The following is a 57,671-nucleotide window of genomic DNA, read 5'->3' as shown; positions in this document are numbered from 1 at the left end:
TTCGCACCAAATGAAAACTTCAACGGCAATGTATCGCTTGATGTGACGGTTGTTGATGAAGACGGTGCAACGGCAGAAACTACGGCAGGCATTGACGTTATTGCTGTGAACGATGCGCCAGTCTCAGGTGATCTAGCATACTCCGTTGACGAAGACGGTTCGATTACTCTGACTCAAGAGCAGTTGCTGTCTCAAGCTAACGATGTAGATGGCGATGATCTGACACCTGCTAACCTAAGCGCAGGTGACAATGCTACGGTAACGGCCAACGAAGACGGTTCATTCACCATCACACCAGACGCAGACTTCAATGGCGACATTGACCTCAGCTTCGATATCTCTGATGGCACCGACACCATCGTGGCCAACGCAGACCTGACTGTAAACCCTGTCAACGATGCAGCAGTTGTGGAAGATGTGGGTTACACCATCCAAGAAGATGGTTCATTAACCTTCACTGATGAGCAGCTTCTTGCGGGTGCGTCTGATATTGATGGTGACGACCTATCGGTAGCGAATGTCAGCTACTCAGGCACAGAAGGTGTGTTCACCGACAATGGTGACGGCACTTATACCTTTGCGCCAAACGAGAACTTCAATGGTGAAGTTGATTTGAGCTTCTCAGTAAGCGACGGTACGACCACCACAGAAGCCAATATTGATGTCACTGTAGAGTCTGTTAATGATATTCCAGTGGCCGGCTCAACCACATACTCAGTCGATGAAGATGGCATCATCACCATCTCTGACGACCAATTGCTTACTAACTCAAGTGATGTCGAAGGCGAGGTGAGTGTCAGTGATGTGTCTTACTCAGGCACGGACGGTATCTTCACTGACAATGGTGATGGTACTTACAGCTTCGCACCAAATGAAAACTTCAACGGCAATGTATCGCTTGATGTGACGGTTGTTGATGAAGACGGTGCAACGGCAGAGACTACGGCAGGCATTGACGTTATTGCTGTGAACGATGCGCCTGTCTCAGGTGATCTAGCATACTCCGTTGACGAAGACGGTTCGATTACTCTGACTCAAGAGCAGTTGCTGTCTCAAGCTAACGATGTAGATGGCGATGATCTGACAGCTGCTAACCTAAGCGCAGGTGACAATGCTACGGTAACGGCCAACGAAGACGGTTCATTCACCATCACACCAGACGCAGACTTCAATGGCGACATTGACCTCAGCTTCGATATCTCTGATGGCACCGACACCATCGTGGCCAATGCGGACCTCACTGTGAATCCAGTGAATGACGCAGCAGTTGTGGAAGATGTGGGTTACACCATCCAAGAAGACGGTTCGTTGACCTTTACTGACGAACAGCTTCTAGCGGGTGCGTCAGATATTGATGGCGATGACTTGTCAGTCGCAGAAGTCAGCTACTCAGGCACCGAGGGTGTGTTCACCGATAACGGTGACGGCACTTATACCTTTGCACCAAACGAGAACTTCAATGGTGAAGTTGATTTGAGCTTCTCAGTAAGCGACGGTACAACCACCACAGAAGCCAACATTGATGTGACTGTTGAGTCTGTTAATGACATTCCGGTAGCAGGCTCTACCACATACTCAGTCGATGAAGATGGCATCATCACCATCTCTGACGACCAATTGCTTGCTAACTCAAGTGATGTCGAAGGCGAGGTGAGTGTCAGTGATGTGTCTTACTCAGGCACGGACGGTATCTTCACTGACAATGGTGATGGTACTTACAGCTTCGCACCAAATGAAAACTTCAACGGCAATGTATCGCTTGATGTGACGGTTGTTGATGAAGACGGTGCAACGGCAGAGACTACGGCAGGCATTGACGTTATTGCTGTGAACGATGCGCCAGTCTCAGGTGATCTAGCATACTCCGTTGACGAAGACGGTTCGATTACTCTGACTCAAGAGCAGTTGCTGTCTCAAGCTAACGATGTAGATGGCGATGATCTCACAGCGGCTAACCTAAGCGCAGGTGACAATGCTACGGTAACGGCCAACGAAGACGGTTCATTCACCATCACACCAGATGCGGACTTCAATGGTGACATTGACTTAAGCTTCGATATCTCTGACGGTACCGACACCATCGTAGCTAAAGCAGATTTGACTGTGAACCCAGTGAATGATGCAGCAGTTGTGGAAGATGTGGGTTACACCATCCAAGAAGATGGCTCGTTGACCTTTACTGATGAACAGCTTCTTGCGGGTGCGTCAGATATTGATGGCGATGACTTGTCAGTAGCCGATGTCAGCTACTCTGGCACTGAAGGTGTGTTCACTGATAACGGTGATGGCACCTATACCTTTGCGCCAAATGAGAACTTCAATGGTGAAGTGGATCTAAGCTTCTCTGTAAGTGATGGTACGACCACAACAGAAGCTAACATTGATGTGACTGTAGAGTCTGTTAACGACATCCCAGTGGCCGGTTCAACGACTTACTCAGTCGATGAAGATGGCATCATCACCATCTCGGACGATCAGCTTCTAGCGAACAGCTCTGATGTTGAAGGTGACGTTGCGGTAGATGATGTGTCTTACTCGGGCACGGATGGTATCTTCACTGACAATGGTGACGGCACATACAGTTTTGCGCCAAACGAAAACTTCAACGGTAATGTCTCTCTTGATGTGACGGTTGTTGATGAAGATGGTGCGACCGCAGAAACCACCGCGGGCATTGATGTCATTGCAGTCAACGATGCGCCAGTCTCTGGTGATTTAGCTTACTCAGTTGACGAAGACGGTTCGATTACTCTGACTCAAGAGCAGTTGCTATCACAAGCTTCAGACGTAGAAGGTGATGACCTCACAGCAGCCAACCTAAGTGCGGGCGATAACGCCACCGTTACTGCCAATGAAGATGGTTCTTTCACCATCACACCAGACGCAGACTTCAATGGTGACATTGACCTAAGCTTCGACATCTCTGACGGTACCGACACCATCATCGCGAATGCAGACCTCACTGTTAATCCTGTAAATGACGCTGCGGTAGTAGAAGATGTGGGCTACACCATTCAAGAAGACGGCTCATTGACCTTTACGGATGAGCAGCTTCTAGCAGGCGCGTCAGATATTGATGGCGATGACCTATCAGTAGCAGATGTTAGCTACTCAGGCACCGAAGGTGTGTTCACTGATAACGGTGACGGCACTTATACCTTTGCACCAAACGAAAACTTCAATGGTGAAGTGGACTTGAGCTTCTCAGTGAGTGACGGTACGACCACGACTGAAGCTAACATTGATGTGACTGTTGAGTCTGTTAATGACATTCCGGTTGCGGGTTCAACCACATACTCAGTGGATGAAGATGGCATAATCACTATTTCTGACGACCAATTACTTGCTAATTCAGGTGACCTGGAGGGCGAGGTAAGTGTAAGCGATGTGTCTTACTCAGGTACAGACGGTATCTTCACTGACAACGGCGATGGAACCTACAACTTTGCTCCAAACGAAAACTTCAACGGTAACGTATCTCTAGATGTGACTGTCGCTGACGAAGATGGTGCAACAGCAGAGACCACCGCTGGTATTGATGTTATCGCGGTTAACGATGCACCGGTTTCAGGTGACCTGGCTTACTCAGTTGACGAAGATGGTTCGATTACTCTGACTCAAGAGCAACTGCTATCGCAAGCAAGTGATGTAGATGGCGATGATCTCACAGCTTCTAACCTAAGCGCAGGCGATAATGCCACGGTAATTGCTAATGAAGATGGTTCATTCACCATCACACCGGATGCGGACTTCAATGGAGCAATTGACTTAACCTTTGATATCTCAGATGGTGTCGAAACTATAGCAGCGAATGTTGATTTGACTGTTGACCCTGTCAATGATGCAGCGGTTGTCGAAGATATCGGCTACACCATTCAAGAAGACGGCTCATTGACCTTTACGGATGAGCAGCTTCTAGCAGGCGCGTCAGATATTGATGGCGATGACCTATCAGTAGCAGATGTTAGCTACTCAGGCACCGAAGGTGTGTTCTCCGATAACGGCGATGGTACTTATACCTTCGCACCTAATGAAAACTTCAATGGTGAAGTCGACCTAAGCTTCTCAGTGAGTGACGGCACGACCACGACTGAAGCTAACATTGATGTGACGGTTGAGTCTGTCAATGACATTCCTGTTGCGGGCGCAACCACATATTCAGTGAATGAAGATGGCATCATCACCATCTCTGACGAACAATTGCTTGCTAACTCGAGTGATGTCGAAGGAGAGGTAAGTGTCAGTGATGTGTCTTACTCAGGCACGAATGGTATCTTCACTGATAACGGCGATGGTACTTACAGCTTCGCGCCAAACGAGAACTTCAACGGCAACGTTTCTCTTGACGTGACCGTTGCTGATGAAGATGGCGCTACAGCAGAAACCACTGCAGGCATTGACGTCATCGCAGTCAACGATGCGCCAGTCTCAGGTGACTTAGCTTACTCAGTTGACGAAGATGGTTCAATTACGCTGACTCAAGAGCAATTACTATCACAAGCATCGGATGTGGAAGGTGATGACCTGACTGCGGCTAACCTAAACGCTGGCGAAAACGCGACAGTTACAGCCAACGAAGATGGCTCATTCACCATCACACCAGACGCAGACTTCAATGGTGACATTGACCTTAGCTTCGACATCTCTGATGGCACCGACACCATCGTGGCCAATGCAGACCTCACTGTAAACCCAGTGAATGATGCAGCAGTCGTGGAAGATGTGGGTTACACCATCCAAGAAGACGGTTCGTTAACCTTTACTGACGAACAGCTTCTCGCTGGTGCATCAGATATTGACGGGGACGACCTATCAGTCGCCGACGTGAGCTACTCAGGTACAGAAGGCGTGTTCACCGACAACGGTGATGGTACTTATACCTTCGCTCCAAACGAGAACTTCAACGGTGAAGTAGACCTAAGCTTCTCAGTGAGCGATGGCACGACTACCACAGAAGCCAATATTGATGTGACGGTTGAGTCGGTCAACGACATTCCAGTTGCAGGCTCAACCACATACTCTGTCGATGAAGATGGCATCATCACTATCTCGGATGAGCAACTTCTAGCGAACAGCTCGGATGTGGAAGGTGAAGTAGCGGTTGAGGACGTGTCTTACTCAGGTACAGACGGTATCTTTACTGATAATGGCGATGGTACCTACAGCTTCGCACCAAACGAAAACTTCAACGGAAACGTGTCGCTTGATGTGACCGTTGCTGATGAAGATGGCGCTACAGCAGAAACCACAGCAGGCATTGACGTCATCGCAGTCAATGATGCACCAGTTACTGGTGATTTGGCTTACTCAGTCGATGAAGATGGTTCAATTACTCTGACTCAAGAACAGTTATTGTCACAAGCTAGTGATGTTGAAGGCGATGGTCTTACAGCTGCGAACTTGTCAGCCGGCGATAACGCCACTGTGACTGCCAACGAAGATGGGTCATTCACTATCACGCCAGATGCGGACTTCAATGGCGACATCGACCTAAGCTTCGATATCTCTGATGGTACCGACACCATCGTGGCCAATGCTGATCTCACTGTGAATCCAGTGAATGATGCAGCAGTAGTAGAAGATGTGGGTTACACCATCCAAGAAGATGGATCGTTGACCTTTACTAACGAACAACTTCTTGCAGGTGCATCGGATATTGATGGCGACGACCTATCAGTTGCCGACGTGAGCTACTCAGGTACAGAAGGCGTGTTCACCGACAACGGTGATGGTACTTATACCTTCGCTCCAAACGAGAACTTCAACGGTGAAGTAGACCTAAGCTTCTCAGTGAGCGATGGCACGACTACCACAGAAGCCAACATTGATGTGACGGTTGAGTCTGTTAATGACATTCCAGTGGCAGGCTCAACCACATACTCTGTCGATGAAGATGGCATCATCACTATCTCGGATGAGCAACTTCTAGCGAACAGCTCGGATGTGGAAGGTGAAGTAGCGGTTGAGGACGTGTCTTACTCAGGTACAGACGGTATCTTTACTGATAACGGCGATGGTACCTACAGCTTCGCACCAAACGAGAACTTTAACGGCAATGTATCGCTAGATGTCACTGTTGTCGATGAAGACGGTGCAACGGCAGAGACCACAGCAGGCATTGACGTTATTGCAGTCAATGACGCACCGGTTTCAGGTGATTTGGCTTACTCGGTCGACGAAGACGGCTCTATCACGCTGACCCAAGAACAATTGCTATCGCAAGCGAGTGATGTGGACGGTGATGATCTAACTGCTGCTAACCTAAGCGCAGGCGATAACGCAACAGTAACGGCCAACGAAGACGGCTCATTCACCATTACTCCAGATGCGGACTTCAATGGTGACATTGACCTCAGCTTCGACATCTCAGATGGCACCGACACTATCGTCGCGAACGCTGACCTCACTGTGAACCCAGTGAATGATGCAGCAGTTGTGGAAGATGTAGGTTACACCATCCAAGAAGATGGATCACTAACCTTCACTGATGAGCAGCTTCTAGCGGGTGCATCTGATATTGATGGCGATGACTTGTCAGTAGCAGATGTCAGCTACTCAGGTACAGAAGGTGTGTTCACCGACAACGGTGACGGTACGTATACCTTTGCACCAAATGAGAACTTCAATGGTGACGTCGACCTAAGCTTCTCAGTGAGCGACGGTACAACGACCACTGAAGCCAACATTGATGTGACCGTTGAGTCTGTCAATGACATTCCAGTGGCCGGTTCAACGACTTACTCAGTTGATGAAGACGGTATTATCACTATCTCTGACGAGCAGCTTCTTGCGAACAGTTCTGATGTAGAGGGTGAAGTCGCCGTTGATGATGTGTCTTATTCAGGCACGGACGGTATCTTCACTGACAACGGTGACGGTACTTACAGCTTCGCACCAAATGAAAACTTCAACGGCAACGTATCGCTAAATGTCACTGTTGTCGATGAAGACGGTGCAACCGCGGACACCACTGCGGGCATTAACGTAATCGCTGTAAACGATGCACCTGTCGCTGGAACCGTCGCATACTCGGTTGATGAAGACGGCTCTATCACGCTAAATCAAGACCAACTACTTGCTCAGGCGTCAGATGTTGAGGGAGACGCGTTGACTGCGTCTAACTTAAGCGTCGGCGGAGATGCCACCGTCGTCGATAACGGTGATGGAACCTTTACCATTACGCCAGATGCCAACTTCAATGGCGAAATTGATCTCAACTTCGATATCTCGGACGGCACAGACACCATTGTTGCGTCCGGTGGTTTGACCGTTAACCCGGTCAATGATGCTCCGGAAGTATCTGGCATAGAAGCTCAAGTGGATGAAGACAACAGTATCACCATCACTCAAGAGCAGTTATTGGCGAATGCTTCGGATGTGGACGGCGACGATCTCGTTGCGAGTGATTTACAATTGTTCGGTACTGAGGCTGAAATAGTTCAGAATGAAGATGGTTCATTCACTATCACTCCAGAAGAAAACTTCAATGGCGAGTTAGACTTCACTTATACCGTTTCTGATGGTGAAGAGAATGTTGTTACGACCCTGGATCTTACGGTCAATCCAGTAAATGATGCGCCTGATGCGGGCGATGAAATCTACATTCAAGCGGAAGAAGACCAAACTGTTGGCGTAAGTATGCGCGAAGAGCCAGCGATTCGTCTCGACCAACAACCTGAATTCGGTATTGTTCAAGCAAACATTGAAGATGAGTGGGTTACTCTCGAAGTTGGGCAAGAAGTTTCTCCAGATACTGAGATTCGCTTTGTTCCAGATGAAACCGCAGTAGCAGATTCTACCTCAACAACGCAACTTGGTACCTTTGATGACAACGCCAAAGTCAGCGACTGGGGTGATGAAGTCGACTCCCATACTCGCCAATTTACCGATGGTGACTTGACCATTACCACACAAAGTACCGACGGACCGCTTGGCGCCTGGAACGGTAACACCCATATCGGTCACGGTATTGGGGATACTGACAGACAAGGCCTAAGTGGTGATGAACAACTTGTCGTCACGGTAGAAGGTCAGGACATCAACGAAATCAGTTTCAATCTAGATGGTCTAGGTGGCTGGTTTATGGAAGAGTCTAGACACTTCACAGAGGTTGAGATCCGAGCGTTTGATGCGGATGGAAATCTCATAGATTCAGAAACTTACCACAAAGATGATCGTAATAGCTATGAGCACGAATATACGCTAACGACTGATGAACCTGTGGCTCGTTTCGAACTCGGTACTATTCAAGGTAACGGTACTTACGTCGTTCAAAACATGTCTGTTTCTCAGACTCTACCTGACGATGTGGTATTTACATCTATCGGAATTGACGGGACAGAAGTTACCGAAACCATTAGTCTGAATGTTCGTGAAGGCGATCAAGAGATCGATCTAACAGCTGACTTACCAGCCGTAACCACGACAGAAGAGGGAGCAGATGGCTTTGCTTCTATCGTCATTACCGAAGAGCAGTTATTGGCACAAGCCAGCGATATAGACAGTGACGAACTTGATATCATCAACTTAGCCCTCGAAGATGACAATGCAACCTTAACCGACAACGGTGATGGCACTTGGACAGTTACACCAAACGAGAATTTCTCTGGTGATATTGACCTAACGTATCAAGTCACCGACGGCGAGTTGGTTGACGACAATACTATCCACATCAACTTCGCAGAAGTAAATGATGCACCAGTGGTATCTGGTCCAGTTATCTTGAGTACCGAAGAAGACAACTCCATCACCTTTACCGATGAAGATCTGCTTGCGAATGCTTCAGATATCGAGGGTGACGAGCTAAGCATCTACAACGTCAGTTACAACGGGGACAATGGTGAGTTAACCGATAACGGAGATGGTACTTACACATTCGTTCCAAATGAAAACTTCAATGGAGATGTGGACCTCAGCTTCGGTGTGAGTGATGGCGAAGACGTCACTATGAACCAAATTGATTTAGCAGTGATTCCTGTGAACGATGTTCCTGTTCCTGGCGCTCCGCTCAATTTGGATATGCTCAATGATGGCACCATCACAATTAGTACATCGAGCTTGTTGAGTGGAGCGACTGATGTAGATGGAGACATTCTACATGTTGAAAACCTTGTCCTAACTAATCAATTGGACGGTACACTGGTTGATAATGGCGACAATACCTTCAGCTTCACACCATCTGAAGGCTTTACAGGCAATGTTTCGTTATCGTTTGATATCAGTGATGGACAAGCCACGGCGCCAAGTTCACTAAACATTGATGTCGTTGACTCCAACGTTGGTCCAGAAGTAACAGGACCACTATCTGCTACGGTAGAGGAAGATGGCACCATCACTATCACTCAAGAAGAGTTGCTTGCTAACGCGAGTGACCTTGATGGCGATGATCTCACCGCAGTTAACCTAAGCACGAACGATGAGAACGCTACCATTGTTCAAAATGAGGATGGTAGTTTCACTATCACCCCAAGTGAAGACTTCTATGGCGATATCGACTTCACCTATGATGTTACCGACGGAATCGCTACAGTAGGGACCGAGTTAGACTTAACCGTAACGCCAGTCAACGATGCACCTGATGTCCCCGACTTATCATTCAATGTCTTGGAAGACGAATCGATTATTGTCACAGCAGAAGAGTTGCTTGCCCAAGCAACTGACGTTGAGGGTGATGACTTAACGGTCGTCAACGTTAACTCTGATGATCCAAACGTATCGGTAACTGATAATGGTGATGGTACTTATACCTTAACGCCAGCACCGGATTATAGTGGCAGTGCAGGTCTTACGTTTGATGTTAGTGATGGTACCGATACGGTTACCGCTGACATCGCGTTAAAAGTTCAATTTGTGAATGATGCACCTGAAGCTGAGCCAGTCGTCGCGGAAATGGATGAAGATGGCGTTATCTTGGTGACACAAGATATGCTACTTGAAAATGCGACTGACAGAGACGGTGACTTCTTAGTTGCAGAAAACCTTGAGACTAACGACCCGAACGCAACGATCGTCAATAACGGTGATGGTACGTTCAGTGTTACGCCGTCACAAGATTTCAATGGTGATATCTTATTTAGCTACAACGTCTCTGACGGTGAGCTAGATACAACCAGCGAGCTTACACTGACGGTTAATCCAGTCAATGACGCACCAGACGTTGCGCCGCTTAACGTTGAAATTCAGGAAGACAATACATTTGTCTTCACTGAAGAGCAGCTTCTTGCCCAAGCGACAGACGTCGAAGGCGGCGAGTTGAGTATAACTGATGTGAGTTACAGCGGTGATGAAGGATCTCTCGTCGATAATGGAGATGGCACATACACCTTTACGCCGGAAGAGCACTTTAGCGGTAATCTAGATATCGGCTTTACCGTATCAGATGGTGAAGCTGAAGTTGCCCAAACTATCGGTATGAATGTCGAAGCTGTTGCCGATGCACCAGACTTGGAGGTGACCACTGGTGATGGTGACGCCGTCACAGATGAGGCCATTGTTGTTGAACCAGGTAGCACCACCGAACTAAATATCGGTGCAGCGCTTGTAGACCAAGACTTGTCTGAGACACTAACGTTGGAAGTGGGCGGCTTACCAGAAGGTACTGTGATTCGCTATGACAACGAAGGCGTACTTGTCGAACAGTCTGGCGGTATCACCAGTTATGAAACAACCGATGTGACCGTAACTTTCCAAGGTGAAGGTGCTGGCTTCCAGAATACAGCGGGTTATTACACTGTCGATGAAAACGGCAATATTACCGATGTAAACATTGGGTTTGAGAACGCATCCCAAGTTGGTTCCGGTGGCGACTTGATTCCTGGCCAATCGTCAATCACGTTTGAAGTGGAAGAAGGCGAAAGCTTCAACCTGTTCGTTATTCCGAATGGCTTCAATCGCAATGACTTCGACTCAATGCAAGATGGTACCTTTATTTTCCGCGATGCGGACGGCGATCCAGCCACCATTGATTCTGTTGACCCTCAGTTGGTTCATATTGACCCTGATGGCAACGAGACCGTTATCCAAAGTCAATTTGGAGACTCGGTGTTCCACGGTGGTACTAATACCAACCTGAACCAAGATGGCGTTGAACATACGAGAACAACGTTAAATGATGATGGCGAGATTGTTTATGGTATCGAAGATCTCTATGGAGGTGGTGATCGTGACTATGATGACTTCACCTTTACCGTAGACGTCGGTGAAACCAACAGCCAAATCTTGCAAGGTGAGATCGTTATTGGTGAAGACGGTACAGCCGTGCTTCCAACGCTGGTCATCGATCAAAACATCGAAATTACCTTCCCAGAAGACTATACAGGCTCCACTGCGCTAGAAATCAAAGCGACCGCAACAGAGCTTTCTAACGACGATGAAGCAAGTACGATTCAAGTCATTAACTTTGAGGTTGACCATGCGCCTGAATCAGACTCAGTCTCTGCACAAGTCGACGAAGACGGTTCAATCACCATTACTCAAGAGCAGCTACTGGCAAACGCCACCGACCTCGATGGCGATGCTTTAACTGCGCTTAACTTGAGCACGGAAGATGAAAACGTCACTGTTGTGGATAATGGCGATGGTACCTTTACTATTACGCCAGACGCAGACTTCAACGGTGATGTAAACCTTAGCTTCGATGTCAGCGATGGCGACCAAATCATATCGACAAATCTAGACTTAACCGTTAACCCTGTTAACGACGCTGCAGTGGTTGAAGATGTCGGTTATACCATTCAAGAAGATGGTTCATTGACCTTTACTGATGAGCAGCTATTAGCGGGCGCTTCAGACATTGATGGCGATGACTTGTCTGTCGCCGATGTGAGTTACTCCGGCACGGAAGGCGTGTTTACCGATAATGGTGACGGCACTTATACATTCGCGCCAAATGAGAACTTCAATGGTGAAGTGGATTTGAGCTTCTCAGTAAGCGATGGAACCACCACGACTGAAGCGAACGTCGATGTTACCGTAGAGTCTGTCAATGATATTCCAGTTGCAGGTTCAACTACGTACTCGGTTGATGAAGATGGCATCATCACGATCTCCGATGATCAACTTCTTGCGAACAGCTCAGATGTTGAAGGTGAGGTCGCGGTTGACGATGTCTCTTATTCAGGCACAGACGGTATCTTCACTGATAACGGTGATGGCACCTACAGCTTCGCACCAAATGAGAACTTCAACGGTAATGTATCTCTTGATGTAACCGTAGTAGATGAAGATGGTGCAACGGCCGAAACAACAGCTGGCATCGACGTCATCGCTGTTAATGATGCGCCAGTCTCTGGTGATTTGGCATATAGCATTAATGAAGATGGGTCGATTACGCTTACTCAAGAGCAGCTATTGTCTCAAGCTAGTGACGTTGAAGGTGATGATCTCACTGCTTTAGATGTGACCGCAGCAAGCAATGCTACCGTCGTCGCTAATGATGATGGTTCGTTCACTATCACACCTGAAGCGGATTTCTATGGTGATATCGACCTAACGTTCTCTGTCACCGATGGTACAGATTCAACGGTCGCTAATATCGACTTGACTGTTAATCCAGTTAACGATGCAGCGGCGATTGTTGAAGACGTAGCTTATACCATGGAAGAGGATGGCTCGCTCACCTTCACCGATGAACAGTTGTTGGCCAATGCTACCGATATCGATGGTGATGACCTCAGCGTTGAATCCGTCACATACAATGGCTCAGAAGGGGTATTTACAGATAACGGTGATGGTACTTATACCTTTGCTCCAAACGAAAACTTCAATGGTGAAGTCGACCTCTTGTTCGAAGTATCTGATGGCACGGAAATCACCCCTGCGAATATCGATATCACAGTAACTGAAGTCAATGACTTACCAGTCGCTGGTTCAACGACTTATAGTGTTGACGAAGATAATATTCTTACGTTCACTAACGAGCAGTTGCTCGCCAACAGCTCGGATGTCGAAGGTGACGTCGCTGTCTCAGATGTTTCGTACTCAGGAACAGACGGTATCTTTACCGACAATGGCGATGGCACATACAGTTTCGCGCCAAACGAAAACTTCAATGGTGAGGTATCGATTGATGTCACAGTTGTCGATGAACAAGGTGCGACAACAGAGACAACTGCAGGCGTAGAAGTCATAGCAGTTAATGATGCTCCAGTCTCTGGTAATTTGGCGTACAGCGTCGACGAAGATGGTTCTATCACACTGACTCAAGAGCAACTGCTGTCTCAAGCTTCAGATGTAGACGGCGATGATTTAACCGCTGCCAATCTGTCAGCAGGCGATAACGCTACAGTTACCGCTAATGAAGATGGCTCATTCACCATAACACCAGATGCGGATTTTAATGGCGACATTGATTTAAGCTTCGATATCTCCGATGGTACCGACACCATTGTTACGAACGCTGACCTCACTGTGAATCCAGCGAATGACGCAGCGGTTGTGGAAGATGTTGGCTACACCATCCAAGAAGATGGCTCATTAACGTTTACTGATGAGCAACTTCTAGCGGGTGCATCTGACATTGATGGCGACGATTTGTCTGTCGCTGATGTCAGCTACTCTGGCACAGAAGGTGTGTTCACTGACAACGGTGATGGCACCTATACCTTCGCACCAAACGAGAACTTCAATGGTGAAGTTGATTTAAGCTTCTCTGTCAGTGATGGCACAACCACCACTGAAGCGAATATTGATGTGACGGTTGAGTCGGTCAATGACATTCCTGTTGCTGGCTCTACCACATACTCAGTCGATGAAGATGGCATTATTACCATCTCAGACGAACAGCTTCTCGCCAACAGCTCTGACATTGAGGGCGAAGTGGCCATTGATGATGTGTCGTACTCTGGCACTGACGGTATCTTCACGGACAACGGCGACGGCACTTACAGCTTCGCACCAAATGAAAACTTCAATGGCAATGTATCCCTTAATGTAACCGTTGTTGATGAAGATGGTGCAACCGCCGATACCACTGCGGGTATCGATGTCATTGCGGTTAATGACGCACCAGTCTCAGGTGACTTGGCTTACTCTGTTGATGAAGATGGTTCGATTACGCTGACGCAAGAGCAGTTGCTGTCTCAAGCAAGTGATGTCGAGGGTGATGACCTTACTGCAGCGAACTTGTCAGCAGGTGATAACGCGACAGTTACAGTCAACGAAGATGGCTCATTCACCATCACACCAGATGCAGACTTCAATGGCAACATTGACTTAAGCTTCGATATCTCTGACGGCACCGATACTATAGTGGCTAATGCCGACCTAACGGTTAACCCAGTGAACGACGCCGCAGTGGTGGAAGATGTTGGCTACGCCATTCAAGAAGATGGTTCACTGACGTTTACTGACGAGCAACTTCTAGCGGGCGCATCTGATATTGACGGTGATGACCTCTCTGTTGCGGATGTTACGTACACAGGCACTGATGGCGTGTTCACAGATAACGGTGACGGCACGTATACCTTTGCTCCAAACGAAAACTTCAACGGTGATGTTGATCTTAAATTCTCCGTTAGTGATGGTACAACGACAACAGAGGCCAACATTGATGTCTCAGTTGAATCTGTTAATGACATTCCAGTGGCAGGCTCTACCTCATACTCCGTGAATGAAGATGGCGTGATTACCATTTCAGATGATCAGTTGCTTGCCAATAGTTCTGATGTTGAAGGGGACGTCAGTGTCAGTGATGTGTCTTATTCTGGCACAGATGGTATCTTCACCGACAATGGTGACGGTACCTACAGCTTCGCACCAAATGAAAACTTCAACGGCAACGTTTCGCTTGATGTGACTGTTTTGGATGAGGACGGTGCGACCGCAGAGACCACTGCAGGCATTGACGTTATTGCAGTCAACGATGCACCAGTCTCGGGTGACCTAGCTTACTCCGTTGATGAAGATGGCTCTATCACGCTGACGCAAGAGCAATTGCTATTGCAAGCAAGTGATGTGGACGGCGATGATCTCACTGCGGCTAATCTAAGCGCAGGTGACAATGCAACTGTAACGGCCAACGAAGACGGCTCATTCACCATTACACCAGACGCAGACTTCAATGGCGACATCGACCTAAGCTTCGATATATCTGATGGCACCGACACCATCGTGGCCAATGCAGATCTGACGGTTAACCCAGTGAATGATGCAGCGGTCGTGGAAGATGTGGGTTACACCATTCAAGAAGATGGTTCGTTAACCTTCACGGATGAACAGCTTCTTGCTGGCGCGTCAGATATTGATGGCGACGACCTATCGGTAGCGGATGTCAGCTACTCAGGTACAGAAGGTGTGTTTACGGATAACGGTGATGGTACGTATACCTTCGCGCCAAACGAGAACTTCAATGGTGACGTAGACTTAAGCTTCTCAGTGAGCGACGGTACAACGACCACTGAAGCTAACATTGATGTGACGGTTGAGTCTGTCAACGACATTCCTGTGGCCGGTTCAACCACATACTCAGTCAATGAAGATGGCATCATCACCATCTCTGACGACCAATTGCTAGCGAACTCAAGTGATGTCGAAGGCGAGGTGAGTGTTAGTGATGTGTCGTACTCGGGTACAGACGGTATCTTTACTGACAACGGCGATGGTACTTACAGCTTTGCGCCAAACGAAAACTTTAACGGCAACGTATCGCTTGATATGACTGTTGTTGATGAAGACGGTGCAACAGCGGATACCACAGCCGGCATTGATGTTATTGCAGTTAACGATGCACCGGTCTCAGGTGACCTTGCTTACTCTGTTGACGAAGATGGTTCAATTACTCTGACTCAAGAGCAACTGCTATCGCAAGCAAGTGATGTGGACGGCGATGATCTGACTGCGGCCAATCTAAGCGCAGGTGACAACGCCACTGTAACGGCCAACGAAGACGGCTCATTTACCATAACACCAGACGCGAACTTCAATGGCGACATTGATTTAAGCTTCGACATTTCCGATGGCACCGACACCATCGTGGCCAATGCTGATCTCACTGTGAATCCAGTGAACGACGCAGCAGTCGTGGAAGATGTGGGTTACACCATTCAAGAAGATGGCTCATTGACCTTCACTGATGAGCAGCTTCTAGCGGGTGCTTCTGATATTGATGGGGACGACCTTTCAGTAGCTGATGTTAGCTACTCAGGCACCGAAGGTGTGTTTACGGATAACGGTGATGGTACGTATACCTTCGCGCCAAACGAGAACTTCAATGGTGACGTGGACTTAAGCTTCTCAGTGAGCGACGGTACAACCACCACAGAAGCTAACATTGATGTGACGGTTGAGTCTGTCAACGACATTCCAGTGGCCGGTTCTACCACATACTCAGTCAATGAAGACGGCATAATCACTATCTCTGACGACCAATTGCTTGCTAACTCAAGTGATATCGAAGGCGAGGTGAGCGTCAACGATGTGTCTTACTCAGGCACTGACGGTATCTTCACTGATAACGGTGACGGTACATACAGCTTCGCTCCAAACGAAAACTTCAACGGCAACGTATCACTTGATGTCACTGTTGCTGACGAAGATGGGGCAACGGCAGAGACCACCGCGGGTATTGATGTTATCGCTGTAAACGATGCTCCGGTATCAGGCGATTTAGCATACTCGGTCGATGAAGATGGTTCTATTACGCTGACTCAAGATCAATTGCTCGCTCAAGCAGGGGACGTCGATGGAGATGCGCTAACTGCATCGAACCTCAGCGCGGGAGACAACGCAACAGTAACGGACAATGGCGATGGTAGCTTTACTATTACGCCAGATGCCAATTTCAACGGCGATATCGACCTTAACTTTGATATCTCTGATGGAGCAGAAACGATCGTTGCAAACGCTGATCTTACGGTCAATCCGGTAAATGACGCTGCAACATCGGATCCTGTGAGTCTTGCAGGTGTAGAAGACAACGCCATCATCATTTCTCAAGAAGATTTGTTGAAGCATGCTCAAGACATTGATGGAGACGACCTAACTGCGAAAGATCTATCTATCGATGAATCGTTTGGTTCACTGGTTGATAATACTGATGGTACTTGGACATTCACACCAACGGAAAACTTCAACGGCGACGTTCCATTCAACTTTAACGTTGATGACGGTACTGAGCTGACACCTGTTCAAGGCAACATCGACATTGCTGCTGTTAACGATGAACCTCAGGCGCCTGCAATCGAAATGCAGGGAGAAGAAGACCAAGTTATGGTCATCGATCCTGAATTCATCTTGGCACAAGCAAGTGATTTAGATGGCGACGAACTCACACTTGAAAGTATCAGTGTTAAGTCGCCACAAAATGCGCAATTGCAACAGCAACCGGATGGTATGTATCACCTCGTTACTTCACAAGATTTCAACGGATTAGTTGAACTGGCTTACGAAATCACAGATGGAGAAGCGACGGCAGAAGGCTCGTTAAATGTTGATGTCATTCCAGTAAATGACGCTCCATTTGCAGATGGAAACGCCTTCTTAACGACCAATGAGGATGGGGCATTTACCTTCGATTCATCTGATATGCTCGACCTGTTTGGTGATATAGACACAGAAAACCTAGTTATTTCACGCATCATCATACCAGATGGTGAAGATGCCGGTGATCTGAATGACAACGGTGATGGTACTTGGACATTCACACCAACGGGTGATTTCGCCGGAACGTCAGGGCTTCAAGTTATCGCTTCAGATGGAGAGTTTGAAACCTCACTCGATGTTCCTGTCTTTGTTCGTCCAGTCGCGGATGGAGCCGTTATTACAACCGATCATGACGGTCCATTGGTGTTCTCTGAAGATTCAACCGGTCACTTAGGGCTTAACGTTGACCTCATTGATGATTCGGAAATGCTCAGCAACTTGGTTATGACTGGTTTCCCTGTCGGGTTTGAAGTAAGCGATGGTGAGAATACTATCATTATTACAGAGCCTGGACAAATGATCAGTATCACCAACTGGAACATAGACAATCTACAGTTAACACCACCTGAAGACTTCTCTGGAAACTTCTTCGTAACTGTTAGTGCAACCACGGTTGACTATGGTGATGAACCGTTGCCAGAACCAGCAGGTAGTGAAATTGCAGGCGACTTTGATACAACGCTAGGCGAACCAATTATCCTCACAGAAGAAGACTTAATTGGCATGGCACAAAACATCGACGCTAATGATGATGACGCTATCCAGATGGTTCACTTGGTTGATCCTAACCAAGGTTCGATGGTTGACAATGGTGACGGTACCTGGACCTTCAGCCCGGCCGATGGCTTTACAGGCGAAGTAGACTTTGCGTATGTCGTTGAACGTGATGGAATTCTTCATGATGAACAAAGCACGATTGGAGTTCACGAAAACGAAGGACAAATCTCCGATGGACCGCAGATTGAATCAATCGCTTCTGCTAATGTTGAAGAAAGTGAACCACTTAACTTCACCGATAACGATATGCTTAGCACCTTGAGCTCCGACACTGGAGAAATGAGCATTGAATCCGTTACATTGCTTGAAGGTGAAGGGCTAATTGAATCTGACGGGCAGGGTGGTTATCAATTCACCCCGGCTGAAGGATACACTGGAAGTGCTCAAATCGGCTTTGTCGCGAGTGATGGTGAGAACAGTGTCGAAAGCCACTTCAATATCAATGTTGACGAGCAAGAACCTTCAACGGTTGAAGCGTTGAGTCAAGCGGATGATGGGTCGGTTAGCATCAGTGGCGAGCAAGTGCTCTCAAGTCTTGATGTAGCGGACGATGCAAGCTTATCTGATCTTAGCTATACAGGCGATGAAGGCGCACTAGTTCCTGCAGGAGACGACCAATGGACATTCTGGCCAGACTCTGAGTTTAGCGGTGATATCCCACTGGAAGCAACAGTTCAATCTGGTGGCGAAGAGCAAACTCTAACTACAACGATGAACGTTGAGACTGCACCTGAATCGACAGAAGCAACTCCTGAGCAAGCAACGGCTGAAACAGAAACTACGCAAGAATCTGTAGAAGCATCAGCAAGCGACGATTCAGCCACACAAGATGACGAAGCCGCTGATATGACAGCTGCACCAGGCGATGATGTGAGTCTATCAATTCCTGATGAGGTTGCCTCAGCTGAAGGTGTTGAACAGGTTGAACTATCGGGTATTCCAGATGGTGCATCTGTAAGTGGAGCGCTAGATAATGGCGATGGTACTTACACGGTATCTGGTGACTTGTCACAACCGGTCACGATGTCGCTGGGTGATTCGTTTGAAGGTGAAGCACAGATCTCGTTCCAAGGCGTGGATGAACTTGATACTCCAATAGATGGCGCTTCTGCAACAACAACAATTGAAGTTGATGATCAATATGCGATGCAAGCGAGTAGCCAAACTCCAGCAGATACGTCAGGTCTACAAGATGCAGGCGGCAGCGGCGATTGGACATCTGGAGACAACACAGATACTGGTGTTGACTTTACAGATGACTCGGGAAGCTTCGGTCACGATGATCAATCATCAGGAGGCAGCCAACACGACTTTGACGATAACAACTTCTAGTGAGTAATTGATAAAAGCTAGAGTCATAAAGCCCATGTGAATTGTTGAAATGATCATGGGCTTTTTCTAATAGTCACAATTACTAATCTCTGATTAAGTAATGTGATTATTAGGTATTTTATGGTAAATCATGATTATCGTTAAATACGATGATGAAATGAGGGAATAGTGGCAAGGAGAACATAGATTTTAAGCTAACGCACACCCAATTTAACATAAGATAGATAATACGCACTAAGACGTTAAATGTTAACAATCAAAGAGCTAGATTTGAAGCCACCAAATCCGTAACCCACCAGACAAAAAAGCCAGCAACATCGTGGCTGGCTTATTCCCTCAATTTTAGCTGTTTTTTATTCAGCTTTCATGAACAAATCTTTTGAATAGATTCGCCCTTCAACGTTATTCATCGGAAAGCCTCCAACAGTTGGTCTCACTAAGCGCGCTTGCATGTAATAATAAATCGGTGCGATTGGCATGTCTTCAGCCAGCAAAGCTTCAGCTTGATCATAAAACTTAGCGCGCTCCTCATCACTGGTGGCTCCAAGCGCATTCACGATGATTTTATCGTACGCGTCGCTCTTGTAGAACGCTCGGTTGCCAGCGTTGTCAGATGCCATTAAGCTCAAGAATGTTGATGCTTCATTATAGTCACCACACCATGATGTTCTTAACACATCAAAGTTGCCTTCACGACGCGCGACCAAATACGATTTCCATTCTTGATTCTCCAACTCGACTTTCGCTCCTAAGTTCTTACCAAGCATTGACGCTATTGCCACCGCAATAGCCTTATTGCTCTCACTAGTGTTATACAGCAGCTTAATATCTAATGGATTTTCTTCGCTGTAGCCGGCCTCAGACAGTAACTTTTTAGCTTCCTCATCACGTTGTTTCTGACTCATCGCACTGTAATTTGGTTGGCTTGCTTCAAATCCGGCAACGTATTTGTGTGCAAAAGTATATGCAGGTAAATTACCTACCTGAGTAACACCGTTTGTAATAACATCCCGCATTATCGTATAAGACACCGCCTTGCGAACACGCGGATCGTTAAATGGTGCCTTTGTCGTATTAAATGCATAGTAATACGTGCACAGTAATGGAACTACGGTGTAAGACTCTGGTCGTTCTTTCTTTAGCTTCGGTGCCATCGCTGTCGGCACATCGGAAGTAATATCCACTTCGCCCGTTGCAAAACGGTTCATTGCAGCCGTTTGGCTTTCAAATGGAATGTAAGTGACTTGGTTTAATACGGTATTATCGTTATCCCAATATTGCTGGTTTCTAATAAGCTCAATCCGCTCATTAATAACCCAATTTTCTAATGTAAACGCGCCGTTTGATACCATATTGCCTGGTCGAGTCCACTTGTCTCCATATTCCGCTAGGACCTCTTTATGAACAGGCATCATGGATGAATGAGCAGTCATCGCAACAAAGTACGGAACCTGACTCTCTAGTTCATACTGTAAAGTATGATCATCAAGTGCCCTAACCCCAAGTGAATCTAGAGAAGCCTTCCCATCTATAATAGATTGAATATTCTTAATTTTAGTAAGTTTCAAATACCAACCATTCGCTGATGCAAAATTGGGATCGGCAGCTCTTTTGATACTGTAGACGAAGTCGTGAGCGGTAACCGGGTCTCCATTTGACCATTTCGCATCTTTTCTTAACTCGAACGTGAAAGTTTTGTTGTCTTCTGTACTCCAAGATTTTGCAACGCCTGGTATCACATTGCCGTCTTTGTCTTGGATAACTAATCCTTCAAACAAATCCCTGAGCACGTGCATCTCTGGGAGGCCTTCTGCATTTGCTGGATCTAAGGTTGCTACTTCTGCGTCGTTACCGCGTACCAAATTTTGAACCTCAGCTAAACGTGCATCTTCTGGTACCACTGCAGCTGATACAGTGAACGCCGTAGAGACCATTGCTGCAAGTAACGAGACTTTCCATGAAATATGATGCTTCATCCTAAACCGCCTGATTGGTATAAAGTAATAAATGCCCTACTGTATTCTTAACAAGCAAACACTCTTATAGAATACGAGAGCTGTAAGATGTTAATACTGTTTCAGTTATGGCATATATGCATCTAGAATGCCGTGAGGAAAGACAAGAAGTTGAGAGTGAGTTATGAATAATGCAAATCAAAACAGGCCTATATTGCGGCCAAGACCCGAAAGAGCCAAGTTTCAACAGACACCCTCCACTTACGGGGATTCGGTCTTGGGGGCACCTCTACTTTACTTTGAAGGTTGTTCACCTGAGGAAGAGCGTGGCCTTATCCTCGCTGGAACACATGGGGACGAAACAGCATCGACTGTCGCTTTATCTTGTGCATTACGTTCGCTTCCTTCCGAGTATCTTAAACACGATGTCATACTTTCCATGAACCCTGACGCTAACCAACTGGGAACTCGTGCCAATGCCAACCAAGTCGATCTTAATCGAGCGTTTCCGACTAAAACTTGGACCGATAAAGAGACTGTGTATAGATGGAGCTCTTCTGCGCGTACGCGAGATGTAAAGGTAAAAACGGGAAACGCAGAGTCTTTGGAACCGGAGGTTGCCGCTCTAATTGAACTAATCGAAGCTCGAAAGCCACGCTTTATTGTGTCACTGCATGAACCCCTAGCCTGCGTCGACGACCCGGAGGACTCAAAACTTGGGAACTGGCTATCACAACAATTTTCGCTGCCGCTAGTGAAACAGATCGGTTATGAAACACCCGGTTCATTTGGGAGTTGGTGTAACGAGAAGGAGTTACTTTGCATCACTCTTGAACTTCCCGCGATTTCTGCTGATGCCGCCATTGATAAATACCTCGGTGCGCTCATCGATTTATTAAGGCTAGACTACAACGGCACAATATATTAACACCACTTATTGGATTCAGATAAATATTAACAATCAACTTGGCCCTGAGAAATAAATAAAATCAACATAATACATTCACAAAATTTCTCAGTTTGAATAACACGCTCCGTAATAATTACAACACTTGAAAGCAATACCTCTATAATTTTTCAAACCTCAGCCCAAAAGCATTCAGTGAAATCAACTAAAGCCTCACATTACATTGGTGCGCTTAATGGCGTGAGATCATCCATATCCTTGAATTTAGTTTTCACCCATAACCGTTTCATTATTTAACCAAATAACTCTCATAAAACCAATAATCAAAAATCACCCTTAGCGATATAACTCATGTTCAAAAATTCACAGTGTAAATACTAAATTACTTTTATAAATTTTTATTGTGTTTATTTCATTTTTAACTTTACACGACAAAGAAAATATTCAATCCTTATCCCAACGCAAAGACACGATGTCTTTTAATTAGTATTTAATTAAGCTTGTAGAAAAGGAGATTTCTATGACTCTACCAATTGAATGGTTCAAAAATAGCTACGTACGTGTGCAGAAGTGGGATGCGGAAGGACTTTCGTTGATTGAAGCAGAATCAGCATTGGAGACTTACTTAACGGATAACAACCCTATTTCCCTAGAAATGGCTGATTATATTGCTGAGAATTGGACATGCCGTCGTATTCAAATGCTAGACTCCGAGTCTCGCAGAACACTAATGAAAATTTGGGACGAACGGGAAATCGCCGCTAAAGCATAGTAGTTTGCTGTTTTCACTCCTCATTAGTTATAGTGCATTAGAGAATCTAAGAAAAGGGCATTTATGCCCTTTCTTTTTCTATGCTATCGACTCTTTTTTCGACCTTTAGATTTGAAGCTTTGGTGAGGGAATATGTTCCTAATTCTTTGCTGTATGTTCTTGGAAATCGTTTTACTGAACTTGAGTCTCATCCCGCTACGAGTCTGGTATACCTTTAACTCTCCGCTTGTTTTATCTCTTTCTACGATCTCTTTTAAATTGTGCTTAAACGTTGGCGGTAAGTGCCCTTTCGTATGGGTGATCTCACCTTGGTCCATCTTTACGACTAAAGATGGTCTATCTATGGCAACAAGCCAAAAGACTAATATGGCACCAACTAAAACGACATACAGCATCCTTAACCCCTATTTTAATCACCGAGTAACTTACTCAAGTCCTCTTTCAAACTACTAACCTTTTGCGTCGCCTTTTCACTTCTAGATGCTTCGCTCAGCAAGTATTCGATCGCTTCTGATAGTGTACATCCCAGATCATTGGCACGATGAGAAAGCTTTTCCCATACACGAAAATCCAAATCGATGGATTTCTTTTTGGTATGTACTTGTTCGGCATTGTAGTGACGCTTTCGCTTCGCCCGAATAGCTTGCTTTAGCTTGTTATCTAACTCAACCGACATGTGTTCATTGATCCAATCAAGGACCAGAGTAGGTTCATGCTCAAGTTGCTTAAGCTTCGATACGGCGTGTTCAATTTCGCTTGTATCTACATAACGAGTGATGTTCTCACCTTCACGCCACTTTTTTGTTAAATACTGCCACTTCCAACCACATTCTAAATTTTCAAGTTGTTGGTATTTCATTGGTTTGCATCCCTACTCTGTTTACAGTGACAGCGTAACCCAAGTTACTAAACTTCTCAATAATAAAGGTTGTTTTATGAGATTTTGCTCGCTTTACGTCGGCTCGAAAAACTAACGTTACAGCCCTATTCATTGTATACTTCGTGCAAATCTAAATTAAGTAAAGACATAATGAATCAAGTCTCTTGGCAAGAAGTTTGCCCCCTGTACAACGATTTTAGCGATCTCCTAGACACTGCTTCCACTCTCCCTCCGATTGAGCCTATTGAGTTACAACCGCGTCTCAAAGCTGCGCTGTCCTACTTCGTTTCAGACAATTGCCCTTCGAAAGTGCTAGTGATTAAAGATGGAGATAGCTTAGCTTATCGACAACTGGTTAGCGATTCGATCGAAAAGCTTGGTCACAGTACAATTATTGGCGTTGAAGCGAACCCAGGCCTACTTTTGGACCGCTATAAAAATGTGCAAGGTGAAAACCAAATTTCTAGGGGCCTTGTCTCGCAAGCTAATAAAGGTGTTTTGGTATGCTCAGCGCAGAGTGCACTGGCAAACCTTGGTGTATGGACCAATCTAAAGTCTCTGTTGCAAGGTGCTAAGCTTGAGTGCCTAGCAGTGGACTCAGAGAATGTGTCGGTACAACCACCAACATTTAGCTCAGATTTCAAGCTGGTGATTATCGGTGATCGTGAACAACTTTCAGATTTAGACCTGATAGATAGCGATTACCGTTCTGGATTTATGCAGTACACCGAAGTCGAAAGCGATTTAAAAGTCACCCAAACGAGCGCAGAGCAATACCTGTCGTTCGTAAACTATGTGGTTCGCACTTGTCTCGGGGAAAAGCAACTCGACCGTTCAGCTTATCTCAAGCTCCTGCAAGCCGGTGCGCGTGAGACCGAGGATAAGCAGTACTGGCCACTCTCACTTGATTGGCACAAAGCGTTGTTATGCGAAGCATCATCCTATAGTCACACTTCCGTGATATCTTGTGAGCATATCGAGTCAGCAATCGATGCAAAGCGAAATCGTGAGTCGTATTTACCTGAGCGTGCTATCGATGACATTTTAGAAGGTCAGGTCGTTATCGAAACGCAAGGAAAGCAAGTGGGTCAAGTCAATGGATTGACCGTCATTGATATCCCAGGCCACCCTATTTCATATGGTGAGCCAGCGCGTATTTCCTGTGTCGTTCACTTTGGCGATGGTGACATTTCGGACGTAGAACGCAAAGTAGACCTTGGTGGCAATATCCATGCAAAAGGCATGATGATTATGCAAGCTTTTGTCTCATCAGAGCTGGACTTGGATGCACCTCTGCCTTACTCAGCATCAATCGTATTTGAGCAATCATACTGTGAAGTTGACGGAGACAGCGCCTCACTTGCTGAGCTTTGCTCTTTAGTTAGTGCCTTGTCAGGTTATCCGATCGACCAGCAAATCGCTGTAACCGGTGCGGTCGATCAGTTTGGGCGCGTCCAAGCCGTAGGTGGCCTCAATGAGAAAGTCGAAGGCTTTTACAACGTGTGTAAGCACCAAGGCCTCACTGGCAAACAAGGTGTCATTTTGCCCAAGACAAATGTACAGCACTTGGCATTGAACAAAGAGCTTGTTGAAAGCATCAAGAACGGAGAATTTCACATCTGGTCAGCGACACACGTTGATGAAGTCATCCCACTTTTACTTGGTAAACCTTTCAATAGTGAAAGTGAAGAAAGTGTGATCGGCAAGATTGCTGAACGTATTGAAAACTTTGAAAAACATGAGATGCCAGAATCAATTGTGACAAGGATTAAAAACTGGTTTGTCTAGTCGTGGTCGGACTTGTCTAGCGTACACCTGTTCACTAAGATGGCCTAACGAAAATTTGGAGTAATTATATAATGCAAAACAGACGTGATTCTTATAGCCGTGAAGACCTTCTAGCCTCTAGCCGTGGAGAACTATTCGGCGAGGGCTACCCTCAACTTCCAGCACCTAACATGCTGATGATGGACCGCGTGACAAAAATGTCGGAAACTGAAGGGGACTTTGGCAAAGGTTTGATCGTTGCGGAACTCGATATTACTCCTGACCTATGGTTCTTCGATTGTCACTTCATCGGTGATCCTGTAATGCCAGGCTGTCTTGGCCTTGATGCAATGTGGCAACTTGTTGGCTTCTACCTAGGTTGGATTGGCGGTGAAGGCAAAGGTCGTGCACTAGGTGTTGGTGAGCTTAAGTTTACTGGTCAAGTACTACCCACTGCTAAGAAAGTAACGTACGAACTGCACATGAAGCGTGTGGTAAATCGTAAGCTGGTTATGGGTATTGCTGACGGTCGCGTACTTGTTGATGGTAAAGAAATCTACGTAGCAAAAGATTTGAAAGTCGGTCTGTTTAAAGACACTTCTGCTTTCTAAGATAGAATTTCAATAAGCGACTCTTCGGAGTCGTTTATTTTTAGTTAAGACTATTAGTTATAGTGCGTTAGGGGGTTCATTAAAAGGCCTCTTTTGAGGCCCTTTGTTACTTCAATTTCGCTCCCGACTACTTGAAGAGTCCTGATTGTTTATCATCTCTCGCGTCACGCCAACCGCCAAGCCAATATGACTTTGCATCCATTTGTTGATAGGGACAGGCTTCCATCGATCGCCCATTCAATCCAGCTTTGTAACCCTGTGATTGAGCTCGTTCTAGACGATCACGCTTTTGTCTCTTCATAGTACGGTCCTCGCTATACAAAATCGGTTTCCCAACTTTCTATCATTAAAGATTTGTGGAGCTTTTGTGACTCCTCTTTAATAATTGCGCATTTTCCCGCTAATCTCAAGATACAAAAAATCCCAGATTCAGAACTGTGAACCTGGGATTTTCGTCACTTGTGACTACTTGTTACGACGTAACCCGAAGAATCCAAGAAGAATCAATGCCATCCAACCTAGGCTTCCACCTTTACGTTCTACTGGTGGAGCATCAACGCCACGAGTCTCAATTGAGCGATCTGCTTCATTTGCGATCGGGATCAACTTAACTGCGACGACACGTTCTTTCTTCTGACCGTTTCCACAATATGAGTTGTGACCAGTGGTATCGTACCCCCCTTCACATTTCAATGCAGTAGCGGCTATGACACCATCATCATTTATGTCTGCAGCGTCGACAATACGGTATTGGTTATTCTGGCTGTTATACTTACCACCATTGGTCAGGTCATCTAACAACCAAGGTTTACCTTGGAAGATTGCCATACGTTCAGCCTCTGAGCCTCTTCCATTGTATGGGTAAATAAAACCACGCTGACGACGTTTCTTACCGAAATACTCGGTAGATTGCTCTGCATCAACAGCACCAACAATCTCATTGAAGTTGTTGATCGCACCTGGTTCACCACCCACTCCACGGAAGAATATCCCTGAGTTGTTGTTTAGCTCGTCGAAGTAACGTGCTGTCGGCGTAGAATAACCGCTATCAGCACCTAAGTTAATCTCTGCTAAGAACATTCGGTTAGCGGCGGCACCATTTTCACGCTTATCACCGCGACGCTTTGAAGCACCAAGTACGACAAGGTTCTTGTTTATATCGCTAGCGTACGTATTGCTATATATAAAGTCATCACCAGATTTGATTCGAGCATTTTCAATTGTTACAGGCGACCATTGTCTTGTGGTGTTATCAGGATCAATGGCAGTTGCATCGAACGTTTCTGAAGGAACAAACACCGTTGCTTGCAAGAAACTGTTTGAACCGTCGCCAGTAGTATTTAAACCTACAAGAAAAGGTTTGCCATTGCGTGGGTTATTCGCAGCTGTATCAGTTTGATCAGCGATTACAGCCCCACGAGCACTACCTTGAGAAGCCTTTTTATCATTGTTTATCGATACTCCGTTCTGCCATTCTGAAACAACAACAGCTCCTTGACTTAACGCGTCATAGTTCCAAACTGCTGCTTTAGTGCCAAATGCGAAATTTTGACATTCCGCTCTAGAGGCAGGGTCATCAATCAAACAATTATTTAAATCACCATTCCAATTTTTATTGTCATCGTTGTAATCAAATGGCCCTACAGCCGCACTACCAACGATGTACTCTGTACCAGCATAATTGAAGCTCGCCCATCCCATGGTTCTGCCCATGTTGTTGGTAATCTTCTGATCTTGGTTTGCACCCTCAGTAAGAACTGGCAATAGCATGTTAGTCGTATTATCTGCGCCTTGAACAAAACCACGATGACGATAAGCAGTTGCAAGGTTACCAGCAGCATTACTATCAGAAGTGTTTATACGATAATAACCGGAACTGGTATTACCTATAGAAAGGCCTGTCGACGTTAGGTCGTTAATAACAACATTCTCTGAGTTTGTTTCCGGCTTCGTATCACCACCACCCGGAACATAATCTGAAGTTGGTATTACACTCATTCTTGCCGCTACCGATGCGTTATCCGGATCTGAAGCAGCAGTTGTCTCACTAAATGCTAGTGCATTGGAGAGATAATCATCTTCACCTTTTATTCCATTCCAGCCGGTTTGTGAAGAGTTCAAAAACGCATCACGCTCACGCAACAAACCACCAACGTCACTAAAGCTGTACCACATCTTATCGGTCCAGCCTGGATCACAAGTCTGATAGCCTAGTTCATTTCGACAATAATCTCGGTTCCGATTCCAGTCTGTGTAAAAGAATGAAGCGTCAAAGTTAAAAGGGATTTCCTGGCGGTATGAATGTCCTTCTGCACCATTACGTGAGTCACCAAACAACTTATATTCCGTACACGTCGATCCTTCAGCAAAACAGCCTAGTGCATTAACAGAGCCACTTGGCTTCTCTATTGCACTGCCATAAAACTCGGTGATGTCGTCAACGTAAACACCTGTTGATTGGATACTGCCTGTAGGATCGACTTCGACCACTTTATACAAAGCAGCGTGCCCTGAAGTCGCAGCAAGTACACTTGCTGCAATCAATGAAATTTTAAAATTATTACGACTCATCAAAACTAACTTTCCTGTTGCATTGCTTCTAGCTCTTCCCATCGCTCAAAAGCAACGTCTAGCTCCTGCTCTTTTGCAGACAAACTATCTAAAATGGGTTGTGTCTCATCCACAGGCTTGGCGAAAAACGCTGGGTCATTGACCGTTTCCTGTAGTTGTTCAATCTCTTGCTCCAGCTGTTCCAACAACGCTGGTAACGCCTCTAATTCCCTTTGTAGCTTATAGGACAGCTTCTTAGGCTTAGAGTTCACAGTAGTTGCTTTCTTATCTTGTTCAACTGGCTGTTTTTTATTCTCTTTTACTGGTTCATAGGCTTTACGTGCATCGAGCACCTGTTGCCTTTGCTGCTGAGCATCATGATACCCACCAACGAACTCTTCGATAACCCCATTTCCTTCAAAAATCCAGCTAGCCGTCACAGTATTATCAACAAACTGACGGTCGTGACTTACTAGAAGCAAGGTTCCTTGGTAGTTGCCTAAAAGTTCTTCTAGTAATTCTAACGTCTCAATATCAAGATCGTTAGTTGGTTCATCGAGAACCAACAAGTTGTTTGGCTTAAGGAAGATTCTCGCTAGCAATAAACGGTTCTTTTCACCACCGGATAGAGCTTTCACTGGTGTACGAGCACGTTTGGGTGCAAATAAGAAGTCTTGCAGATAGCTAAGTGCGTGACGCTCGCGACCGCCAACCATGACTTCTTGTTTACCATCAGCCAAGTTATCAATAACACTTTTCTCTGGATCCAAAGCTTCACGGTATTGGTCGAAATACGCCACTTCTAGCTTGGTACCGCACTTTAACTTACCAGAGCTTGGTGTTAGCTGGTCAAGCAACAGCTTGATGAGCGTACTCTTACCGCAACCATTAGGACCGATAAGCGCAATGCGATCTCCACGCTGAATGTTGAACGAGAAGTTATTGATGATGGTCTTACCTTCAATCTGATAACTAAGATCGGTAGCTTCAAACACGATCTTTCCAGAGCGGCTTGTATCATCAAGTTTAAGGTTGACTTTACCTTGCACTTCACGGCGCCCTTTACGTTCTTCTCTCAATTTCTTGAGTGCGCGAACGCGACCTTCGTTACGAGTACGGCGAGCTTTGATGCCCTGTCTGATCCAGACTTCTTCTTGGGCAAGCTTTTTGTCGAATTCCGCGTTTTGCATTTCTTCAACACGTAACGCTTCTTCTTTCTCGACTAAATACTTCTCATAGTCACCCGGAAATGACACTAACTGGCCACGATCAAGATCTACGATACGTGTTGCCATTGAACGAATGAAAGCACGGTCGTGTGAAATAAAGATGATAGAACCGCGGAAATCCTTTAAGAACGTTTCCAACCATTCGATAGTCGTCACATCTAAATGGTTAGTTGGCTCATCAAGCAACAAAACATCAGGGTCACACACTAGTGCACGAGCTAACGCCGCTTTGCGTTGCCAGCCGCCAGAGAGGTCGGTTAACAATGTGTTTCCGTCAAGCTTGAGTGCACCGAGAATGTTCTTTATACGATCCTCAAAACGCCATGCACCCGACACCTCAAGGCTCTCTTGTACTTTTGCTAGACGATTGATATGGGATTCACTTGGGTCTTGTGCCACCAGCTCAAGTAACGTGTGATACTGCTTAAGTTGCTCTCCGACTTCAGCAAGACCTTCGGCAACATAGTCAGCAACCGTACCTGCTTGATCACGCGGTGGATCTTGCTCCAAACGCGAAACAACCACATCTTGAGTAATTTGCAGCTTGCCGTCATCCATGATGATGTCGCCAGCGAGCACCTTCATTAAGGTCGATTTGCCTGCACCGTTGCGTCCGACAAGACACACACGTTCATTTTCTTGCAAAGCAAAGTCGGTTTTATCGAGTAGCGGGTGATCGCCAAACGCTAGTTGCCCATTATGGATGGTAAGTAATGCCATTGACTGTTAACCATTGTTGAAGTTGAGAGAGATCGAAGGGCCAGTTGATTTCTGATTGATCAACTTTAATGACGGGAATAGTGACACCGTAACGAGAAAACAAAGCATCGTCGAAAGCGATATCAACGATACTAACCTTTTCTTCCAGCCCAACCTGTTGCAGGAGTTCAAGAGCCATCTCGCAGAGATGGCATCCTTCTGTGCTATATAAAATCAGTTCCTTTGCCATAGTCCATCTTTAGCTTTCGTGAGAGATAACCCAGCAGTTGTGAATATGCTTATTACGCGAGAAGTCCAGCGGTAGCGTTTTATCTGAGATGTTCTTAGCCGTTAATCCGATTTCTTCTAGCGCCGCCATATCCATCTTGAAATGACGTTTGTTATTAGAGAATACGATAGTGCCATTGGCACTCAATAATCGTTTGAGATCGCGCATTAACGTGACGTGGTCACGTTGAACATCGAAGGACTGCTCCATTCTCTTGGAGTTAGAGAACGTCGGTGGGTCAATAAAGATAAGGTCATAGCTGCCTGTTGCTTTAGCCAACCATTGTAAGCAATCTGCTTGAATATATTGATGCTGGCGACCCACTTGGCCGTTAAGCTTCATATTATCTTTTGCCCACTCTAGATAAGTGTTCGACATGTCTACAGTCGTTGTAGATTTGGCACCACCAAGCGCCGCATGCACTGTGGCAGAACCTGTATAAGCAAATAGGTTCAAGAAGTCCTTACCTTGTGCCATCTCGCCCAATTTACGACGAGTAATTTTATGATCTAGGAATAAACCAGTATCGAGGTAGTCATGAAGGTTTACGATTAACTGTGCACCATACTCATTTACCGTCATAGTCGATGACTTTTGAGCAAGCTTATTGTATTGAGATGACCCTTTTTTCTTTTCGCGCACTTTAAGCACAACATTATTCGTATCGACGCCTGTTACTTTAATCGACGCGCGAATAATATCCGTTAGACGTCGTTTGGCAGTCTCTTCCGGAATGCTCTTCGGTGCAGCGTACTCTTGAATAACCAATGAGTCTTGGTAAACGTCTACTGCAACGTTGTACTCCGGAAGGTCGGCATCATAGATACGGTAACAATCAAGCCCTTCTTTCTTGGCCCATTTACCTATCTTAGCAATGTTCTTTTTCAAGCGATTTGAGAAATCTGGCGCAATAACTTGCAGATCATTGTTACCAGAAATCTGTTCCGCACTGCGTTGAGAAATAGAATAATTTTTCTGGTGACACTGTAACGCACCATTATTCAATTTGAACTGTTTGTCTGCACGCATACGCAGACAGCTAAGTAAATCGTCAGAACTTGAGAAAATAGATGCTTGGCAACCGCCAAATTCTGTTTTTAGCTGATTACCAAACTCAGTGTATAAAGCAATAAGCCCAGGCTCGGTACCCAATCTTTCACCGTAAGGTGGGTTACATACGATAACACCTTCCCCAAACTCTACCGGTTTAGTTACTTTACTCGCATCACCTAACTCAAACGTAATTAGGTCATCGACACCCGCTCGTTTAGCATTTTCTCTTGCTGTGCGAAGAACTTTAGGGTCATTATCAAAGCCCCAAAACCTGCTGTCAGTCTTTTTGACACCGCGTCGAGCTTGTACGTTCGCTTCTGATTTCACTTCAGCCCAAACTTCAGGTTCAAAGTCTTCTAGCGCTTCAAAGCACCAAGATTTACGCTTAACACCAGGCGCCATATTTGCAGCAAGCATAGCCGCTTCAATCAGTAATGTGCCCGAGCCACACATAGGGTCGAGCATATTCTTACCTTGCTCCCACCCACTGCGAGAAACTATGGCTGCAGCCAATGTTTCACGCAAAGGCGCACGTCCCGACTCCGTACGATAACCACGTTGATGAAGACCTGAGCCAACCATATCAAGGCCAATTAATGCTTTATCTCTGTGTAGCCTAACGTGAACTCGCACATCAGCACGATCTTTACTGATATTTGGTCGAGGCAAGCTCTTCTTAGTAAAGACGTCTACAACAGCGTCCTTCACTTTCATTGCGCCATATTGGCTATTGCGGATTTCTCGGTTAGTACCATTGAAATCAACAATGAACTTCTTCGAACTGTGGAACTGGTTCACCCAATTGATAGATGAAGCAGCCAGATAGAGATCCATATCATCTTGGCAAGTGAACTCCGACAGTACTTTCACAAAGCGAGAAGCGTATCGGCTCCATAAACAAGCGCGATAAATCTGCTCATTGCTCGCTTTAAATTTAACTCCTGCTTGAACTGGCTTTACAGAAGTTAAACCCATTTGCTCAAGCTCTTGAGCAAGAAGGTTTTCAAGACCGTTGGAAGTGACGGCAAGATATTGGTTCATAGTGTTCATCTAGCTGTGAAAAATGGTGTTGATTATACCTGACAATCCCTGTTGTCACTAAATAAACCTGCACAATCTTCGTCTCTACTTGTTTGTTCGAACAAGGTTTAACCGTCATAAACCTTCTACATCTTTCCAATCAATACATAAGCAGTAGCTAATTTAAATAACGTAAACTTGGGTACTATAGCGATAGTGAATACTTATTCGCTACATTTTTGGTATATACCAATGCACATTTTTAGTTGTAATTTACTTACAAAATGCAGTGAAAGGAGGAATTTTGGAGTGAATGCCCCCTTATTTTGGGGAACAAATACGTCACTTTCTGGTGATAAAAAAAGCAAATTATTTGCACTGCAACAGAGATGTAGTAGCAAACATGTCAGTTAATGGGGTGACTATTGAGGATTGGGTTTGGCTATTGGAGATATTTGAGACAAAAAAAATCGGCCACAAGGACCGATAAATTCTACGAGAAATGGAAGTAAGAACTTCTTATTGTAATTGCTAAGCTGCCACTGCTTTTTCTTATAAGGCGCGTTATCGCGCTCTATGCCACGCTCTTAACCAACTAGAGCAATAGGCTGGTTTAATGCCATAAATTGATGTGCGCAGGCCATCCTGTCGTGCATAACCTTAATACTTTGACCAAACACCACTTCTTTGTTTGAAGACAAACTGAATGACTCGAGGTCAACCAACGCACACAAACTTGCACTTTCCCCTACTTCCAACACGATGAAGAAACCCTCAGAGTGTTGGTTGATTAAGCGAACCAAGTCACCCTCTTGAGGCTGGTACGTGCCATCTTGATGGTCGAAGAACCAGCTCTTAGGCTGAACAGGCTTGTGGAAACGTTTTGCTGCCACACAATAGAGCGTAAGCTCTGCTTGTCTTGGTTCAGAAAGTCCCAATAGGCTTATTTGGTCTTTAAAGGTTTGAAACGCGGATGCGTCATCGACTGTGAAGTTGTTCTGACCCATCGCGCATTCAACAAGGAGTTTTCGGGAAAGATTGGTTTTGAAAACCATATCATCTCCCAAATCCAGCATAAGAGAGTTCTCACTCTCATCCATATACCAGATCCATGTATCGCTGGGTTTAAGCATCGTTCCGTCTCTATATTTGAAGAATAATCAGACTGTTAGGTAAAACGCTTAATTACCTTTTTGGTCAGTTGTTACTAATTCTACAAACGAATAAACAAAAAAAAAGGGGAAAACTATTTCCCCCTTTCATGATTCAAACCTAGTCACTTTGACAGAATTTGCTTAAAGATTTTTGACGATGTCTTTTACAAGCTTAGGACCGTGATAAATGAAGCCAGAGTAAACTTGAACTAACGACGCACCTGCCATGAGTTTCTCTTTTGCAGAAACAAAAGAGTCGATCCCACCTACGCCAATGATTGGGAGCTTACCATCAAGATTTTTAGCAAGTAGACGAACAACTTCAGTACTGCGAGACTGTACAGGTCGGCCACTTAGGCCACCAGCTTCGTTTGCATGCTTCATACCTTCAACAACAGAACGATCCAGTGTCGTATTCGTCGCGATCACACCGTCGATCTTATTTTTGATCAATGAATCACAAATCTGGCCAATCTCATCATCACTCAGATCCGGTGCGATCTTCAGTGCTAATGGCACATATTTACCATGTTTTTCAGCAAGTTCTGCTTGTTTCGCCTTCAGTTCAGAAAGAAGTTCATCCAGTGCTTCTCCGTACTGGAGTGAACGTAACCCTGGAGTGTTTGGCGAAGAGATATTTACAGCGATATATCCCGCATGCTCATACACCTTCTCCATACAGATAATGTAATCTTCAGCACCCTTTTCAATCGGCGTATCTTTGTTCTTACCTATGTTGATACCGATAATGCCGTCAAAGTTCGCTTTCTTTACATTTTCAACGAGATTATCTACACCGAGGTTATTAAAGCCCATTCGGTTGATGATGCCCTCTGCTTCCACTAGACGGAATAGACGTGGTTTGTCGTTCCCTGGTTGAGGACGAGGTGTTACCGTACCAACTTCTACAAAACCGAAGCCCATCGCACCGAATGCTTCAATACACTCACCATTTTTATCAAGGCCAGCAGCCAAGCCAACAGGGTTCTTGAAGGTTAAACCCATACATTCTACAGGTCGATTAGGTAGCTGTTGGCGATAAGCGAGATCAAGTGGTGTGCCGGTGAAGCGTTTAAAGTTTTGAATAGCGAGATCGTGAGCCTTTTCGGCATCAAGTTGGAAAAAGCCAGTTCTGGCAAGACGGTAAAGCATTGTGCCTCCGATAGAAAACCCGTGTAAACGGGGTGGTATTATTTACTGATTCCCCCAAACATGCAACGAAGATTTTCGTTTATCTAACAAAACGCAAACGTTTTGCAGAATAATGCACCGATTCAGTGTTACGCCGTCACTAAAGCAGTCTTTTAAGATTAAAAAAGCGCTCCGAAGAGCGCTTAATTGTTAACATTGTGCGGTAACAATCTAAAGATTATTTGCACAGTTCAGATTAAGTAGACTTAGCTCGCGAAGTGCAACTGAGAACTTAGCAAACTCATGGACATTACCCACCTTAAACTCGTTGAGAATATTTTCCCAACGTTGGAGGCTGTTTTCATTTGTCGCCATCCAGTTATCAAGTGACAGGATCACGTCTTCACTGTCTCCCCCACAACCACATTTCAATACTTGTGCCGTTAACAAACGTTGTTGCCAATCAAGATCTTCACGGAACGCTGCTCTCGCAAGCGCTTGCCAGTTGTTGTCTACCGCTTGACCGTTAATTTGGTTCAAGAACCAGTGAAGTGATAAGCGATCACCTAAGTGGAAGTAAAGTTTGGATGCTCTCTCGACATCAAAGCTTGCTTCGGTTGCAATCTCTGAGATGTCGACTGCAGAAAGTAGGCTTGATAGACGAGCAACGTAATTTGCCAAATCACTTTCAACACCTTGCCCTACCCAAATATCAGCTTGAGCGTTGTGTTCGGATACCTCTTCAGCAACCAAACACTTCTCTAGCGTTTGCTCTACCTTGATTACGTCATCACGGTAGCGAGCAACTAACTGCTCTACTGATTGTTTGCCAGGACGATTACGAAGAATCCAACGAGCTAGTCTACGAAGTGTTCGGCGAACAATGAACAACAACTCATACTGAGCTTCTGAGCTCGCCACATTATCAAGCTTTCTGATTTGCTCAAATGTGTAGGCAAAACCGTAAATCTCACGAGATGCCGCATAAGCATTAGCAATATCAACCACAGTGGCACCGGTTTCTTCTTGCAAACGAGTCACAAAGTTACAACCCATCTCGTTAACCATCTGATTTGCAAGCATAGTAGAGATAATTTCTGCTCGCAGTGGATGGTTTGGCATACTTTCCATATAGTTACGGCGTAACTCAGATGGGAAGTATTGGGTGAGTTGTTGCTGATGATAAGGGTCATTCGCGATCTCATCAGTCACTAACTCTTCTTTCAGTACCATCTTACCGTAAGCAACTAATACCGAGAGCTCTGGACGTGTCATTCCAATGCCCTGCTTTTCACGCTCAAGTAGATCTTCATCCGAAGGAATGTACTCTAGAGCGCGATCTAAGTGACCTGCTTTCTCTAAGGTGTGAATAAAGCGAATCTGTTCTTTGACCAAAGAGACGCCCTGGAATTCGGTCACTGAAATTGACTCAGACTGACAATAAGCGTCGTCCAATACAATCTCACCCACTTCGTCTTCCATGGACTCTAGGATCTGGTTGCGCTGTTTTACTGTTAAATCACCATTAGAGACTAGACCATTAAGGAAGATCTTAATGTTTACTTCGTTATCTGAGCAATCTACACCACCTACGTTATCAACAAAGTCGGTATTTACCCGTCCACCAGCGAGCGCATATTCAATACGACCAAGCTGAGTCATACCCAGGTTACCGCCTTCACCAACAACTTTGGCTTTTAACTCACTACCATTGATTCGCAGCACATCATTGGCTCGGTCTCCAACATCTGTGTGTGTTTCAGAGCTCGATTTCACATACGTGCCGATACCACCGTTCCAAAGGAGATCGACTTCCATCGACAAAATCATCTTAATAAGATCATTTGGCGCCATTGATGCCTTTTTAGTGCCAAGCATCTTTTGGATCTCTGGAGTCAATGTGATCGATTTTGCTCGGCGTGCAAATACACCACCGCCTTTAGAGATCAACTTAGGATCGTAATCCTCCCAGCTTGAACGCGGGAGATCGAATAGGCGTTTACGTTCCTCCCAGCTTTTCGCTGATGACTCTGGATTTGGATCAATAAAGATGTGCATATGGTTAAACGCAGCTTGGAGCCTAATATGCTTAGAAAGTAGCATACCGTTACCAAATACATCCCCTGCCATGTCACCTACACCGATAGCGGTGAAGTCTTCATTCTGACAATCGATCCCCATCTCACGGAAGTGACGTTTAACTGACTCCCAGCCACCTTTGGCTGTAATACCCATAGCCTTATGGTCATAACCATTGGAGCCACCCGAGGCAAATGCATCACCAAGCCAGAAGTTGTATTCGTCAGACACTGAGTTTGCTAAGTCAGAAAACGTTGCCGTCCCCTTATCTGCAGCAACCACCAAGTATGGATCATCTTCGTCATGTCTCACGACACTTTTCGGTGGAATAACTTCTCCTTCGATGATGTTGTCAGAGACATCTAATAGCGCACGGATAAATTGCTTATAGCAACGTTGGCCCTCTGCAAAGATCTCATCACGACTCGATAGCTGAGGTTGACGCTTACAGACAAATCCACCCTTTGCTCCCACAGGAACGATAACGGTGTTTTTAACCTGCTGCGCTTTTACCAAACCTAAAATCTCGGTTCGGAAATCCTCTTGTCGATCCGACCAACGCAAACCACCACGCGCGACTTTACCGCCTCGTAGGTGAACACCCTCAATGTCTGGGGCATAGACAAAAATCTCAAACGCTGGAACAGGAGCTGGGATCTCTGGAATATTCTTAGGTTCAAGCTTTAATGATAGCCATGGCTTATTGTCACCGGCTTTATCTTTCTGATAGTAGTTAGTGCGAAGCGTCGCAGAGATCATTTCCACGTAACGGCGAATGATACGGTCATCATCCAGGCTATCCACTTTATCCAGCTGCTTGTGAATCTTTTCAATGACACGTTGCTGTCCCTTCTTACTGCCTTTAAGAGACGGCATAAATCGCTGAGTAAACAACTCAACCAAATCTTTAGCAAGGTCTGGGTAGTGATTGAGCGTGTCTTCAATATAGTGTTGGCTGAACGGGAAACCGACTTGGCGCATATAGCGTGCATAAGCACGAAGGATTGACACCTCACGCCCTGTCAAACCTGAACCAAGTACCAGTCTGTTAAAGCCGTCGCTTTCTAGATCACCCGACCAAATCGCAGCGAACGCTTGTTGGAATCGATCGCGTGCTTCACGAAGATCCACAACCGTTTCACTCTTATGCAGCATAGCAAAATCAAGGATCCAGTAGGTGCCGCCATCACTTTTAACAATCTCGTAAGGTGACTCACCAATAACTCTAAGACCTAGGTTTTCCAACATAGGCATTACATCAGATAAGTGAATAGGCTCATCACGATGATAAAGCTTTAGTTTCACCTCTTTGGAATCTGCAGCCGCTTCTTGAGGACGATAGAATAGCATTCCAAGTTTGTTGTCTTCATCCAGCGCTTCGAGACGCTCAATGTCGGCAACCGCTGAAGTCGGCATCATGTCTTCTTTATAAGAACGTGGGAATGCTCTCGAATAGACTTTAGACAGTGGAAGACCTTTGCTTTCACCAAAGTTAGCCACGATGGCTTCAGATAGGCGGTCATCCCAAGATGCTGAAACTTCCATTAGATTACGTTCAATCGCCTTCACATCTACATCCATGTTGTTATTGTCTACCCTCACAATGTAGTGAGTTCGTGCTAATGGGCTTTCTGAGAAATAGGTTGTAAATTCAACCTCTTGGTCAATACCGAAGTAATTTTGAAGGATCCGTTGAGTATCTTTTCTAAGCTGAGTGTTATAACGATCTTTACTTACGTACACCATACAACTGAAGAAGCGACCGAACGGATCTTTTCGAATGAATAAACGGATCAAATCACGATCTTGCATTTGAACCACACCCATACCTACTTCAAGCAGTTCTTCTTCTTTCGCTTGAAGCAGTTCATCACGTGGGTAGTTTTCAAGGATGTTTCTTAACGCTTTGTAAGAATATGAACCGTCACGATAGCCGCTCGATGCCAATATACGTTCTACTTTCTCGCGGATCAGAGGAATCGTTGATACGCTTTGGTTGTACACTGCCGATGTGTACAGACCGGTAAATCGGTGCTCGCCGATCACCTTGCCCTTAGAGTCAAATTTCTTAATTCCAACATAATCGGTATACGCTGGACGGTGAATCCGACTGGCCTTGTTGCCCTTAGTCAGAATCAGTAGGAAAGGTTTCTTTGCTTCTAGACGAGCAGAGTCTGAGAATTCAGAGATTTTTACTGAGCGAACTCTTTCTTCTTTTGAAAACAGACCGAGTCCAGGCTCTTTGGTTGGTTTGAGAACCGAATCCCCTTCTTCACTGATTAGGTCAAACTCTTTATATCCCATGAAGGTAAAGTTGTGATCACCCAACCACTCAAGATAAGCAATAGTCTCATCGAAGCGATCGTCTTCCATCGGAAGCTTAGCTTTGTTTTTTACTAAGTCTTTTGTGATCTTTTTGAGCTTGTCGGACATTGCCTCCCACTCATTGACCACTAAGCCCGTGTCTTCGAAGATGCTAACAAGCTCATTTTTAAGCTCGTTCATCTCTTCTTTCGCGCTCAGTCTGTCTACCTCAATATGGAAAACAGATTGAAGATGACCTTTGCCTTCGTTAACAGAAGTAATCTGCCCTTGCTCGTTTCTTTCAAACTGAGTTGGACCATGAAGCATAATATGGCAGGTAAGATCGATTCGATTCAACGCCATTTTTACTGAGTCGACTAAGAACGGAGAATCAGGGACAGCAATCTCGACGATAGTATGTGTCGACTGCCAACCATGACGGCTCACCGTCGGGTTGAACACTCGGACCGAAATTTCATCGTATCTCTTCTCATTTAAATGATGCCATAAGCTAACAACAGCACCATACAGGTCGGATTCATTTCTTTGCAGCAAATCGTCAGGGGAAACGTTGCTTAAAATATGTTTGGCAAGTTTAGTCACTAGAGGCTGATTGGCTCCTTCTACTTTGGATTCAATCAATTTATAAACTTTCTCCAGTAGAACCGGAACAACAGGTTCGCGCGTGGTCATAGTAACGCTCCACTTTTTTGTTTTTATGAGGGATGTAGGCTTGTCTTTATTGTAAAAGTTTTATTGAAAAAGGGTTAATGAAAAATGGAGGAAGTTTCAGGGAAATGTTTGATTGTGTGACTAATGCACTTATTCATATCACTAGATATGGGCCAAGTTACAGTGATTCTAACCGTAAAAACTTGTTGTTTTGGTCAGTTGTTAATCGAAAGCGCCCTTTTAAGCCTAATTGTGTTAAAAATGGGCGAAATCGTGTCGCAGGTAGCTGGATTCTTAGTCCCTGATCGGTACACACCAAAATACTGGATGCATGACCAGTGTAGTGTGTAAGGTAATCGTTATAACTGATATTCAGGGTGAAATAGTACTGTTTCATTGAGTGATTGGTGCGTTTGTGTCCGGTAATTGAAAAAGTTAATAGAAGTAAGAAGAAAACCACCACTGTACAAATAAACAGTGGTGGTTTTTTTACATTAAGACTCTAGTGCTTTAGTCACCTTTTCAAACAAGTCTTTGGCTAAGTTATCTAATGCTTTTAGCTTTTCAAGCTCATGTTTGATAAGCGATTGGCGCTCGCTATCGTATTTTTTCAACTTCAACAACGGATCGATTAAACGAGACGCAACCTGTGGGTTTGACTCATTAAGCTGAGTAAGAATTTCACCCGCAAACTCATAGCCTTTGCCTGATTTATCATGGAATCGGCGCGGGTTCATGTTGAGGAATGAACCAATCAAACTTCTTGTTCGATTTGGGTTACTCAAGCTAAATGCTGTATGCGACATACACGCTTTCACATTCTCTAATGCGTTCACTGAAGGGTTACTACCTTGTAGCGCGAACCATTTGTCCATGACCAAACCATCATGGCTCCATTTTTCACTGTAATCAGCCATAATCTCTTCACGAACAGCAAGAGATGCGCCGTTTGCCGCACTCATTGCTGCCATTGTATCGGTCATGTTGTTCGCTGATTCATACTGCTCTTTTACAAGATGCGCATGAGCTTCGACATTGGCTAGGTATTGCAGACACAAGTTTCTTAATGAACGTTTACCAATAGCATCATGCTCAATCGTATATTCTACTTGTGCTAATGTATGGTAAAGCGCCGACAGTTCATCTTGCAAAGCATCAGCAAGTCCAAGTTTGATCCCTTTCAGCACATCACATACGGCGTCCACATCTACGGTTTCATACCAACCAGCCACCTCGTTAAAGCTTGGCAATGACAGGGCTTCTGCAATAAATGCAGGCTCAAGCTCTTTGTTTAACAGCACACCGCGGAAGGCATCAACAACCAAATCAGGTAGCTCAACCTTCGAACCTTTTTGTAACGCTTCAACATTCGACTTGATATATTTGGCAAGAAGCATTTGTCCTGCATCCCACTTGGCAAAATCATTGCGCGCGTGGACCATCAAAAATGCCAACTGCTCATCACTGTAATCGAAGTTCAAACGAACAGGTGCAGAGAACTCGCGAAGCATGGATGGAATTGGCTTGCTTTCAACTTTTTCAAACACAAAGCTCTGCTCAGATTCCGTTACATTCAATACATTTGAAGACGGCTTACCGTTACGGCGTAACTCGATAACTTTTCCTTGCTCGTCATACAGTTCCACGTCAAATGGAATGTGTAACGCCTGCTTTTCAGTTTGATCTTGAGTCGATGATGTTTGTTGTTTGACCGTCAGCGTGTATGTCTTATTGGCTTCATCATAAGTGTCGGTAACGGTCAGACTTGGTGTGCCGGACTGGCTGTACCAAAGTCGGAACTGTTTAAGATCAATACCAGAAGCATCTTCCATTGCTGCGACAAAATCTTCACACGTCGCAGCGGTACCATCGTGACGCTCAAAGTATAACTTCATGCCCGCTTGGAACTTATCTTCGCCAAGTAGCGTGTGCATCATGCGGATGACTTCGCTGCCCTTTTCGTACACTGTGAGCGTGTAGAAGTTATTCATTTCAATAACTTTCTCTGGGCGAATCGGGTGAGACATAGGGCTTGCATCTTCAGCAAACTGAGGACCACGGATAATTCGCACGTTGTTAATACGATTAACTGAACGTGAACCTAAATCAGACGAGAACTCTTGATCACGGAAAACCGTCAAGCCTTCTTTCAAACTTAACTGGAACCAGTCGCGACAAGTCACGCGGTTACCGGTCCAGTTATGAAAATATTCGTGGCCAATTACCGCTTCAATGCCAAGATAATCGGTGTCAGTTGCAGTTTGATCATTCGCGAGAACAAACTTAGAGTTAAAGACGTTTAGTCCTTTGTTTTCCATCGCACCCATGTTGAAGAAATCAACGGCCACAATCATGTAGATATCGAGGTCATACTCCAGACCAAAGCGCTCTTCGTCCCACTTCATTGAATTAATCAAAGAAACCATCGCGTGGTTCGCACGATCTAGATTGCCTTTATCGACAAAAATCTCCAGTGCGACATTGCGTCCAGAGCGCGTATTGTAACTATCGCGAAGCACATCGAAATCACCTGCAACGAGAGCAAACAGATAGGATGGTTTTGGGTGTGGATCTTCCCAAGACACAAAATGCTTACCGTCTTCTAACTCTCCTTCGTCAACTTTATTACCGTTGCTTAGTAAGAATGGAAAGCTCGCTTTGTCGGCAATAACTTTAGTTGTGTACTTTGCCAGAACATCAGGTCGGTCAAGAAAGTACGTGATACGACGAAAACCTTCTGCTTCACATTGTGTGCAGTACGCGCCATCTGAAATATACAGACCTTCCAACGCCGTGTTCGTTGAAGGAGAAATTATATTTTCGATTTTCAGTTCGCATTCTGATGGAAGGTTATGAATCTCAAGACCGGTTTCGGTCTGTGTATAGTCCGTCCAACCTTCTCCATTGATTGTTATCTGAACGAGCTCAATGCCTTCACCATCCAAAGAGATAGTGGTTTCACTACCTTGTTGCTTAACCTGAGAAATGGCCGTAACACGAGTCTTCGTCTCATGAAGATCGAAAGTGAGGTTTACATCTGTAATAGTGTGCGAAGGTGATTGATAATCACTTCGGTATTTGGCTTTAGGTGCTGACTCCGTCATCCTTTAGTCCTTGTCTTTATTATTGTTAGCAGAATATACCTGCAACTATAGTTGGGTATACGCTTAATCGGAAATGATTATAACCTTATGGGACAAAGGATTGCAGAGAATGACATAAAAAAAGCGCCAACTTGGGTTGGCGCTCAAAGCTTTGTTGCAAGATTTGCTTAGCGGATTCGGTTTAGTACCGCGAACATGTCGCCATCTTCGACCTCTAGAGTCAGTTCATCTTTATCAAGCGTGTATGTCGCATCATGTTCACCATCTTGATAGAGCAATACGATATGATCGTCTTCGGTGTAGTAAACACCGCTATGGATCGCTTCTTCACCTTCACTTGAACTCACGCGAAAAGTAAACACGAAGTCTGGTTGGAGAATTAAATCCATACGCGCGATTTCTTGAGCGTGTTTGTCATCTCCAGACACACTCACTGACGACCAAATCCCAGCGAGCGCGTTGGGCAACGCTTTTGTAAACACGACACCATTGAGATTGAGCATATTGTGATTTCCACTGTATGCGTAAACCTGGGGTTCGTCAGAGTTCAAACCGAGGATGATGGTATCATCATTAGCGGTGAACAAACCCTCCCAATGCTCGATACTGTAGTCTTGTTTCTGTATGTCGATACTAAAAGAATAGTTAGATTGCAGAGTCAGTTTTATCGCGAGAAAAGCGTCCGGAGCTTCACCTGGACTTGGGTTGACTAAGTACCAATCACCAAGCAGAAACGGCTGATCAAACTGGGTTAAATCATTATTGTCTTTGCGCGTTTCCGACATCACTCCAAACGAAAAAACACATAGAATTAGCGTTATCCATCTCATATGTATCCCCCTCACGATTACTTAAAGCTTAGGTGGGTTAATACGAGATTGCGAAATATTTTGATCTAAATCACGGTTTTTAATTTTAAGTATCAGAATTGAGGTAGGTTTCATCAGAATGAAAAAAACGAGCGTTGCCGCTCGTTTTTTCTTAGTTGCATCGAAAATATTAACCTTTCGAGTTGACCATATCCACTGTGATGGCAACCGCTTCATCTAAGTAAGCGTCCGGCACTTCATAATCTTTCGGGATATCATCCAAAGCCTCAAATGGTTCTTCGCCCGCCGCCTTTTGACGCTGATTCACGCGATCAAGTCGACGAGCATCATTATCATCACTTTCCTGCTTACGAGCAGCTTCGCTCAGTGATAATGTCTTATCGTCTTTTTCAGCTTTGTACTTGGCGATGTCTTCAGCGATGAAGCCGAATTCCAAATCCGTCGCAATGCGTTTTTCATGTGCTTCTGTCAACTTGGCAATGAGCTCATCGTTACGTTGTAACACAGAGTACTTCGCTTTATCGATGCTATCCCATGGCAACGCGTTGTCTTCAACACTCTCACCTGTTTCAGCAGGATCGACCGCCGTTGGGAATGCGATATCCGGTACCACACCCTTGTTCTGAGTACTGCCACCGTCAATACGATAAAACTTCTGAATCGTATATTGAACGTAGCCCAACTCTTTATCAAACAAGTCATAGATATGATTCAAAGAGCGGTGCTGCTGAACGGTACCTTTACCAAATGAGTTTTCACCAAGAACAATGGCACGACCATAATCTTGCATCGCTGCGGCAAAAATCTCAGAGGCAGACGCACTGTATCGGTTAACCAACACAGTCAATGGACCTTGATAGCTAATCTTGCCATCAGTATCACTGTTCACATTAACTCGGCCGTAGCTGTCACGAACCTGTACAACGGGACCGCTTTCGATAAAGAGACCGGACATTGCGGTTGCTTCAGTTAATGCACCACCACCGTTGTTGCGAAGATCGACGATAATACCATCAACGCCTTTCTCTTTTAGCTCGGTAATGAGTTTATCCGTATCCTTAGAAAGACCGACATAGAAACTTGGTACCTCAAGTACACCAATCTTCTTCCCGTCTTTTTCAAAGACTTCAGATTTCACAGCACGATCTTCGAGTCTGATCTTGTCGCGAACAATCTCAACCACTGTGGCTTTCGCATCTTTGCCATCTGGCAAGATTTGAAGCTTAACTTTAGTACCTTTTGGCCCTTTTATCAGTTGAACAACATCATCAAGGCGCCAACCAATAACGTCGACAATATCTTCACCGTCTTGACCAACACCGATGATTTTATCGCCTTCGCCAAGCTGTTTGCTCTTAGATGCTGGTCCACCAGCAACCAATGAACGAATAACGGTATAGTCGTCAGTCAATTGGAGCACAGCACCAATTCCCTCTAGCGAGAGGTTCATTTCTGATTGGAATTGTTCTGCTGAGCGAGGTGATAAATAGCTGGTATGCGGATCCACTTCTCGAGCGAAAGCGTTCATATAAATTTGAAACGCGTCTTCGTTGTGAGATTGGGTGAGACGTTTGATAGCGTTATTGTAACGCTTGCCAAGTGTCTCTTTAATTTCATCCCATTCTTTGCCCGTAAGCTTAAGGTTCAAAGCATCATATTTAACGCGTTTGCGCCAAAGCTCGTCAAGCTCCGCCTCGTCTTTCGGCCATGCAGCGTCAGAGCGATCAAGCGTTATAGCCTCATCCACATCGAATTTCATCTCTTTGTCTAGCAACGACAACGCATAGGCAAAGCGGTCGTAACGCTTTTGCATAGAGAGATTATAAACGTCAAACGCGATTTGGTTGTTGCCCGCTTTTAGTTGGTCATCGAGTTTTGTTGACCAAGCATCAAACTTATTGATGTCTGCTTGCGTGAAAATATTGCGATTGTAGTCGAGCATCTCCAAGTAGCGCGTGAATATCGCTTTTGAAAACTCATCGTCTAGGGTGAAATGTTTATAGTGAGAACGAGTGAATCGAGAGGTCACACGCTTGCTGGCAGTCTCATGTTGGACTTCAGGAGCCAAAGTAGGAATTTCTGACTTTTCATACTTTGCTTCAAGGGCGTGAGCCGAAGAAGCTGCTAGCCAGAGGCTAGCAGCAATTACAGATACTTTTGAACGGCACTTCATGCGTAGGAATTTCTCCTTTATGCGCGCAGGTGCTCCGCTTTAACAACCATTTGTAGGCCATTTACTAGCTGAACGCGCACATCTTCCTTATTGATTTCAACAATGGTCGCAGCCATGTTCCCTTTGCCCATGTTTACGTTTACTTGCTTACCGATGATCATTTCATCTGCATTCAAAGCGCGCGTCTCAACTGGCTTATTTACTTTCGTTGTTTTCTTTGTAGTCTGTGGCTTACGTGCACCTTGAGGCTTCTTAGCCTTAGGTTTCGCTTTGCCCTCTTCACGAGCTTTTTGAGCTTGTTCTTTACGGCGCTCAGCAACTTTTGCTTTGCTTTCTGCCAGTGTCGCTTTTGCGTGTTCTACGTGTTCTTCTTCTAGTACACCACAATCGTTGCCATCTAGGTCAACACGTACTGCACCAGGTTTAACGCCGTGTAGGTAACGCCAAGAAGAAGTGTATTGTCTTAACGCTGCACGTAGCTGAGTCTTGCTAACTTTCTCGTCATCTTTTAGACGTTCAGCAAGATCTTGAAAGATACCAATTTTAAGTGGTTTCGCTTCACCTTCTACAGTAAAGCATTTAGGGAAACATTCAGCAATATACGCGATAATTTCTTTGCTGTTCTTCAACTTCTCAGTGTTTTCCATGTGGGTTCCTGGTTAATGCGGTTATCCGCGAAGCATTAAGAAAAATATTCTTGGTATTATAGTGACCTGCAATAGAAAAACCACAGGCAAATGTGATTTTAGACCACGTTTGTATGGGAATTGAGCAGCTTTTCCACGGATTCCATGAACTTTGTTAGGCCTGTTTCGTCAATTTCGCTGAAACGACCGACACTTGGACTATCGATGTCTAAAACACCAGCAATCTCCCCATTAATGGAAAAAGGAATCACAATCTCAGAATTACTCGCTGCATCGCACGCAATATGACCTTCAAAGGCATGAACATCGTATACACGTTGTACCGTGTTCGTCGCGGCAGCAGTGCCACAAACACCACGACCTACTGGGATGCGCACACATGCAGGTTTACCTTGAAATGGACCAAGAACCAACTCGCCTTGTTTCATCAAATAAAAACCAGCCCAATTGAGGTCTTCCAACTCCATGAAAAGAAGTGCACTAATATTAGATAGGTTAGCGATCAAATCAGTTTCGGATTCAATGAGTGCAACAGCTTGCTTAGTTAAGCGCTCATAGTTCTCTAAATTCATGATATTTCCATTAATAACTTTAAAATTCTAACAATACACGTACAATGCCAGCCAATCGTAATAGGAATTATTCTCACAAGCATGACGTATAGTAAAGACACTATTAGCCGTTCCTGGTTGATAACACAAGTAAAAAATCACAAGTCTCGGTTGATCGTTGCCAATATTATCGCAATCATCGCAACCCTCATTAGCGTCCCTATTCCACTATTAATGCCGGTGATGGTAGATGAAGTGTTGCTAAACCAACCCGCTGGTGGTCTCGAAGCGATGAACGCTATCATGCTTGATAGCTGGCAGACTCCAATTGGTTACATTGCGATGACTCTGCTTCTCGTGGTCCTGATGAGAACCTTTAGTCAAGGCCTTAATATCCTGCAAGGGCGACAGTTTACTCTCGTTTCTAAAACAATTACCTATCAAATTCGATGCAAAATGATCGACAAGCTTGGTCGTATCAGTATTCAGCAGTATGAAACACGCGGTAGTGGAGGAATCAATGCTCACCTAATTACTGACATTGAAACCATTGATCAGTTTGTGGGCTCTACGCTTAGCAAGTTCATTATCAGCTTTCTAACTGTTTTAGGGACTGCCGTCGTTTTACTATGGATTGACTGGCGTTTGGGGTTATTCATTTTGTTGGTCAACCCCATCGTCGTCTACTTTTCCAAAAAGCTTGGCGGCATGGTCAAGCACCTCAAGAAGAGAGAAAACCAAGCCTTTGAAAAGTTCCAAAACCGATTGGTCGAGACTCTAGATGGCATTTATCAGCTTCGCGCAGCTAACCGCGAAAGAGATTTTCTCGCCCAACTTAAAAACCAAGCCAATGAAGTGCGAACCAATGCTGACAAGTACGCTTGGCAGTCCGAAGCTGCAGGACGTCTCTCCTTCTTACTTTTTCTAATCGGGTTTGAACTCTTTCGTGCCATCGCAATGGTGATGGTTTTATTTAGTGATCTCACCATCGGACAGATTTTCGCAGTGTTTGGTTACCTTTGGTTTATGCTCGGCCCGGTTCAAGAGCTTCTGAGCATTCAGTTTTCTTGGTACAGTGCCAAAGCAGCCCTCGGTCGCATCAACACCCTACTCGATTTAGAGGAGGAGCCTCAGGTCGTGAGCAAAACCAATCCGTTTAGTGCCAACAAGCAAGTTGATGTCGCTATTGAAGATGTCGTTTTCTCCTATGACTCTGACAAAGATGTATTGAACAAACTGAACCTAGAAATACCCGCAGGTAAGAAGGTTGCGCTAGTGGGTGCTAGCGGTGGCGGCAAGTCTACACTGATTCAATTGCTTATCGGCGTGTATAAACAACGTGATGGCATTATCAAATTTAATGGAGTTGACACTAATGACATAGGTTTTGACATTATTAGAGATAAAATTGCCGTTGTTTTACAGCAACCTATACTCTTTAATGACAGCTTAAGGCATAATTTGACCCTTGGAAAAGAGTACGATGACTTCTCTATTTGGAATGCACTGAAAGTCGCTCAGCTACAAGATGTGACTGACAAGCTCGTTGACGGTCTAGAAACGCAAATCGGTAAGAACGGCATTCGGTTGTCTGGTGGCCAAAGACAGCGCCTCGCAATCGCTCGTATGATTCTAAGCGATCCACAGTTCGTGATCCTAGATGAAGCGACCTCGGCATTAGATACAGCAACTGAGGCTGCGCTTCACACCGCACTGGGTGAGTTTCTTAAAGGCAGAACCACGCTGATCGTCGCACATCGTCTTTCTGCGGTGAAACAAGCTGACCTTATCTACGTGCTCGAAGATGGACAAGTAACACAATCAGGAACCCATATTGAACTGGTCGAGAAAGAAGGACTATACCAAACGCTTTACGGTACGGTGCAATCTGCAAGTTAGTTTTGTGACAATATCACTGAGTACCGAGAGGTCTCAGTGATGAAGGCTTGCGCTCATTCTTCGCCATCATCGCTAGTTCGTCTTTGTGAAAACTGCGAACTGCCCGTCGATCGTGTTAAGTTACTACCTGGTCAGACAGCAAATTGCCCTCGCTGCGGCACTACTCTTTACCGCAGCGATAATGCATCCCTCAATGGCAACCTCGCTCTCGCGATTACCTGCTTGCTGCTCTTTATTCCTTCCCACTATTTTGACTTCATTACCATTCGCCTAGTTGGAGTCATGATCGAAGGGACTCTCATTGAAGGCGTACAAGCCCTAATAAAAGAGGGGTATCCCGGACTCGCACTGCTAACACTGTTTTGTCACACCATAGCGCCGCTCGCAATGTGTATCGCCATTCTCACCGCTCACCTCTCGGTGAAGCGCAGATGGTTCTATCCTCTCAAAGGATCGCTTTGGATACTGGAACATAGCAAGCACTGGGTGATGTTGGACGTATTCCTTATCAGTGTTGCAATATCTTGCTTCAAGCTACAAGACTACTCGGATATTTTTGTTGGTAACGCACTATACAGCCTTGTGATTCTGCAAGTTATCACTATTTTGCTTATCAGCCGCGTGAGCACTCGACGCTATTGGGAGCTTTGGCGTCCAGAAAACAGCCTCTCTATTACTGACAAACACATACACTGCCACAGCTGTCATCTATCACAACAAGAAGCCGCTCAGTGCATTCGCTGCGAAAGTCCTCTGCATCATAGGAAGCCCAACTCGATGCAAAAAACCTGGGCGCTACTAATTGCAGCAACCATCGCTATCTTCCCAGCGAACTTAATTCCAATTTCGATATTGATAACCAATGGTCAGTTGCTAGAAGACACCATATTTTCCGGGGTTGCGTCGCTGATTAACAACGACATGCTCGGTATCGCTATTATTATATTTGTTGCCAGTATCGTTGTCCCTGTGGCAAAGATACTGGGATTAGCCTATCTACTAATCTGCATTCAATTCAACATGGTAAGAAACCATCGTCATGCTTTAATGATATATCGAGCCATTAAGTGGATAGGAAAATGGTCAATGACCGACTTGTTTGTTATTTCAATCATGTTGACTTTAGTTGACCGTGGCCAGATCTTGAACTTTACACCAGGATTTGGCGCCGTAGCATTTGGCATTGTCGTGGTATTAACCATGTTAGCTGCCGAATCAATCGATCCGAGGTTGTTGTGGGATAAGCACACATCACTACAACAAGCAGAATCAGCAAAACCAGTGAGTAGTAGCATTAATGAGTAATGACAATCAGCCACAACCCTCTTATGCACCAGAGATAAAAAAATCCAGGCGTATCTCTCCGCTCTGGATCCTGCCTATATTAACCATAGCACTTGCTGGTTGGTTGCTCGCAAAGGCTGTTCATAATGCTGGACAGCGCGTTCAAATTTACTTCTCTGATGCTCAGGGCCTTATCGCTGGCAGAACGACAATCAGATACCAAGGACTCGAAGTTGGTATGGTTCGAGATATTAACTTGTCTGACGATCTGTCTAATATCTACGTCGACGCAGATATCTACCCAGAAGCGGCAAAACTGCTCGGTGAAGACACCAAGTTCTGGTTGGTTAAACCTTCAGCATCTCTGTCTGGAATTTCTGGTCTTGATGCGCTGGTCTCGGGTAACTATATCGCTATTCATCCAGCATCTGAATCCAGCAGTTCGAGCACTAAGTTCAATGCGTTAGCCTCAGTTCCCACTGAACTTGCTATCAATGACGGCCTAACCGTCACTTTACGTGCAAAAGACCTTGGCGGTATTTCCGTTGGCTCTAAGATTGTTTACAAGAAAATCCCTATCGGTGAAGTCTATAACTTCAAATTGGATGAAGATGCAGAGACCGTCGTGATTCAAGCTTCGATTCAAGAAGAGTTTCGACACATCATTACCAATAAAAGCCGCTTTTGGAATGTGAGTGGCATTGGTGCTAGCGTTGGCTTCCAAGGCGTGGATATACGGCTTGAAAGTCTTGCTGCTATTTTAGCAGGCGCGATTGCTGTAGATTCCCCGGATGGTGGCGCACCCGTCGAAGATGGTTCGGATTTTACGCTCTACAAAGATCTCAAAACAGCGGGTCGAGGTATTCCCGTTAAGATTACCTTGCCTGATAACAGTAACCTAAAGGCCAACGGTTCCCCAATTGTTTATCGAGGCCTCGAAATTGGTCGTATCAACAACCTCGCGCTTAACGATGAAAGAGATTCTATCGTCGCATCGGCTTCTATTGAACCGGCTTTCAGTGACATGCTCACTCAAGGTACGTTATTCCTACTAGAAGAAGCAAAGGTATCCCTCTCCGGTGTTGAAAACCTATCTAACCTGATTACAGGTAACTTCCTTACTTTAGTACCGGGTAATGGCCCACAGACTCGTGAATTTGTCGCTATCCAACAAGAAGAGCTAGACCGAGTTCAAGCAAAATCGGTCTCATTACGTCTATTAGCAAACAACTCATTTGGTCTAGAGCCCGGCGTCAACGTGCTTTATCGAGGTATCCCAGTGGGTAGCGTGTTAAGTGTCGAACTGGTTGACGATCAAGTCGCAATGGACATCGCTATTGACGTTGAATATAAAAACCTTATTCGTTCCCAAAACCGTTTCTTTGTGACCGGTAGTGCTACGGCAGAGCTCACTGAAGCAGGCCTCAACGTCACTGTTCCACCGGCAAAACAGCTTTTAACGGGATCTATCAGTTTTGTTAGTGAAGGTAAGGCAACGGAACGTGCTGAGTTCCCTCTTTTCCAAACTAAAGCGCTGGCCGAGCTTGCGCAGCACAACCAGTCTGGCGCAATGACATTGCGATTGTTCGCTAACGAACTTCCACCTGTCAAAGAAGGTAGCCCACTGCTTTATCGAAACATGCAAGTCGGCAGTATTTCTAACTACGAACTTACTGATGGTGGGGTTTACATCAATGTCACTATCGACAACAAATACAAATACCTAGTCACCAATCAAACTGTCTTTTGGAATCGTTCTGGCGTAGAAGTAGAAGCGTCTCTTTCCGGCGTCAGTGTGAAGGCCGCACCGCTGAAAACCCTCATTGATGGTGGTATAGCCTTTGACAGTTTGCCTGGGATTGAAAACAAAACAGGTAAGAACTGGAAGCTATACGAAGACTTCGGCTCCGCCCGAAAATTCGGACAATCCATCACCCTTTATACAACGACAGCAGACCAAGAAGTTTCTAAAGGTATGCCAATCAAGTACCAAGGTGTGAAAGTAGGCGAAGTTATGCTGACACTGCCCGACTTCGACAAGCAGCGAGTTGAAATCGTCGCTCGAATTCTTCCTGAGTATGTCAAACAGTTGACTAATGACGGTACCTACTTCTGGATTGTAAAGCCAAAAATTGGACTCAATGGTGTTAAAAACCTTAATGCACTGGTCTCTCAATATATTGCTGTGGAGCCTGGTGTAGGTAAAGCTACTAAAGCGTTTGAGCTGCATGATTTTGCCAAGGTAGATAACGGTGTTGAGTTTATTCTACAAAGCGAAAACCGTGGCTCCATTAAGCCAGGAACACCGATTCTGTATCGTGATATTGAAGTCGGCAGTGTCACTATGGTCGAACTGGGTCCTTTTGCAGATCGCGTTATCTCTACTATCGAAATCGATCCTGATTATGCCTACCTTGTAAGAGCAAACAGTGTGTTCTGGAATGTTTCTGGTGTTAACGTACAGTTTGGCCTTTCTGGTGCGAACATCAAAGCAGGTACGGTCGATAGCCTAATTCGAGGCGGTATTACCTTCTCTACACCAGAAGGCTCACAGCTGCAACCTAAGGCAGAGGAGGGACAAACCTTCTACCTTAATAAAGAAGCAGATGTTAGTTGGACGCAGTGGCGAACCGCAATCCCAGCGCCCTAACCTAATTTCTAAAACGCGATTCAATAGCCCGCTCTGCGGGCTATTTTTTTATAGCAACACCTAAGCAGCTTTGTTTCATTACCAATGAGGTGCGTATATAATTCAACGCAATCCACAAACGCATAAATAGGCTTCACTTTGCATTCTAACGTCTACCTTCCCGAAGATTTCCTTAGCCACGTCGAAACTTTTCTTCCTGAGAATCTGTCAATGACAGATTTTGTCGAAGCTTGTCGTAAGCCACTACGCAAAAGCATTCGTGTCAACACACTGAAGACGACCGTTGATGCCTTTAAAATCAATGCGCAAAAGAAAGGCTGGACACTTAATCCAATTCCTTGGTGCCAAGAAGGATTCTGGATTGAGGCTGATGAATCCGAGGTACCGCTAGGTAACACCGCAGAACACATGGCGGGTTTATTTTATATTCAAGAAGCGAGTTCTATGTTGCCACCGAGCGCACTCTACGCAGGTGAAGATAGCGATTATGAAGCTGTGTTGGATATGGCCGCGGCACCAGGCTCTAAAACCACTCAAATAGCAGCGTTAATGGAAAATTCAGGTGTTTTGGTGGCAAACGAGTTTGCAGCAAGCCGCGTGAAAGTATTGCACGCTAATATTGAACGTTGCGGCGTTCGAAACGCAGCGCTTAGTAATTACGACGCTCGTGTTTTTGGGGGCTGGCTACCTGAACAGTTTGACGCAATCTTACTTGACGCGCCATGCTCAGGTGAAGGTACGGTTAGGAAAGATCCTGATGCGATGAAGAACTGGAGTCTCAACTCGACCGCTGAGATCGCCGCGACCCAAAAAGACCTCATTGAAAGCGCCTTCCACGCACTAAAAGTCGGTGGCAACCTTGTTTATTCAACCTGCGCGTTAAGCCCTGAAGAGAATCAGCAGGTCGCTGAGTATCTACTAGATACATTTGGTGATGCAATACAAGTACAAAGCTTACAGAACCTTTTTGAAGGTGCGGAGAAAGCAATGACTCCAGAAGGCTATTTACACGTTTTCCCCCAAACTTATGATAGCGAGGGCTTTTTCATTGCCAAGTTTACCAAGCTCGCTCCAGTGACCGCACCTACTGTTAAGAAAAAGCTCGGTAAATTTCCTTTTAGTAAACTCACCAACAAGGAATCAGGTGACGTTGTCACTAATCTTAAACAATCATTTTCGATCGAACTCCCCTCAGACGGTGTTTTATGGAAACGTGACAATGATATTTGGCTGTTCCCTAACGCCCTAGAGCCAATGCTTGGTGAGTTTCGTTTCTCTCGCATGGGCATCAAAATCGCTGAGCAACATAAGAAAGGCTACAAATGGCAACATCAAGTGGCGACGGCTCTCGCTAACAACAATGCGGACACGGTAGCGCTTGAAACTGCAGATGCTCGAGAGTGGTTTATGGGACGCGATTTGAGACCAGAGGGTCTATCTGGCAAGGGAGAAGTACTTGTCAGCTATAACGGGTTTATTATTGGGCTGGGTAAATGGGTAGGAAACCGAGTTAAAAATGGCCTGCCAAGAGAGCTAGTACGCGACAAAAACCTGTTTTAGCCCAAATGGATAGCGAATTGGGCTAGTAAAAACCGCACCCAACATCGCTTTTTTGCTGTTCTGTACTACACTTTAAAGGTTATCGAGACATAGGCAATTCAGAAATATCCGTTTAAATGGCGAACGAGAATGGCTGTTCGCGAAAGGTGTGAAGCTTGATTTTCTCCAACAAGCTTGTTTAAAACAGTTAGCGTAGGCTCTCCATGAGCCATTCCCCTAGGCCCAAATCAGGATCAGTTTTGGGCCTCTTTTTGTACCTGCCATTTATGTCTGAGTTTTCTATGTCAAAGCTTTCCTCCAACTAGGGAACGTCCTTTGACTAAGGGAAAGCTATTATTCGGATTTTAGGTGAATACCGTCTTTCTCGATGGAGATTTTACCTTGCTTGTAAAGACCACCAATACTCTTCTTGAACGTACCTTTGCTGGTTTTGAAAGCGGCAAAAATAGCTTCAGGCGTAGACTTGTCGTTCAACGGCAAAAAGCCCCCTTTCTTCTCAAGTAGGCTTAAGATTTTTTCACTCAAATCATCCATCTTAGCAACGCCTACTTTTTGCAATGACAAATCAATCTTGCCATCTTCACGAATCTGCTTGATGAAGCCTTTGAGCTTTTTACCTACGAATAGCTTGCCGATGACATCTGATGGGAAAATCATGCCCCAATGCTGACCATTTACAATAGCCTTATAACCTAGGTCGCTACGCTCTGCGATAAGCAGGTCTACTTGCTCATTTCTCTGATAGCGAGCTGGCGTTTTATCAAGCAGCTTGTTGAATTTTGTCGTACCAACGATACGACCAGAGGCTTTATCTGTGTATACATATACTAAGATTGTCTTGCCTTCAGATAGACGACCACGCTGCTCACTAAACGGAATAAGCAGGTCTTTTTCTTTAATACCCCAATTGGCAAAGGCGCCAACACTGTTAATGCCTTCCACCTTCATCAAACCCCACTCGCCTACTTGTGCAATAGGAGTATCCGTCGTGGCCACAACCTGGTTATCCGCATCGAAATAAATAAACACATCAACCTTGTCACCAATCGCCACACCTTCAGGCGCATGCTTTTTGGAAAGTAAGATAGAGCCATAGTCCTCTCCGTCCAAGAACCAGCCAAAGTCTGCTTCTTTAATTACTTCCAATTGGTTAGTACGACCTATGTTAATCATGTTTTTTATCTCTAATGTAGTAGTTGGCGCGATTATACCTAACTCCCTTTAAGATGCTAGTTTACCTTGGTTCTGATATGCTTGGTGCAATCTCAGCACACGGAGAGAGTTGGTTGATCACCGTAGACAAACAAGATGCCATTACCTTAAAAATAGCGCATGTAATGGCCAATACTAAAAAACTCGACTTGGACGTATTCTTATTTATTCCTAATGAACTAGGAATGAAGTCTCATCTCATTTCCGAGTCAGATTTCTATCACGAGTCTATTTCGCAAAAGCGCGCTTACTATAGTAACGAAACACTACTTCCCTTGGTCCACTCTCGTCTCGCCAAACGAGGCAGGCTTTCAAATACTCAGTACCGAGTCAGCTTAAGTCTTTTCGCGTATCAGTATGTAATAGCACTAGACAAAGCAGTCGCGACATTCAAAGAAACAGCGCAAGACGAAATAACCGCAGATGAGGTCGACGAGGTTATCGAACTTGCTCTAGATATACTTCGTAAGATGCGCCGATCGGTACCTTACGACGACAGCCTTAAACGTCACTATGCAAATATCGATAACTATCTTTCTTGGTACACAGGACAGAAGCTTCTCGAATTGGTTGTGTATATTCCGAATAGCAAAGCATACACTCCTCTTAAAGAACGTTTGATTACCATTGTGGAAAAGGAGCAAGCACATCGTAATCTAAACAATTACAACTCCGATAAGGTCAAGAGTGACCCGACGCGACTGGCGAACAAGATGAGACTTTTGCGCCGCTTGATTGAACACCCTATTGTACTTCAGTCAAAATCCACCAGTATGGGTAACAATACCAAGCGTATGATCAAAGGATCCGCAACGGGCTTGGTTATGTTGTTCGTTACCTCTGCGGTTATTCTCGCTCGCGACTATCTTGGCGAAATCACCGCGTCGTTTATCCTCGTTTTATCTGTCATTTATGCGCTTAGAGAAGTATTTAAAGACGACCTACGTGACATCATGTGGCGCTGGATACAAAGGGGCAAGCCTAAATGGCGCAGACGATTTATCGATGCGACGACCAAAAAAGAGGTAGGCAAGAAAATTGAGTGGCTGGACTATAGCTCATTTGATCAACTGCCAGACCGCATTAAGGGCATCCGTAAAAAACGATCTGTCCAGCGTGAAGAAGAAGTATTGCACTATCGAGCACATACGGAGATGGCGAC

The 57,671-nt window shown here is 45.2% G+C and carries 28 protein-coding genes (2 of these 28 cut by a window edge); 10 read left to right on the top strand and 18 right to left on the bottom strand.

Annotated elements, in window-relative coordinates; all coding sequences use genetic code 11:
• Positions 1-19,527: the 3' portion of a tandem-95 repeat protein gene (locus AC6I8Y_RS08090; protein WP_498021385.1), read on the top strand. 9,723 nt of this gene lie to the left of the window's left edge; only the last 19,527 of its 29,250 coding nucleotides appear in the window; the start codon falls outside the window, past its left edge; its stop codon occupies positions 19,525-19,527.
• 353 nt (positions 19,528-19,880) lie between these two features.
• On the opposite strand, the gene AC6I8Y_RS08085 is transcribed toward AC6I8Y_RS08090, so the two are convergent.
• Complete coding sequence (locus AC6I8Y_RS08085; RefSeq protein WP_498021384.1) at positions 19,881-21,503, bottom strand: ABC transporter substrate-binding protein; 1,623 nt, start codon at positions 21,501-21,503, stop codon at positions 19,881-19,883.
• Positions 21,504-21,666: 163 nt separating this feature from the next.
• Between AC6I8Y_RS08085 and mpaA the strand changes: the two genes are divergently transcribed.
• Both mpaA and AC6I8Y_RS08075 read left to right on the top strand, forming a co-directional pair.
• Positions 21,667-22,410 (top strand): murein tripeptide amidase MpaA, encoded by a 744-nt coding sequence (gene mpaA / locus AC6I8Y_RS08080; protein WP_394152366.1) that lies wholly within the window; start codon positions 21,667-21,669, stop codon positions 22,408-22,410.
• A 499-nt stretch (positions 22,411-22,909) separates the two neighbouring features.
• On the top strand, positions 22,910-23,161 hold the full coding sequence (locus tag AC6I8Y_RS08075; protein WP_042475725.1) for a hypothetical protein: 252 nt from the start codon (positions 22,910-22,912) through the stop codon (positions 23,159-23,161).
• Positions 23,162-23,244: 83 nt separating this feature from the next.
• Here the strand turns inward: AC6I8Y_RS08075 and AC6I8Y_RS08070 are convergent, their stop codons facing one another.
• A complete protein-coding gene (locus AC6I8Y_RS08070; RefSeq protein ID WP_498021383.1) occupies positions 23,245-23,556 on the bottom strand; it encodes a DUF3634 family protein in 312 nt (103 codons plus the stop codon).
• Positions 23,557-23,570: 14 nt separating this feature from the next.
• Complete coding sequence (matP, locus tag AC6I8Y_RS08065; protein ID WP_128650539.1) at positions 23,571-24,020, bottom strand: macrodomain Ter protein MatP; 450 nt, start codon at positions 24,018-24,020, stop codon at positions 23,571-23,573.
• 171 nt (positions 24,021-24,191) lie between these two features.
• Between matP and AC6I8Y_RS08060 the strand changes: the two genes are divergently transcribed.
• A complete protein-coding gene (locus tag AC6I8Y_RS08060) occupies positions 24,192-25,829 on the top strand; it encodes a S16 family serine protease (RefSeq protein WP_498021382.1) in 1,638 nt (545 codons plus the stop codon).
• 71 nt (positions 25,830-25,900) lie between these two features.
• A complete protein-coding gene (fabA, locus tag AC6I8Y_RS08055) occupies positions 25,901-26,419 on the top strand; it encodes a bifunctional 3-hydroxydecanoyl-ACP dehydratase/trans-2-decenoyl-ACP isomerase (protein ID WP_128650537.1) in 519 nt (172 codons plus the stop codon).
• A gap of 127 nt (positions 26,420-26,546) precedes the next feature.
• Here fabA and rmf read toward each other — a convergent pair whose 3' ends face one another.
• The 14 genes from rmf to AC6I8Y_RS07985 form a co-directional block, all read right to left on the bottom strand.
• Complete coding sequence (rmf, locus tag AC6I8Y_RS08050; RefSeq protein ID WP_042475718.1) at positions 26,547-26,720, bottom strand: ribosome modulation factor; 174 nt, start codon at positions 26,718-26,720, stop codon at positions 26,547-26,549.
• Positions 26,721-26,884: 164 nt separating this feature from the next.
• Positions 26,885-28,990 (bottom strand): DUF3466 family protein, encoded by a 2,106-nt coding sequence (locus AC6I8Y_RS08045; protein WP_498021381.1) that lies wholly within the window; start codon positions 28,988-28,990, stop codon positions 26,885-26,887.
• A gap of 5 nt (positions 28,991-28,995) precedes the next feature.
• Positions 28,996-30,918 (bottom strand): ABC transporter ATP-binding protein, encoded by a 1,923-nt coding sequence (locus tag AC6I8Y_RS08040; protein ID WP_446568845.1) that lies wholly within the window; start codon positions 30,916-30,918, stop codon positions 28,996-28,998.
• Positions 30,896-31,147, bottom strand: coding sequence for a glutaredoxin family protein (locus AC6I8Y_RS08035; RefSeq protein WP_234493743.1), 252 nt, complete (start codon positions 31,145-31,147; stop codon positions 30,896-30,898). Before AC6I8Y_RS08035 ends, AC6I8Y_RS08040 begins: the two co-directional genes overlap by 23 nt.
• A 9-nt stretch (positions 31,148-31,156) precedes the next feature.
• The gene (gene rlmKL / locus AC6I8Y_RS08030) at positions 31,157-33,280 is read right to left on the bottom strand and encodes a bifunctional 23S rRNA (guanine(2069)-N(7))-methyltransferase RlmK/23S rRNA (guanine(2445)-N(2))-methyltransferase RlmL (protein ID WP_498021380.1); all 2,124 of its coding nucleotides are present in this window, start codon (positions 33,278-33,280) and stop codon (positions 31,157-31,159) included.
• Between the two features lie 566 nt (positions 33,281-33,846).
• Complete coding sequence (locus AC6I8Y_RS08025; RefSeq protein ID WP_042475706.1) at positions 33,847-34,392, bottom strand: cell division protein ZapC; 546 nt, start codon at positions 34,390-34,392, stop codon at positions 33,847-33,849.
• A gap of 162 nt (positions 34,393-34,554) precedes the next feature.
• Positions 34,555-35,565 (bottom strand): quinone-dependent dihydroorotate dehydrogenase, encoded by a 1,011-nt coding sequence (gene pyrD, locus AC6I8Y_RS08020; protein WP_498021379.1) that lies wholly within the window; start codon positions 35,563-35,565, stop codon positions 34,555-34,557.
• 210 nt (positions 35,566-35,775) lie between these two features.
• Positions 35,776-40,620, bottom strand: a complete 4,845-nt coding sequence (locus AC6I8Y_RS08015; protein WP_394152352.1) for an NAD-glutamate dehydrogenase — start codon at positions 40,618-40,620, stop codon at positions 35,776-35,778.
• Between the two features lie 157 nt (positions 40,621-40,777).
• A complete protein-coding gene (locus tag AC6I8Y_RS08010; RefSeq protein WP_498021377.1) occupies positions 40,778-40,996 on the bottom strand; it encodes a DUF2835 domain-containing protein in 219 nt (72 codons plus the stop codon).
• A 97-nt stretch (positions 40,997-41,093) separates the two neighbouring features.
• Positions 41,094-43,703, bottom strand: a complete 2,610-nt coding sequence (pepN, locus tag AC6I8Y_RS08005; RefSeq protein ID WP_498021375.1) for an aminopeptidase N — start codon at positions 43,701-43,703, stop codon at positions 41,094-41,096.
• 167 nt (positions 43,704-43,870) lie between these two features.
• The gene (locus AC6I8Y_RS08000) at positions 43,871-44,533 is read right to left on the bottom strand and encodes a hypothetical protein (protein WP_042475699.1); all 663 of its coding nucleotides are present in this window, start codon (positions 44,531-44,533) and stop codon (positions 43,871-43,873) included.
• Between the two features lie 169 nt (positions 44,534-44,702).
• The gene (prc, locus tag AC6I8Y_RS07995) at positions 44,703-46,706 is read right to left on the bottom strand and encodes a carboxy terminal-processing peptidase (protein ID WP_498021373.1); all 2,004 of its coding nucleotides are present in this window, start codon (positions 46,704-46,706) and stop codon (positions 44,703-44,705) included.
• 17 nt (positions 46,707-46,723) lie between these two features.
• A complete protein-coding gene (gene proQ, locus AC6I8Y_RS07990) occupies positions 46,724-47,353 on the bottom strand; it encodes an RNA chaperone ProQ (RefSeq protein ID WP_042475696.1) in 630 nt (209 codons plus the stop codon).
• Between the two features lie 98 nt (positions 47,354-47,451).
• The gene (locus tag AC6I8Y_RS07985; RefSeq protein ID WP_042475693.1) at positions 47,452-47,925 is read right to left on the bottom strand and encodes a GAF domain-containing protein; all 474 of its coding nucleotides are present in this window, start codon (positions 47,923-47,925) and stop codon (positions 47,452-47,454) included.
• Positions 47,926-48,006: 81 nt separating this feature from the next.
• Here AC6I8Y_RS07985 and AC6I8Y_RS07980 point away from each other — a divergent pair, with 81 nt between their 5' ends.
• From AC6I8Y_RS07980 to rsmF, 4 genes are all read left to right on the top strand, one after another.
• Complete coding sequence (locus AC6I8Y_RS07980) at positions 48,007-49,803, top strand: ABC transporter ATP-binding protein (RefSeq protein WP_394152343.1); 1,797 nt, start codon at positions 48,007-48,009, stop codon at positions 49,801-49,803.
• A gap of 39 nt (positions 49,804-49,842) precedes the next feature.
• A complete protein-coding gene (locus AC6I8Y_RS07975) occupies positions 49,843-51,108 on the top strand; it encodes a PqiA/YebS family transporter subunit (RefSeq protein WP_498021371.1) in 1,266 nt (421 codons plus the stop codon).
• Complete coding sequence (locus AC6I8Y_RS07970; protein WP_498021369.1) at positions 51,101-53,737, top strand: PqiB family protein; 2,637 nt, start codon at positions 51,101-51,103, stop codon at positions 53,735-53,737. The genes AC6I8Y_RS07975 and AC6I8Y_RS07970 overlap by 8 nt, the downstream gene beginning before the upstream one ends.
• Positions 53,738-53,875: 138 nt before the next feature.
• On the top strand, positions 53,876-55,297 hold the full coding sequence (gene rsmF / locus AC6I8Y_RS07965) for a 16S rRNA (cytosine(1407)-C(5))-methyltransferase RsmF (protein WP_498021367.1): 1,422 nt from the start codon (positions 53,876-53,878) through the stop codon (positions 55,295-55,297).
• 333 nt (positions 55,298-55,630) lie between these two features.
• Here the strand turns inward: rsmF and AC6I8Y_RS07960 are convergent, their stop codons facing one another.
• Positions 55,631-56,470, bottom strand: coding sequence for a CvfB family protein (locus tag AC6I8Y_RS07960; protein ID WP_498021366.1), 840 nt, complete (start codon positions 56,468-56,470; stop codon positions 55,631-55,633).
• A gap of 113 nt (positions 56,471-56,583) precedes the next feature.
• Between AC6I8Y_RS07960 and AC6I8Y_RS07955 the strand changes: the two genes are divergently transcribed.
• On the top strand, positions 56,584-57,671 hold the 5' portion of the coding sequence (locus tag AC6I8Y_RS07955; protein ID WP_394152407.1) for a hypothetical protein. Its footprint extends 262 nt past the window's final position; 1,088 of the gene's 1,350 nt are visible here — the first part of the coding sequence; the start codon lies at positions 56,584-56,586; the stop codon falls past the right edge of the window.

The organism is Vibrio sp. KUL78 (assembly GCF_059725505.1).
This window is presented reverse-complemented; position numbering and strand designations above follow the sequence as displayed.

Bases quoted from the DNA above. Each gene is read 5' to 3' on its own strand.
- prc (WP_498021373.1), bottom strand. From the start codon at position 46,706: ATGAAGTGCCGTTCAAAAGTATCTGTAATTGCTGCTAGCCTCTGGCTA.
- matP (WP_128650539.1), bottom strand. From the start codon at position 24,020: ATGAAATACCAACAACTTGAAAATTTAGAATGTGGTTGGAAGTGGCAG.
- mpaA (WP_394152366.1), top strand. From the start codon at position 21,667: ATGAATAATGCAAATCAAAACAGGCCTATATTGCGGCCAAGACCCGAA.
- AC6I8Y_RS07970 (WP_498021369.1), top strand. From the start codon at position 51,101: ATGAGTAATGACAATCAGCCACAACCCTCTTATGCACCAGAGATAAAA.
- AC6I8Y_RS08010 (WP_498021377.1), bottom strand. From the start codon at position 40,996: ATGAAACAGTACTATTTCACCCTGAATATCAGTTATAACGATTACCTT.
- AC6I8Y_RS08000 (WP_042475699.1), bottom strand. From the start codon at position 44,533: ATGAGATGGATAACGCTAATTCTATGTGTTTTTTCGTTTGGAGTGATG.
- AC6I8Y_RS08045 (WP_498021381.1), bottom strand. From the start codon at position 28,990: ATGAGTCGTAATAATTTTAAAATTTCATTGATTGCAGCAAGTGTACTT.
- AC6I8Y_RS08025 (WP_042475706.1), bottom strand. From the start codon at position 34,392: ATGCTTAAACCCAGCGATACATGGATCTGGTATATGGATGAGAGTGAG.
- AC6I8Y_RS07975 (WP_498021371.1), top strand. From the start codon at position 49,843: ATGAAGGCTTGCGCTCATTCTTCGCCATCATCGCTAGTTCGTCTTTGT.
- AC6I8Y_RS07960 (WP_498021366.1), bottom strand. From the start codon at position 56,470: ATGATTAACATAGGTCGTACTAACCAATTGGAAGTAATTAAAGAAGCA.
- AC6I8Y_RS08070 (WP_498021383.1), bottom strand. From the start codon at position 23,556: ATGCTGTATGTCGTTTTAGTTGGTGCCATATTAGTCTTTTGGCTTGTT.
- rlmKL (WP_498021380.1), bottom strand. From the start codon at position 33,280: ATGAACCAATATCTTGCCGTCACTTCCAACGGTCTTGAAAACCTTCTT.
- AC6I8Y_RS07980 (WP_394152343.1), top strand. From the start codon at position 48,007: ATGACGTATAGTAAAGACACTATTAGCCGTTCCTGGTTGATAACACAA.
- AC6I8Y_RS08060 (WP_498021382.1), top strand. From the start codon at position 24,192: ATGAATCAAGTCTCTTGGCAAGAAGTTTGCCCCCTGTACAACGATTTT.
- fabA (WP_128650537.1), top strand. From the start codon at position 25,901: ATGCAAAACAGACGTGATTCTTATAGCCGTGAAGACCTTCTAGCCTCT.
- pyrD (WP_498021379.1), bottom strand. From the start codon at position 35,565: ATGCTTTACCGTCTTGCCAGAACTGGCTTTTTCCAACTTGATGCCGAA.
- AC6I8Y_RS07985 (WP_042475693.1), bottom strand. From the start codon at position 47,925: ATGAATTTAGAGAACTATGAGCGCTTAACTAAGCAAGCTGTTGCACTC.
- pepN (WP_498021375.1), bottom strand. From the start codon at position 43,703: ATGACGGAGTCAGCACCTAAAGCCAAATACCGAAGTGATTATCAATCA.
- rmf (WP_042475718.1), bottom strand. From the start codon at position 26,720: ATGAAGAGACAAAAGCGTGATCGTCTAGAACGAGCTCAATCACAGGGT.
- proQ (WP_042475696.1), bottom strand. From the start codon at position 47,353: ATGGAAAACACTGAGAAGTTGAAGAACAGCAAAGAAATTATCGCGTAT.
- AC6I8Y_RS08015 (WP_394152352.1), bottom strand. From the start codon at position 40,620: ATGACCACGCGCGAACCTGTTGTTCCGGTTCTACTGGAGAAAGTTTAT.
- AC6I8Y_RS08075 (WP_042475725.1), top strand. From the start codon at position 22,910: ATGACTCTACCAATTGAATGGTTCAAAAATAGCTACGTACGTGTGCAG.
- AC6I8Y_RS08035 (WP_234493743.1), bottom strand. From the start codon at position 31,147: ATGGCAAAGGAACTGATTTTATATAGCACAGAAGGATGCCATCTCTGC.
- AC6I8Y_RS08085 (WP_498021384.1), bottom strand. From the start codon at position 21,503: ATGAAGCATCATATTTCATGGAAAGTCTCGTTACTTGCAGCAATGGTC.
- AC6I8Y_RS08040 (WP_446568845.1), bottom strand. From the start codon at position 30,918: ATGGCATTACTTACCATCCATAATGGGCAACTAGCGTTTGGCGATCAC.